The sequence below is a fragment of the Rhizobium sp. P1_B8 genome, assembly GCF_056406515.1.
Window position 1 is genome coordinate 1 of sequence record NZ_JBFTZZ010000006.1, and the last position, 57,671, is coordinate 57,671.

The window sequence follows — 57,671 nt, forward strand, 5'->3', positions numbered from 1 at the left end:
CCCCGCAACCAGATACACAAAGGCCCGCCTCGTGCGGGCTTTTGTGTATCTCGTAACGGGTCGAGGATTTAACGCCTCCTCAGGGGCCCGCCAAGAAGGCGAAGCCGACGCAGCGGGACAGAAACTTCAAATCCTGCCCCCGCAACCAAATCCCAAATATACGAAMATTGACACACAAATGCCCGCCACTCCGGCGGGCTTTTTGCGTCTAGTCTACSGTACATCGCAGCAACAACCCTCAATGCAGGCGCGGKCGRCGYCTCTCGCTGAGCGCCGGCCAAATTTCCAGCGGACGATGGTCTAAAGAAAAGCCCGCCTCGTGCGGGCTTTGTGCGTTTGGTAACGGGGCGGGGTTAACGCCTCCTCAGGGCGTCGGCACGGTCCATCATCATACAAACGAGCCTCCGCTGCAGTACATAGCTAATCCCAGGTTAGCCTTATTGCGACATTTTACCGAACGTATCGAGTGCAGCCAGCTCGTCCCCTTGTCTATGGCCATGGTGCGCCTACATCTCTACAAGATATGGTTGCAGTTACGCAAGCCTCACACGAGTGACTTGCGGTTGATGATTTGGAATTGCCAATGATCTGGAACCACCGCATTACCCGTATTCTGATCGGCATAATACTGTTCGCGCTTGCGATCGTTCTTTTGCTGCCCGGTCTGACTGGCTTTACAAGTCTCGACGGTACAGTCAATGCGCGATTTGCGATCGTGAACGCTCCTATCGACGGCGAAGTCGCAGAAACTCCCCCAAAAGTTGGTGCGCGCGTGTCGGCCGGAGCGCCACTCGCCGTGATACACAATGCCCGCGTGAACCGCGCAATACTGACTTCGCTGCAGGCCGACCATATGACTGCTGTCGAACATGTTGCGGCGCTAAAGCGGGAACGCGATGAGCTTGTACGGCTTCGTGATCAATTGGGCGCACGCATGGAAGTCTTTACGCGCACAACCGTTGCCGACTTAGAGCGACAAGTTGAAATTCTAAACAAACGGGTCAAGGTTTCCAAGGCGCAGGACAATGTCGCGCAAGTCGACTTTGACCGGCGGCTCGCGCTTGAGGCGAAGGGTATCCTGTCCACCAAGATGGTCGAGTCCGCCCGAGCCGCCTGGGAAGCGGCGGGGGGCGAACTCGAAATCAGTGGCTTGACCGTAGCCCAGCTCGAACAAAAGCTGGAAGCCGTTCGCAAGGGTGTTTTCGTTTTCGGTGACGGCCAGAACGACGTGCCCTATTCTCGCCAGCGACAGGATGAGGTCATCGTTCGGATCAACGATCTCAATACGCGCATCGCCGAAAACGAAACACGGGGCGCGCAGGTACAGATGCAGCTGATTGAGGAGGAAAACCGCGTCCGCAGTCTCACTTCGGCATCAGATCCATCACCTTTCGACGGAGTCGTGTGGAGTAGCAACATCGTCAACGGCTCGAACGTCATCCTCAATACCGAGCTGATGCGCATCCTCGATTGCAGCGATCTTTTCGTCGATATCCTTGTTCCGGAGGTCGATTACCAAGAGATTTATCCAGGCCTTGCTGCGGAGGTGCGCTTGTTAGGCGGAGGCGAGGCCTTCAAAGGCGTTGTCCTATCGGTAAGAGGCAGTTCCGCGGTCGCCGAGAAGGACACGCTGGCAGCCAATCAGCCCGAAACAACCAAACGCAACGATCGAATACGCGTCGGTCTGGCTCCCTCCGCTCTCAATACGGATTATGCGAACTTTTGTCAGGTGGGGCGTTCTGTTCAGGTGCGCCTTCCCAAACCTAACATCCACATATGGAACTGGGTAGAGAGCCTGTGGTTCAGTATCTCATAGCACTGGCTCCGACATTTTCGGTTTTGGCGTTCTTTTTGCTTGGGCCTTTCAACTGGTCGCGTAACTATAGCTCGACGCGCGCAATCACATGCGTGGTCGTTGGCGCCATTGCGTTGCGCTATATACTCTGGCGGTTATTCGAGACGGTACTTCCCTATCCCAACAATGGCCTCAACTTCTACTGGGTCTGGTTTCTGTTCATCATAGAAATCCTCGCATTCTTCGAAGTCGTGCTCTTCCTGGTTTTGATGAGTCGATACGTGGACCGGAGCGCAGAAGCCGACAGGCTCGCGCCAGACTTCTTTAGAGGTGACGAGGATGAATTGCCCACGGTGGATGTGTTCATTCCTACCTATAACGAGCCGCTCGACGTCCTGGAACGGACGATCATAGGGGCGCTTGCGCTCGATTATCCGCAAGACAAGCTGAAAGTCTACGTGCTCGACGATCAACGTCGTAATTGGCTCAAGGCCTACTGCGAGGAGAAGGGAGCAATCCACGTCACACGGCCCGACAACAGCCATGCCAAAGCCGGCAACATGAACAATGGTCTGAAGGTCAGCTCCGGCGACTTCATCGCGATATTCGATGCTGACTTCGTGCCCTATCGTCACTTCCTGCGCCGGACGCTTCCCTTCTTTTCCGATGCGACCATCGGCATCGTTCAAACGCCACAGCATTTCTTCAATACCGATCCGGTGCAAACAAATCTCGGTCTCGAAAATATCTGGCCGGACGAGCAGCGTTTGTTCTTTGATGAAATTGCACCGAGCCGAGATATCTGGGACGTCAGTTTCTGCTGTGGGTCATGCTCAATCGCGCGACGCAAGGCGATCGATGAGATTGGGGGGTTTCCAACGGAATCCATCACAGAGGATCTGTTGACCACCCTTTCCATGCTCAACAAGGGTTACAAGACCCGTTACCTGAATGAGCGCCTGTCGATGGGATTGGCCGCTGAGAATCTGACTGGCTATTTTGTACAGCGTGAGCGCTGGTGTCAGGGGGGAATTCAAACACTTTATCTTCACAACGGCCCACTGCGCGGACCTGGTCTGTCGCCTTTTCAACGCATCATGTTCCTTCCGCTGTCGTGGTTGGTGCAGTATCTGGTGCGCTTTACGATATTGATCATCCCGATCATATATCTCTGGTTCGGCTTGCTGCCGCTCTACTTCACCAACGCTGCAGACTATATCTCCCATCAGGTGCCGTTGCTGACGGCCTATTTCCTTTTGATGCTCTGGATAACACCGACCCGATATTTGCCTGTCGTATCGAGTGCCGTCGGGGCTTTTTCGACGTTTCGGATGTTGCCAACCGTTATTTCCAGTGTGGTGCGTCCCTTCGGCAAGCCATTCAGGGTGACCCCGAAGGGCAGCGGCAACGAGGCGATCGGATTTGATGGATACAGCCTTGCCTGGATAGCGGCGTTGATCGTGGCGACGGCCATCGGTCTTGTCATCAATATTGTCCCTGAGACCTCCCATATCGAGGCGCAGTTCTCGCCGATTGCGGTTTGCTGGTCGGGCATCAACATTCTCGTTCTCGCTATTGCGTCCTTGATCTGCTTCGAAAAACCGCGACGGCTCTTCGATGCGTTCAAACTTGACGAAGCGGTTCACGTCGACGGTGTTTCCGGCCGCATAGTCAGTCTGGCGCTCGACAAGGCAGTCGTTGCTGTGCCACCGGAGACGCGCTTTGCATCCGCCGATGTCACGCTGTCGCTCGAGGGGTTCTCGCCCTTCAAAACCGAACTAAGGACGGTCACCCAAAGACGAAGGAGCATTGCTCGCTCAGGCGACAAGGAGGCCTTCTACCTGCACCTCTTTTTCAATCTTAGCGGTTCGCCCCGCGATAACATGATCGTGAAACTTTATACCGGGCGTTACTCCCAGGACGTTCGTGACATTGACAAAGTCGCTGTCTCGATCAACCTTCTGCTTCGGACATTCGGTCGGACCCGGACGCTTTGAGCGAGGTGTTTCCCGGCCCGGCAGCCGGCCAATCGGCAGGTCGGCCGCAGGTTCAAATCCTGCCCCCGCAACCAGATACACAAAGTCCGCCTCGTGCGGGCTTTCGTGTGTTTGGACACTGGGCATCGCGCGTCCACAACAATCGTCAATGCAGCCGCAGGCGGCGCCGCTCGCTCAGATGACGGCCGCGGCTCCAGCGGGCGAGGGTCTCCGGCACGACGTCCGTCTTGCGAGCGGCGGCCTCGGCACTCATGCGGATCCGTTCAAGGGCAACACCCGCCTTGGCGGCATAGTCGAGGGCGGCCGGATCGTCAGAATGCACCTCCTGGATCGCGGCGAAGACGGTCTCCGCCTCGGCCAGCCGTTTGCTGGCCGCAAGGGCGATACCGCGCTTGTAATGCGCCTGGATGAGATGCGGCCCGATCTCGCCAACCCGGCGGAAAGTCTCTGCGGCCTGCTCATATTGATGTAGCGCAAGCTGCGTGTCGCCAAGCCGCATATGGATCGGCGTCGGATCGGGCGCTTGCTCGACGAGGGCCTTGTAGGCAGCCAGTGCCTCTGTCAGCTTGCCCCGGTCGAACAGCAGATTGGCGAGCCCGAATTCCGCGCCGGTATGGCCTGGAGCCGATTGCAGGACCTGGTTGAAGGCGATCTCCGCCTTGCTCCGGGCCCCATTGCGGTACATGTCGAGCGCCTGTTCATAGACGAAACGAATGCTGCGCGGGTTGAGCACGCCATGCAGATTCTGGCCGCTGCGGGTGCGGAACAGGGTGCAGCTGATCCGCCTTTCCTCCACCCCGAACATGTACTTATAGGGTTCGTTTCCGCGCAGGAAGTCATAGGTCTTGAAGCCGTGCTCAATAGCTCGCCGGATGCAGTATCCATGCAGGATGAGGCCGGGAGACGGCGTCTTCCAATTCTCGTCGCGGCCGGTGATATAGAAGAGGATGGCCTTCCTCTGCCGGTCGACGATATTCGCCAGCGCCCCGAGCGGCTGGTCGCCATGCCAAAAGACCGGCACCTCGAGATTGCCGCAGTGGAAGCTGTCCATCAGCATCTCGCGCGTGGTGATGATCAGCCGCTCGGTCCGCTCCGCGCCTTTGCGGGCACTCCATTTGATCCGCCAGAGATTGAAGAGGATGTCCATGTCCCGATCGATGGTCTCGGGAGTTGCCATCGTGATCCGGTAAATATCGTCGCCTTCGACCTTGCGCAGGAACCGCCGGAGCTTTTGGCGCGTCTGGCTGCTCATCCGCTGCTCGAGATAGTCGTCGAAGCTGGCCGGCAGGGGGACGATGGGACAGATCGTATTGTCGATATTCTCGCTGTTCTTGGGCGAGCTGTCGCGAAACATCACCTCCGGTCCCTGCAGCGCCTCGATCATCTTCTCGCGCCGGCCGGCAGGGCCGCTGAAATATTCGAGCTTCAGGTCGGTCCAGTTCTGATGTTTGAGAAACGAAGCAAAGCCGGCAATGGCATGATGCTCGTAATCCGGTCTGACGATGAGGCCGGTATAATCGGCCGCAAAATTCCCGGCCATGATGATTTCGTCGTAGAAGAGCCCGGTCTTCTCGTTCAGATGCGTGATGAGGCGCAGCGGAAAGAAGGCGACATAAGGTGCTTCGGGGTCGCGTTCGCGCAGAGCAAGGATGAACCAGCGGCGTCGGCGGGACAGATAATTCTTCAGCCAGATCCAGGAGAGGAAATGCTGCGCGTCTGGATCTTCCATGAAGACCTGATCCCAGTTGTCGCGTACCGCCTCGAGCCCGGCAATGGTGTCGATGATATCTATGCGCATGCCGCCCCCCAATACCCCATACGTCACTCGGGAGGTTTCATTCTAATGGCAAACACCGATCTTCAAATAAACCGTCCGGATGATTTGCAGGACCTAAATGTGATTAGTCCGGAGCCGGCGTATAACCCAAAATCGCGACCGTTTTTGGTGAAAATCATGCATAGATTCAGAGTGATAGAGCGTACCGCCTCTTAGAGGACGGCGCGCTTCAATGTACATCGCCCGAAAGTGTGCAGCGGTTTTGAGAACATGCATACATAAGGATTAGATCAGAGCTCACCGGCGATCTGCGGGCTCGCATGGATGAAGGCCCAGAGCGTCCGGCTGATGGCGACGATTTCGGCGATCGACTTTTCCAGAAGGTCGATCTCGCGTGCGTCCATCTGCTCGATCTTGCCGTAACGGATCTCCTTGTCGTCCTCGACGAGCCGCATCAGCTGAGTGCTCGAGATCTCTCCCTTATCGTCGAAGGAATAGATGCAGTGATTGTATTTGTTGCGTGTCTTGGATTCTTTCTTCAGCCGCGACATGGCCGAAAGGATCGCCTTGCGGTCGGAAGGAGATGTCGAAGCGAGTTTGGAAAGCCGTTCGATGAGGTCGATCCGGGCGCGCGTCGTGTTGAGCGTCAGGAACACGACGATTGCTGCTTCCTTTTCGACCCGGAGAAGATGGGCGATGATGTAGATCAGCAGGCTTTCGGTGTTCGTCCAGACATAGTTCAGCCGGCCGACCCGCAACAGGACATCGGACATCGCCGCCATGCTTGACCCTTTCTCCCCGGAGGGGATCCATCCATGAAGGATGGCATATGGACATTACATCAGAACAACGGGCAAGTCCGTCGCATTTACCGGATCGCGGGCGATCAGCGTTCCTTGAAAGCCCGCGACATGCTGTCGGTGATTGGTTTGCTCAAATATTCGAAGAAGGTGCGTTCCGACGTCTGGATCAGCACTTCGGCCGGCATGCCGGGAACGGGATGGAAATTGTGCACCCGTGCAATCTCGGAATCGGGTATTCCGACGCGGACGATATAGACGTCCTTGACTGAAGCTCCCGAATTTTCCTCGATCGAATCGGCTGAGACATAGAAGACCTTGCCCTGCAGAACAGGGGTCGTGCGCCGATTGAGCGCCGTGAGGCGGATCGAGGCCGTTTCGCCCTCATGCAGCTGATCGATCGAGGTGCGCAGCACCTGCGCTTCCAGGATCAGCGGCACATGCGCCGGCAGGATCTCCATGATCGGCTTGCCTGTCGTGATGACACCGCCGGCTGTGTGAAAATAGGAGCGCACGACCGTGCCCGACACCGGCGAACGGATGGTGGTGCGTTCGAGCACGCCGGCGGCCTCGCGCATCTGTTCGCGCACGCTGTCCAGATCGGTTTCGGCGGTCTCGAGTGCATCGAGTGCCGCCTGCTTATTGGAGTTGACGGCGATGACGGCTTCCTGGCGGAATTTGGCGATCTCCGCCTCGCTCTCGTTGAGCTCACCATTCAGTCGAGCAATGTCGCCCATCGCATCGGCGATCGCCCGTTCGATGGCCAGAAGATCCGTCTTGCGCATATAGCCGACCTTGACCAGTCGGGCCTTGGAATCGCGTTCCTCGGTCAGCAACGACAATTGCCTTTCAAAGGATTCTCGTTGGCCCTTATAGCCGGCGAAACGGTATTCTAGCGACTTGATGTTCTTCTCGATCAGATTTAGCTGCTCCTCGAGCTTGATCTGCTTGCTGTGGAAGACGACGTTCTGGCTCTGGATGATCGCGTTGATGTCGGGATCGCTTGCCTCTTTCATCACGATATCGGGAAGCTGGAATTCGCGCAGGCCCTGCGCTTCGGCGCGGAGCCTTGCGACGACAGCTTCCAGGCGCAGCCGGCGAAGCTGCAGCATCCGCTCGTTCGAGCGGGATGCCGTGGGATCGAGGGTCAGCAGGATATCGCCTTCCTTGACCGTATCGCCCTCGCTGACGCGCATCTCCCTGATGATGCCGCCTTCCAGATGCTGGACGATCTTGTTGTTGCCGGTCGCGACGAAGCTTCCTTGCGCGATAACAGCGGAAGCAAGCGGTGCCGTCGCCGCCCAGAAGCCGAAGCCTCCGAACGAGGTGAAGAGAACCGTCAGCCCGACGATGCTGTGCATCCGGATCGAGCGCGGCACGTCGCTATACCATTCGAGCTGCACCGGACCGGTCGTCTCCTGCTTTTTCCGTCCCATGTCGTTCATCCTTCGATGCGCGGTGCTTGTTGACCGTTATTGCCGTTGTTCTTGGAAAGCGCCTGCAGCACCTCGATCCTTTCCCCGAACATGGCGACAGTGCCCTCCTTGAGCACGAGGATCTTGTCGACGCATTGGAGAAGGGCTGGGCGCTGGGTGATGGTCACGGTGGTGATGCCCTGCTTCTTGGCATGGATCAGCGCCCTGGCAAGCGCTGCCTCGCCCTGGGTATCGAGGTTCGAATTCGGCTCGTCGAGGACGACGAATTTGGGATTGCCGAAGAAGGCGCGGGCCAGCGCAATGCGCTGCTTTTGGCCGCCCGAAAGCGGAGCGCCATCGGCCGCCACGATGGTTTCGTAGCCCTGGGGGAAGCCTGCGATGAGCTCGTGCACGTCGGCCAGCACTGCGGCTTCGTAGATCTGATGATCGTCGACGTCGTCGCGCATGCGGCAGATATTGGCCTTGATCGTACCGGGAAAGAGCTGCACGTCCTGCGGCAGATAGCCAATGCTTTCGCCGAACTGGCGCTGATCCCAGTTGCGCAGATCCATCAGGTCAAGGCGAACATTTCCCGATGTCGGGACGATCGAGCCGACGAGCATCTTGCCGAGCGTCGTCTTGCCGGACCCGGAATTGCCGATGATTGCAAGCGATTCCCCCTTCCTGAGCGAGAAGGAGATGCCGTTGAGAATGACCTTCTTCTGCGGCGGCGGCACGAAGAGAATGCGTTCGACATCGAGCCGGCCTTCGGGATTGGGAAGGCGCAGGCGCGGGAAGTTCAACGGCGAGTTCAAGAGCAGGCTCTTGATCCTGCCATAGGCGGCGGCCGACCGGTTGAACTGGTGCCAGCCTTCGATGGCGCCTTCGATCGGCGCCAGCGCGCGTCCCGATATGATCGAAGAGGCAATCACCATGCCGCCCGTCAGCTCGCCCGAAAGCGACAGATGCGCGCCCCAGCCGAGCAGGGTGACCTGGGTGATCATGCGGCAGGCCTTCGATATGCCGGAGAAGATGATGTTGCGGTCCTGCGCCTCGACCTGCGATTTCAGCGAGCCCGCCGTTTCCCGGCCCCACATCTTCACCGCTTCGGGGATCATCGCCATTGCGTTGATGATCTGCGAATTGCGCGACATGGAATCGAGGTGGAAATTTGCCCGGCTGAGATAGCCGTTGGATTCGGCAAATTGCCGGGCGGTGAATTTCTGGTTCAGATAGGCGATCACGAAAAGCACCGCGCAGCAGGTCATGATGATGATGCCGAGATGCGGATGCACGAAATAGACAACGACCACGAAGAACGGCATCAGCGGCGCATCGAGAAACGCGATCAGCGTGCCGGATGTCAGGAAGCCCCGCAGCAACTGCAGGTCCTGCAGTGTCTGATAGTCCTTGCCGCTGCCATGCAGCGATGCTCTCGCTGCAGCGCTGAGGATCGGCGCGCCGAGCTGCACTTCGAGTTCCACCGCGGTGCGCATCAGGATGAAGCGCCGCACCGAATCCATGAAGGCCTGTAGCAGCACGGCGCCGATCACGGCGATCGAGAGCATGACGAGCGTATCGATGGAGCGGCTTGTCAGCACCCGGTCGGATATCTGGAAGAGATAGAGCGGGATTGCCAGCAGAAGGACGTTGATGGCGATCGTGAACATCATGACGACCACCATGTTGCGTCGCACCGCCGCCATGCCCCGCGAGAGGCTGGCGGCGAAATTCACAGGCTCGCTGCGCTTGTGAAAACCGCCGCCACTTCCTCCGCCCCCGCCCCCGCCGCCCCCGGGATCGGAATCCTTGCCGTTTCCGCCGCCGCCGGTGCGCAGCCGCCTGTCACTCTCGCTGATCGGGCCACTTTCGCCGTCGATGGTCTTGCCGAAGGGCATCGTCGGGCTCGATTTGAGCTCGGTCTTCTCTTTCGGCAGTTCGGGGGGCACCCGCGCCTCGATCCGCGGTTGGGCCGGTGCTTCCACCGGTTTTGCTGTCGCCGGGCTCTGCGCCACGGCGGCAGGAGGCGCCGTTTTCACATTCGAGCCTTCCGCCGTCACCGTTTTCTGCGTCACGGGCGGCTGAGTTGTACTTGCGCCTCCGATATCGGCAGCCTCGCGTGCCGCAACTTCGACCGTCTCCTTGCCGCCGTCGGGAGACGAAGCAACGGCGCCGCTGAGCCTGCGAAGATTCTCGACCGCCTGGTCGATCGCGGAAATGCACACATCGCTCATCGCAGCGTCCGAGGGGGCAGCGGAAGGAATATTGCCCGACCTCAGATCGAGGGCGCTGCCTGCCGCAAAGATTTGTTTTGAAATCTGGTTCATCGTGGTTCCTCCGCAATACTCAAGGTCACGCGACCATGGCTTGCATTACGTCGGCAGGGTGCGCCGACGACCATGAAAAATCATGTCCGGCATTGATGACGCCGTCCGCAGAATCGCTGCCCGCCGGATCGTCGTTGTCGAGAAAGGCAATAACTTCGTTGGCGAGCCTGTCGTCGGCCGGCTGCGACTGCGTCGTGTCATGCTCCACCAGCCCGCCCTGAATGAGGATGGCGTCTGAATAGAGCTGGCCCGCCAGATAGGTCGTCTGGCCGAAACTGTCGTAGTCGACGATCTCGGCGATGTTGATGACCGCATTGCTGCCTGTGTCGATCGTAACCGTTGCATCGGGATTGTTGTCGAGGATGGTCGATGCCGCCTGGGTCACATCATCGGAATCGCCGAGAATGCTGACCTGCTTTATGATCGTCATGTCGTAGAGATTGCCGGTGATGTAGAGCACGTTGAGACCGGCATATCCCTGGAAACTCACATCGAACGACAGCCCTTCCGGCATATTGGGATCGCGATCTTCGATCGCCTTCTGCGCCTCGACCATATAGTCCGGCATGGCCGCGAAGGGGCTGTCCGTCCCGACATTATGGATCGAAGCGAAATTCCAGATCAGGTTGTTGCCGGTCTGGATGTCGGCGCCGGGATCGACGCCGTCTTCCGCCCGCACCCAGTCATTGTCGTAGAGCAGCGAGATCTGCGTGATGCTGTTGATGTCGAGCACATTGCCGCCGATGATCACCAGATCATACTGCATGCCCATCCCGAAAAAGGAGGAGAAGTTGATGGAGGTATTGCCGCCCATCAGCACCGTGGCTTCGGATCCCGAGGTGGTTACCGTCATCGTGTCGTTGTCGCTGACGAAGTGATATTGCTCGATCCACTGCACGAAGGAAACGTCGCCATCGATGACGCTGACCCGCCAGCTGTTCGGGAACGTCGGCTCGGCAGCATCGCTGTCGGCGTGGCTCGATGCTTCGAAGGTGCTGTGTTCGAAGACGGCGATATTCTTGGCGACCGTTCCCGCCTCCTCGGCCGAATGGCCGGATGAGCGCAGCGCCGAGGCGATCTCGTCGTGATCGCTGTAGACGAAGGCCTGGGAGATCGCGTCGATCTGGTGGTAGTTGCCCATTACCGCGGTGACCGAAGTAATGACGCCGGTGTTGATCACCGAGGCGACGTTGACAAGGAGATTTGCACCGGCGGTCACATCAAGGCTATTGCCGCTGGGATCTGTCTGTTCGACGGACGAATTGCTGTCGTCGGGTTCTTCCTGGAGCTTGGCGAGACCGCGGTCGGGCAGGAAGTCGTCGAGGACGGGTATATCGGTCTCGGCCTTGCCATTGACGTAGACAATGGGGCCGTCGCCCGCGGGATGGGTGATGACGAAATGATGCGTCGCGTCGGTGCTGGGCGAGGTTGTCCCGCTGTCCTCGGTATTCTGGGCATTCTGGATATAGCTTTCGAGATCCTGGGCGATCTTCAGCGCGCCATCATAGGTGTCGGTTCGGTGGAGGCTCGAAAAAGGCGTGAAGATCTCAGCCTTGGTGCTGAAGTCCGCGAGCTTTTCAATGACAAAAGTCGTGTCTCGCGGCGCATGGACGCCGTTCGTCATATCGAGATAATCGTCGTCGTAGAGGACGTTGACCTGGAGGACATGACTGATCGTCGAGCCAGGCCCGGCAAAGACGGTCAGTTCCGGCTCATCCGTGAGCACGATATCGGTCGGATCGCCGAAATGCGGTAACGGGATGTCCTTTGCGGCAATCGCCGCCAGCTTCTCGAGGCTCTCTTCGAAGACGCGGCCTAAATGGCGTGCCGGACCATATTCGATCTCGTAGCTGCCGCTTTTGTAAATGACGCCTGGATCGTAATCCTTGAGCTGAAGATCGGAAGAGAAGGCAGCCGTATAGGCATCCTGATCCGGCAGAACGGGTCCATCCGCGCCCGGTCCTGCGCCTTCAGCATAGTTGGTGCGCAACCGCATCTCGTCGGTCGTCATCTCGAAGAGACCGATAAAGTGCGCGATGATTTCCGAAATCTTCTCGATATGCATGGTTCGGCCCTCCCATTCGAAATGACGATCGGCCTTCTGGGCGCCCCTCACTGGGAGCTGCGGTGTGGTCGTCAAACCGTTTTCAAGCAATCAAGCTGCACCGGCCGAGGCCGGTGCAGCTCGTCTTGGTCGTTGGAGGTCCGTGTCAGGTGCTGGTATCCTCGCCGACGTCGGAAACATGAGAATTGCCGCCGATGACGCTGGAGTCGATTGTGTTGCTGAGCAGGTTCGCACCCTGAACAAGCTCGAGGTGGAAGCCGGAATTGGCAAGGATGGCCGAAGCGTCGGCCGTGCTCGAGCCATTGGCATCGTCGCCAGCCTTGAGATCCCAGCCCTTGCCGTCCATCTCAATGCCTTCTGCACTATCGGCGTGGCCGCCATCGGCCTTCAGATGGTTCTCGGCCGCCTGGTTGTTCATCGTGGTGTTCCAGGCATTATCCTGGTCGGCCAAATGGTTCGCCTGGACGGCGCTGAAGCCGCTGTCGTTGCCGGCGCCGGACAGCGAATTGTTGAGGATGCTGTCAACGTCGAGAGTGAAGGAGAAGTCGTCGCCGAGGTTGAAGGTGAGGTCGTGGCCGGCAACGCCGAGATTGTCGAAGTCCTTGACGTCTTCGATGACGGCGAAGTCGGTATCCGTCTTGTTGAAGCTGTCGGCCGTGTTGTTGCTGTCGGAGACCGTCTTGGTATCCGTATCCGTAATGGTCTTGATGTCGGTGTCTGTCACGGTCTTCGTATCGGTGTCCGTGATCGTCTTGGTGTCGGTGTCGTTGTCGCTGTACGACTTGCTGTCATAGCTCCAGTCGTAGTCGTTATTGGAGTCGGTGATTGTCGTGGTCTTGGTGCTCGTATCGTCGTCGGACTTGTAGCTCCAGTCATATTCGTTGTCGCGGTTGTCGCCATTATTTGCGGAGAGCTCGGCCTTGACGTCCACATCTACGCTGTTGTCGGTATTGTCGCGATTGTCGCCATTGGCGACGCCGCCGACATAACCGGTCGAGCCGTCGTCAACTTCAGTTGAATTGATAGCGCTGTTGGCAAAGCCGTCGGCAAGCGCCCCGACCTTCGTGATTTCGATGTCGTCAGACATTCAAGTTTCTCCAGAAAAAAACCGGAGCAGCTTTTCGAAATCCCTCTCATCTCAAATGGGATTTTACTCGCGCTCGCTCCGATGCGGTTAACATCGGCAGATGTATTCGATACTAGTCATCTGCGGCTTCTTCGCGATTTGTTGATCAAACCGTTGGTATTGGGAACGTACGTACTCAGTACAAGGCCGCACATATCCGGCTCCGAATCCTGAAAGGGATAAGGAGTAGTCAGGTCTTCTTTTCGTTGAGTTGCCCTAAATGGAGGCCATGTATCAAAACGCAGAACAATACATGGGTTTTCCATGTCGCCACTTGGACGACGATCGCAGATTGCTGGAAAAAATGCGGATCCGATAGACATCAATTCGGGCTAAGGCGGATCTGCCGTGCCCGGCTAGCCCTGGATAGCCCCTGTCGTTGGAGCGTTAAGATCTCTTCGGCGGGAGCGTCGGCGGGCAATGAGAATTCGGGGCTCTCGGCATTCGCTGCCGGGTTGAGGGGCACCTCTCGATGTTTCCCCGTCCTGTATCCGGCCACCACCCTGCATGACGAAATTATGACAATCTGTACTGAAATATTACATTAGCTGTTCAGCTATAGTCAGAGCAAATATAACCTTGAAGTATCTATCGAAGTGAAAATACAACCAAGGCTTTGTATCGTATCGTTTTTCCCCCGCTAAAACTAATCACTTTGGGCCATTTCCTTCCTTCTCAATCCGTATTAACATAATTAAGAAATGTCTAAAAAATAAGGCGATGACATTCGGGATCGACATTTCATACTATTTAATACCCGCCATCGCTCCACGTTTGAGTAAAGTGTAACGCTAGGGGAGGCGTATATGTTCATGACAGGGTCTGGAATGGAGAATGCGGACCAAGGAAGGAAGTTGAGTTCGTCTGGAGATACTATACTAGTGGTAGCCAAGGCGGATCTGTTTTCGGAATGCATGGTAGAAGCACTGGCGAAGAAATTTCCGAACTGTGAAGTAGCAAGCATAACGAGCACAAAGCCGATGCTGGAAAAAGATACCAGCGATATGAAGCTCGTTTTATTCTATCATATACCTGGCCCTGAGCTTCAAGAAGCGCTGCAGGCTGCCCGCGAAAACCACCCTGAAACCTCGATCGGACTTGTCGTCGAAGCTATCGACATGCTCGAGCCCTATGTCAGCCGGCTGGTGGAGGCAAGGATCATCGATGGCGTCCTGCCGCTCAACCTCCGGCTCGACGTCTTCATGGCCGCTGTGGATCTACTGATGAAGGGCGGCGAACATTTTCCGTCAGCACTTCTAAACCGTCTCAACAACAAGAACACCCAGCTGGAACCTTCGCTCTATCAGACAAAATCGGTCGATGCGGCGCGCAACAATGCGCTCAAGCTGAGACGCGACAGTATCTCCGCTTTGACCACCCGGGAGGTTCAGATCTTGGATCTCATATGCAAGGGGACGCAGAACAAGATCATCGCCGACAAGCTGCATCTTTCCGAAAACACCGTGAAGGTTCACGTCCGCAACATCTACAAGAAGATGAATGTCCGAAACCGCACGGAAGCGGCTTCCCGTTTCTTCAATGAACACCCTGCCGGCGAAGACGATATGTCCGGTCGGTGGCGCAATTGATGTAACGATCAGTTTTGCTTCAGATAGAGGGACGCGCAAAGCAGCGCGACTTCTGTCCGAAGCCGCTTGGGGAGCAGATATAAGGCGCTGAGCCGTGATAGGCGACAGTGCGGGCCGTGACCCCGGCCGGGCGCCCGGCGCGATTTTCCGGATAGGCATAGGCCTTGGAGACGCGCGGCGCCTCGACGATACTCTTCTTCGCGACGACCGCGATGTCGTCATCAACGACCGTGCAGGCCGTCTGTCCGATCGCCATAAGCGCCGTTCCCCAGACGAACATCGCCAAGCGAAGACGCCGGCCTTTCAGCTGCGCTGCATCTTGTTTTTTCAACATAGCCCAAACCCCTCGCATATGGCGCTTCCGGATGCAAGACCGGCCTTGCCGTTGAGCGCGGCCGATCACCCGACTTCCCTCGTATATTAGCTGCATTGAGTGAAGCTTGAGAGGCGGATGAGAGGCGTATTGGTGGTAAAGCGTTGAAAGTGATTAATCATTTGTTACTTTGAAGAATACTTGCGTAATTATTTTGGATAGCTGGAATTTTTCAAGTTGACCTTGGCGGAAGTCGTTGTATTGTTTTAATAGTAATTCGGTATCTGGAGAGTAACTACAAAGTTATTCATGTATGGACGCTCAGTTTCATGAATATCCAGAGCGGATAACGGAGGCATGCAGTGCATAAATAATCAAAAGACTAAATACATGGGAAGGAGTTTGTAATGCGTAGTTTCGTTCCCAACGAAGGTTATTCTGAAGTGTCAGGCATACCGGTGCTCCAAGGGCGACGCACCGTTCTTGTGAATGGCGGGGGCGGCTTCCTCGGTTCACATCTCTGCGAAAGGCTCCTGCAGCGCGGCCACAGCGTCATATGCCTCGACAATTTTTCGACCGGCCGCCGTGCGAATGTCGATCATCTCACATCGAACACCCGCTTCCGCATCGTCGAGCACGATGTTAGGCAGCCCTTCGATATCGACGCGTCGCTCATCTTCAATTTCGCCTCCCCAGCCTCTCCGCCCGATTATCAGCGGGATCCGGTGGGAACGCTGCTAACCAATGTGCTCGGCGCCGTCAACACCTTGGACTGCGCGCGAAAGACCGGTGCGATCGTCGTCCAGTCGTCGACGTCGGAGGTCTATGGCGACCCGAGCCAGAGCCCGCAGCACGAATCCTATTGCGGCAATGTCAACCCGATCGGACCGCGCGGCTGTTACGACGAAGGCAAGCGCAGCGCTGAAACGCTGTTCTTCGATTACCACCGGACTTACGGCGTCGACATTAAGGTCGGCCGCATCTTCAATACCTACGGGCCGCGCATGCGCCTGGACGACGGGCGGGTGGTTTCCAATTTCATCGTGCAGGCTCTGCGCAATGCCGATCTGACGATCTATGGTGATGGCCAGCAGACCCGTTCTTTCTGCTATGTCGACGATCTCGTCGACGGTTTCCTGCGTTTTTCGGCTGCCGGCAGTGCTTGCAACGGCCCGATCAACCTCGGCAATCCAGCCGAAATGACCGTTCGCCGCCTGGCGGAAATCATTCGGGACCTGACGAACTCGCGTTCCCGGATCGTCCACCTGCCTGCGGTCACCGACGACCCCCGTCAGCGGCGGCCGGATATTTCCCGGGCCATGGCCGAGCTGGGCTGGGAGCCCCGCATCGGGCTCGAAACCGGCCTGGCTCGCACCGTCGAATATTTCGACGGCCTGCTGGCCGGCACAGAGAAGGCGGAGGTCGTATGAGATGCCCCGCTACATTCTCGTCACCGGCGGCGCCGGTTTCATAGGCAGTCATATCTGCAAAACGCTGTCGCGTGCCGGCATGATCCCTGTCACCTACGACAATCTCTCGACGGGACATGCCGACAGCGTCCGCTGGGGCCCGCTCATCCGGGCAGAGATTGCCGACGCCGCCGCGCTGCGCCGGACTCTTGCAGAGTTTTCGCCCGATTGCGTCATCCATTGTGGTGCCAATGCCTATGTCGGCGAATCCGTCGACATGCCCAGGAAATATTACCGGAATAATGTCGTTGGCAGCCTGACCCTGCTCGAGGCCTGCCTCGATCAGGATATCGACCGGATCGTCTTTTCGAGCAGCTGCGCCATCTATGGCGTTCCCGCCTCGTTGCCGATACGGGAGGAAAGCCCGCAGCACCCGGTCAATCCCTATGGGCGTACCAAGCTGATCTTCGAGATGGCGCTCGAGGATTTTGCCGCTGCCTATGGCATCCGCTTTGCCGCACTGCGTTATTTCAATGCCGCCGGCGCCGATCCTGATGGCGAGCTTGCCGAACGGCATCACCCCGAGACCCATCTCATCCCTCGGGCCCTTCTTGCCGCCGCCGGCAGGCTGGAGCGGCTCGATATCTTCGGCACCGATTATGCGACCGAGGATGGAACCTGTGTTCGCGATTATGTTCACGTCAGCGATCTGGCGCAGGCGCATCTCGCCGCCGTCAATCATCTGATGGCGGGCGGCGGCTCGCTCAGCGTCAATCTCGGCTCTGGCCGGGGCACCTCGGTGCGCGAGATTCTCGAGGCGATCTATCGCGCGAGCGGCCGTGAAGTCCCCGTGAATTATCGCGCTCGCCGCGCTGGCGATCCGCCGGTCCTCTTTGCCAACACCGCAAGGGCGAAGGCGGAGCTCGGTTTCTCGCCGGTTTTCTCGGATATCGATACGATCATCCGCACCGCCGGCCCCACCTTCGGACTGGAGCTGACGGCATGAGCGACGCACTGCAAGTCGGTCACAGCGCCAGGACGGCGAAGGCCGCCGCAGCTGAGGCATTCGATCCTGTTTTCGCTGGCTGGAACCGCGTCGCCTATGGCTTCGGCATCCTCTGCTGGCTGACAGCACTCGGTTATTTCTGGATCTGGTGGTGCCAGTCCGCCCATATCATTTCCTGGGCCGCCTTCGTGCTTATCACCCTCGTGCTTGCCTGGATCACGCTCGTGCCGGCCTATTTCATCCTGATCTTCCTCGATGCGAGGACGGTCAATCCTGCGGCACGGCTGCCGGAAGGGCGGGTGGCAATGGTCGTCACCAAGGCGCCGTCCGAGCCCTTTGCCGTCGTCCGCGCCACGCTGCAGGCGATGCTTGACCAGATCGGCGTCGATTTCGATGTCTGGCTGGCCGACGAGGACCCTTCGGAGGAAACCAGGCGCTGGTGTGCGGCGCACGGCGTGCTGATCTCCACCCGAAAGGGCGTGGCGGAGTATCATCGCACCACCTGGCCGCGCCGGACGCGTTGCAAGGAAGGCAACCTCGCCTATTTCTACGACCATTCCGGCTATGCGCGCTACGATTTCGTCGCCCAGTTCGATGCCGACCATGTGCCGACGCCGACCTACCTCCGTGAAATCCTGCGCCCCTTCGCCGACCCTAAGATCGGCTATGTCTCCGCTCCCAGCATCTGCGATGCCAATGCCGGCGAAAGCTGGGCGGCGCGTGGCAGGCTCTATGCCGAGGCAAGCCTGCACGGTTCGCTGCAGACGGGTTACAATAGTGGCTGGGCGCCTCTTTGCATCGGTTCTCATTATGCGGTTCGCACGGCGGCCCTTCGTCAGATCGGCGGCCTCGGCCCGGAACTTGCGGAAGACCATTCGACAACGCTGATGATGAATGCCGGCGGCTGGCGTGGCGTGCATGCCGTCGATGCGATCGCTCATGGCGACGGACCGGCAAACTTCACCGATCTCGTCGTCCAGGAATTCCAGTGGTCGCGCAGCCTCGTCACGATCCTGCTGCAACATTCTCGCCGTCACATCATGCACCTGCCTTGGCGACTGAGATTTCAGTTCGTGTTCTCGCAGCTGTGGTATCCGCTCTTCTCCGCCTTCATGGCCGTGATGTTCCTGCTGCCGGTTGCCGCCTTGATGACGGGCCAAGTCTTCGTCAATGTGACCTATCCGGATTTCCTGCTGCATTTTACGCCGATATCGGTCGTGCTGACGCTGTTTGCCTTCTTCTGGCGAGCCACGGGAACCTTCAGGCCGCACGATGCGAAACTGTTCGGCTGGGAAGGGCTTGCTTTTATCTTCCTGCGCTGGCCGTGGTCGCTTGCCGGCAGCCTCGCTGCGCTTCGCGACTATATCAGTGGCTCCTTCGTCGATTTCCGCATCACGCCGAAGGGAAGGCAGCAGCAGCGGTCTTTGCCGTTGCGCGTCATCGCGCCCTATATCGCGCTCGCCGGACTGTGCGCAGCCGCCATGGCACTGGCCAGTGAGGCCACTGCCGCCCAAGGCTTTTATATTTTCGCGGCGATGAATCTCTCGATCTATCTGTCGCTGACGGTGCTGATCGTCATTCGCCATGCGATCGAGAACGATCTGCCGCGGCTGCCGCAATCACGCGGGCTGTGGCTTGCGACGGCCACGGGGCTTGCGATCTGCATCACCGGCGGCATGCAGGCGGGCAGCCATGGCCTGCATAGCCTCGAGGCCCTTTCCCACGGCCAGACGTTCATCAGTTTCAGCCAATCACAGTTTGCCGTAGCCGGTGCCGGTGTCGGCGGCGGCAAGACCAGGATCGTGAAGTTCCGCCTCAGATGGAATGGGTTCGGAAGCACGGGGCCGGACGAACAAGGTGTCTGAGCCGGCGGAACCGGCAAGTGTCGAGTAGGAGGATGTAATGAGTATCGGATCGAGACTATACGGAGCGGCCCTCGCTCTCAGCCTGTGTCTGCCCATGGCGGCACACGGCGCCGAGGTCGCCAAACAGAAAGCGCCGACGCCGGTCAGCGCCTATGAGCTCTATCGTATCTATGGCGACAAGACCTGGACCTGGAACACCGGCGGCGGCCGTTTTTTCGATGACGGCCGGCGATTTATCGCCTGGAGCAATGACAAGGGGAAGCCGTCCTTCGCCGAAGGCAGATGGGTGGTCGACGATCTCGGCCAGCTCTGCATGCGTGCCACCTGGACGAATGCCGAGGGTGCGGCCCGCGCCAGCACCTGTTTCGGTCACCGCAAGATCGGCAACACGATCTATCAGCGGCGCCAGCCGGACGGCAAGTGGTACGTCTTCCGTCATGCATCGGTGCTCCCGGATGACGAGTTCCGCAAGCTCGTTCCCGTCGATACGGTCAGCGCGAAGGCGGGCGAACTGAAGCAGGTCCTGCTGAGCCAGGAAATAGCCCGAAAAGGAGGGTGAAGCCATGAAGAAGCTAATGAAAAACAACCTCTCGACCACCGCGATTGCGCTGCTGTTGTTGTGTGTCGCGGATCTTCCGGGCCGAAGCGAAGTGCAATATGCGGGCATTGCGCCAAACCCGGCGGCGGCCGTGCAGACGATTATCGACAAGCGCCCCGTCCTTCATGCCGACGGAATCAAGTTCGGGGCCTACGATCCGCACGGCGATTTCGGCGCGCAGGCGAATGTCGCGACCGAAGCCCTGTTCCTGCCGTGGGAGGACGTCGACCTCGAAACGTTGCGCGTCGCCGATGCCTATGCGCTGGCTAGAGGCCGCAACCTGCTGATCACTGTGGAGCCATGGTCCTGGGACGTCGATTGGCGGCTCACCTCGGCACAGCTTCGCGCCAAGGTTTTGCGCGGTGACTACGATGTCAACATGCGTTCGATCGCGCATATCATATCCGAGCTGAAAAGCCCGGTGATCGTCCGCTGGGGACAGGAGATGGAGGACAAGTCAGGGCGGTTCTCATGGTCCGGCTGGAGCCCGCAGGACTATATCACGGCCTACAAGCGGATGATGGACATTGTCCGCCAGGAGGCGCCCGGCACAGAGCTCATGTGGTCGCCGAAGGGAGAGCCTGGTCTCCAGGCCTATTATCCCGGCGACGATTATGTCGATCTCATCGGGCTCTCGGTCTTCGGTCTGCAGCGCTACGACGAGCTTGCCTACAATGAGCACCGGACGTTCTCGGAAGCATTGAAGCAGGGGTATGATCTCGTCGCCGGTTACGGAAAGCCCATCTGGGTGGCGGAGCTCGGCTATGAAGGCGGCGACGCCTATATCAGGCCGTGGATCGAAACTGCCACGTTGAAGCAGAGCGCCTTCCCGAATCTGCAGGAAGTCGTCTATTTCAACGACCGGGATGTGCACGCATGGCCGTTCGATCTCGGCCGGCCGGACTGGCGCGTGGTCGAAAACCTGGACAGCAACTGATAGTCAGGAAAACAGAGGCCTGAAAAACGGAGAGGCCCGCCGGGGTGTTGCGGGCCTCTCCTCATGTCGGGCGACCGATCATCCCTTGATCGTTGCCTTACCCTCTTCGATGAGCCGGGTCGCCGCATCGGCGGGCGATATCCGTTCGAAGGCGAGTTCGTCACAAATCGGGCGCAGCACGCGCTGGTCGAATTGGGTTGCGCCCATCGGCACCGGCGGCGGATACTCGCCGACCTGATCCTTGAGCAGGTTCACGTATTTGACCGTTTCCTGCTCCGTCGGGTTGAGTTGCGGCAGGATGGCTTCACGGACGGTAGGCGACATTGGCACGCCGCGTTCCACACCGAGAATCTTGCCGGCTTCGGGATCATTGACAAAGAAGCTGATGAACTTCGCGGCAGCTTCGCCCTGCTTGGTCGTAGCGCCCACACTCCAGATCAGTGCCGGACGGTAATAATGGCCGGATGGTCCGCCCTTCTTTTCACGCGGCAGCATGGTGATGCCAAGCTTGTTCTTGATGATCAGCTGATAGCCGACCATCTGGTTTGAATAGGCCATGCCGATCACCGATTTGCCGAGACCAAGGCAATTGGTGTCGATGGTGTTTTGATCGAGGGTCTGCACGTCGGCAGCAACGGTGCCGCCCGCCTTACGCAGTTTCTCCCAGTAGTCGAACCATTCCCTGGCATCGTCGGCCGTGAAGCCGAGCCCCACGCTTTCCCTCGCAAAGAGGCTCTTGCCGCGCTGGCGCAGCCAGGCATCGAACACATAGTTGTAGCGCGCCGCATAGGGGCCGCCGCCCTTGCCGGAAGACTTGGCGAGTTCTACGGCGAGCTTGGCGTACTCCTCCCAGGTGAGGTCGGGCGTCGGCAACGGGATGCCTGCCTTTTCGAATTCGACTGTGTCGAAGAACATCGAGAAGGAGTTGAGGCCGAGGCCAACACCATAGAGCTTGCCGTCAATGGTGGTCAGTTTCAGCATGTCGGCGCCAAAGGACTGAACGTTCAGCGTCGAGGGGACGAATTCATCGAGCGGCAGGCAGGCGCCGCGCTTCGAATAGTCTGAGATTGTTCCTGGCTCGAGTTGGAAGATGTCGGCGATCGAGCGGCCGGCCATCTGCGTTGCGAGTTTCGTCCAGTAGCCGTCGCCCGACAGCGATTCGCCGACCAGAGTGACGCCAGGCGTCTTCGACTGATAAAGCTTGGCAACATCGAGCGTACGCTTGGCGCGGTCGTTGGACCCCCACCACATGGCACGCAGCTGTGCGTCTTCGGCAAAGGCCGGAATGGCGCTTCCGGCACCGAGGGCGAGACCGGCGGCCGCACCGGCTGAACCCATCAGAAATGAACGGCGATTGACCGGCATGATATTCCTCCTTGTCCCAACTGCCCGCTGCCATCCTCCAACGGCATTATCGAGCACTTCGGCAAACAGATTACGCAAAAAAAATTTTATTGCAAGAAGCAACCATTTTCTTGCAAATTTGCATTATTTGCATAATGTTTGCCTATGAACGACCAAAAGATCAGACGGCCGCGTCAGGCCGATATAGCCACATTGGCCGGCGTTTCCGTTTCCACGGTGTCGCGCGTGCTCGCCAACGAACCTGGTATCAGCGATACCGTCCGGCGCCAGATATTGAAGGTGGCAGCCGAGAACGGCTATCCCGTCAAACCGGCTTCCGAAGCCGTTGCCGGCGGGCTGGCGTTGATTGCCAGCGACGGCGTCACCGGCACTCTCAGCGTCTTCTATGAAGCGATCGTCGACGGCCTGCGCGCCGGCGCTGCGGAAGCGGGCATGCCCTTCGACGTCCGGCTGGTCCGCGAAGATCGTATCACGCCGGATGCCGTGCGCGACTATATGCAGACCGCGGGAGCTGAAGGTCTCTTTCTCGTCGGTATCGATCCGAACGAGACGTTGCGTGGCTGGCTGCAAGCCAGCATGACACCGACCGTTCTTGTCAACGGCACCGATCCAAGGATGCAGTTTGACGGCGTTTCGCCGGCTAATTTCTTTGGCGCCTACGAGGCCACCCGCCGGCTGACCGAGGCCGGCCATCGTCGGATCCTGCATCTGAGCGGCTCCCACCGCCACACGATCCGGGAGCGCGTGCGGGGCTTCGAGGCGGCGATCGCCGCCGTCCCCGGCGCAGAGGGCCGTCTCGTGTCCCTGACCCTTGACGGCAGCGCCAGCCGGGAGGCGCATGAACGCACCGCCGCCGCACTTGCCGAGGATGCCGGTTTTACCGCCGCTTTCTGTATGAATGATTTTATCGCCGTCGGCGTGCTCGAAGCCGTCACCGAGGCCGGGCTGCATGTGCCGGAGGATTTCGCGATTGTCGGTTTCGACGATCTGCCCTGCGCGCTGATGACAAGTCCGCAGCTTTCCACCATGCGCGTCGACCGCGCTGCCCTCGGGCGCGAAGCCGTTTCGCTGATGCTGTCCCGCTTCCGCAACAGGACGGCCGCTGCGCGCCATATCTGCCAGGCGGTCATTCCCATTCCGGGAGGAACCGTTCCGAACATCGAAAACCCGTGAGTGATGCCGATGACCTATGATCCCGCCAGCGCCAACCCGCTCGCAGGCAATCCGCTGGAAACCCGCGCCGATATGAGCCGTGCGCTGCTTGCGCTCTTTGATCCGCTGCTTGCCTGTTTCTCGAACGGCAATGCCCGCGTCACCCTCAATGGCGGCGGCGCCCATTTCGACCGGGCAGCGGCCGATCTCGAAGGGTTCGCCCGCCCGCTCTGGGGATTAGCGCCGCTTGGCGCAGGCAAGGGCGACTTCGCCCATTGGCATCGTTTCGCCGAGGGTCTCGCAAATGGCACCGATCCCGCCCATCCGGAATATTGGGGAACGGTCAATGGCCGCGATCAGCGGATGGTTGAGCTTGCCGCTCTCGGTTTTGCCCTGGCGCTGGTGCCCGAAAAAATCTGGGAACCGCTCGATGCGCGCGCCCGCAGCAATGTCGTCGCCTATCTCAAGCATGTCAGGCAGTTCGATTATGCTGACAACAACTGGAAATTCTTCCGGATCTTCGTCGATATCGCGCTCGATCGTCTCGGCGCCGATTTCGACCGCAGCCTGACGCGGCAATATCTTGAGGAGCTCGAAGGCTTTTATATCGGCGACGGCTGGTATCGCGACGGAAACGTGCGCCGTATCGACCACTACATTCCCTTCGCCATGCATTTCTATGGCCTGATCTATTCGAAGCTCGTCGATGACGATTATGCAAAGCGCTACCGCGAGCGCGCGGTCCTCTTCGCCCGGGATTTCCGGCACTGGTTTGCCGCTGACGGGGCGACGATCCCCTTCGGCCGCAGCCTGACCTATCGTTTTGCCTGCGCCGGCTTCTGGTCCGCGCTCGCCTTTGCCGATGTCGAGGCTCTGCCCTGGGGCGAGGTCAAGCATCTCTGCCTGCAGCATCTGCGCTGGTGGAAGGACAAGCCGATTGCCGATCGCGACGGCGTGCTGTCGATCGGCTTCGGCTATCCGAACCTGCTGATGTCGGAGAGTTACAATTCCGCCGGCTCGCCCTACTGGGCCTTCAAGGCCTTCCTGCCGCTGGCGATCGCTGAGGATCACCCATTCTGGACGGCGAAGGAAAAAGTGCCGGAGCAGGCGCCTGACATCGTTCCCCAGCGTCATCCCGGCATGGTGATCATGCGGGCGGGCGGCGATGTCGTGGCGCTGTCTTCCGGCCAGGAAAACCTGCAGATGCGGTGGGGCACGGAAAAATATGCGAAGTTTGCTTATTCCGCTCGATACGGCTTCAGTGTCGAGGCCGATGAGCGTGCCTTTGCGCTTGCCGCCTTCGATTCAGCGCTTGCCTTCAGCGATGACGGCCTTCACTACCGCGTGCGCGAAACGAACGAGGAAGCCAGGCTCGCAGGTGACGTGCTCTATGCGAAGTGGTCGCCTTTCCCAGATGTCGACGTCGAAACCTGGCTCGTGCCGGTCGCACCCTGGCACATCCGCTTCCACCGGATCAGGACAAGCCGGCCGTTGCGGATTGCCGAAGGCGGATTTGCCATCGGCCGCCGGGATTTCGAGCTGGATACGCTATCCGCGTCGAATGGGGTTGCCTATGCGATCGGCGAAGCCGATTTCACCGGCATTCTCGATCTCGGCTCTTCGGTCAAACGTTCGGGGCTTGTCCAGAAGGCAATGCCCAACACCAATGTGATCGTCGCGAAAACCCTCGTGCCGCAGCTGCGCGGGCAGATTTCGGCCGGTGAAACCATCCTGGTGACGGCAGTGCTGGCACTTGACGATCCCGCTGCTGTCTCGTCTGTCTGGACGAACCCGCCGAAAGCGCCTGACATTGCAGCGCTGGAGGCCCTAGTGAAGGAAAAGGGCGTGACAGTCAGCGCCATCGAAGCGCCGGGACAGATGCCATGAGCCAGCCGGCCATCGTCTTTGCCATGCAACCGTCGCGCACGGAGCATGTGCTGCCGGATGAGGTCCTGCGCCGGCTGAGTGGCATCGGTCGCCTGCTGGATCCCAAACCGCTGCAGCGCTTCGACGACGAGCGTGCGAGACGTCTGCTGGCCCAAGCCGAAATCCTGATCACCGGCTGGGGCGGGCCCTATGTCGGGCCCGAAATCCTCGCCGCCGCGCCGCATCTTAAGCTCATCGTCCATGCGGCGGGCACGGTCAAAGGCGTCATAGACGACGCCATCTTCGAAGCCGGTATCCCGGTCAGCCATTCGGCCGAGGCCAATGCCGTGCCGGTGGCCGAATTCACGCTGGCGGCGATCATCTTCGCCGGCAAGCGCGTTTTCCGTTTCCGCGATCTCTACGTCGCCGATCGAAACCGCAACCGCACCCATCCGATGCAGCGCGAAGCGATCGGAAATTACCGCCGCACCGTTGGCATCGTCGGCGCTTCGCGCATCGGCCGGCGCGTCATCGAGCTCTTGAAACCCTTTGATTATAGACTGCTGCTCGCCGATCCGACGCTTGATGCCGCCGAGGCAGCCGGCCTCGGAACGGAAAAGGTCGATCTCGACGAACTGATGCGGCAAGCGGACATCGTTTCCCTGCATGCGCCGTCGCTGCCGTCGACGCGGCATATGATCGATGCGCGAAGGCTGTCGCTGATGAAGGACGGCGCGACGCTCGTCAACACGGCGCGCGGCATTCTCATCGATGAGGCCGCGCTGCTTTCGACGCTCAAGACCGGCCGTATCGACGCGGTCCTCGATGTCACCGATCCGGAGATCCCGGAGGCGGGTTCTGCTTTCTACGATCTGCCGAACGTCTTTCTGACACCGCATATTGCCGGCGCTATCGGATTGGAACGGGCGCGCCTCGGCGAGATGGCCGTGGACGAGATCGAGCGCTTCGTGACCGGTCAGCCGCTGCTCTACCAGATCCATCAGGCAAATCTCGAAAACATCGCCTGAGGCGCGTCAAGGGGCTTAGGCAACAGGTATCAGCGCGACGTCCTCAGCGAATTTGGCGAACCGTCATTGGCAAGTTCGGGCATGAGATCGGCAATGTTGACCAACTTGCCGGTGCGCGAACTCGTCAGCGCGGCAATGCCGCAAAGCACGGACATGGCGCCCGCCCGCGTGCCGGCGCGCTGGGCGAGCCTGTCTTCAATATCGGGTTTGAAAATCATATTGCGCATCCGGTCGTCGCCGCCGTAGTGGCCGCCTGTGAAATGCGGAACGACGATGCGCTCCACCGCCTCTTTGCCGTTCGGGAAATTGCGGATGAGGAGGATGGTGTCCTCCTTCGGCTCTTCCCAGGGCTGGGCCTCATATTGACGAAGCTCGATGCGCCCTTTGGTGCCGTTGAAGGCAAGGTGGTGGCCTTCGATCGGTTGGAAAGTGTTCAGCGAATAAGAGACATGGACGTTGTTGCGGTAACGGAGCGACACCACCATCGTATCAGGAATGTCTATGTCCTCGCGGAAGACGCAGCCGTCTCTGAAGTAGCCGTCGATCTTCGAGGGATCCTCGTAGAGTGAATCGAGGAAGGGATCGGCCTCGAGATCGAGGTAGTAGTCGCATTCATGCGTGTGCGGACAGAGCTTGCAGCGCGGGCCGCGGAACGGGCCCTTGCGACCGTAATTCTGCAGGTCGGCGAAGGAGGTGACGGCGTCGGGATCGCTGTCGAGATACCAATTCAGCAGATCGAAATGATGGGTCGCCTTGTGGACGAACAGACTGCCGGAATTTTCCGTATAGGCATGCCAGCGGCGGAAGTAGTCGGCGCCGTGCTTGGTGTTCAGATACCAGTGGAAGTCGACCGAGGTGACCCGGCCGATTTCGCCGGCATTCAGCAGTTCCTTGATCTTCGCAGCCGTCGGCGCATAGCGATAGTTGAAGGACACATCGACCCGGCGACCCGTGCGCTTTTCGGCATCCAGAATCCGGCGAATCTTTTCGACCGAGGTCGTCATTGGCTTTTCGGTAATGACGTCGATGCCGGACTCCAGCGCCCGCACGACAATGTCGTCATGCGTATGGTCGGGCGTACAGACGATGACCAGATCCGGCTTCTGCTCGTTGAGCATCGAATCGATGTTTTCGTAGAGCGGTGCATTGCTGCCGATCATGTTGCGCGCGCGTTCCCCGCGCAGCGAATTCTTCTCGACGATCGCGGTCAGGTCGACATGCTCGCGCCAGCCGGCAAGCAGATCCTTGCCCCACATGGTGGTGCCGCGGTTTCCCGTACCGATCAGGGCAAAACGGCGTTTTTCCATCGAATGATCCTCCTGCATGCGTGATGAAACAAATACTGAAAATCAGGCCTAAAGCGCGTCGCGATCTTTCAGATTCGCGTGGCCCGCGCTTCAGGTCTTTGGTTTTTCGCACATCATGGTCGCAAAACCGCTGCACACTTTTGTGCGACATGCTTTAGCAGCAGCTCCTGAAGCGCTCGACGCAGGTGGCGATCACTTCCTCGGCCGGGCGTTTCCACCAGTTTTCGGCCGAAAAGATCTCCACCTCCTGCGCGCCGAAGAAACCGGCGGTCTCCACCATCCGTCTTATGCCTTTGAGGTCGATCACACCATCGCCCATCATGCCGCGGTCGAGCAGCATGTCCTTTGTCGGCACCAGCCAGTCGCAGATGTGATGGGCAAAGATGCGTTTCATGCGCCCGGCGCGGGCAATCTGGTTGGCAAGATCGGGGTCCCACCAGACATGATAGACATCGACAGCAACGCCGACATCCTCCCCGAGCTGCTCGCACATGTCGAGCGCCTGGCCGAGTGTATTCACGCAGGCACGGTCGGCGGCATACATTGGATGCAGCGGCTCGATAGCGAGCTTTACACCCGAGGCCTGCGCATGCGGCAGCACGGCGGCGATGCCGTCGAACACCATCTGCCGGGCGGCGACGATGTCCTTCGAACTGCCCGGCAGGCCGCCGACGACGAGCACGAGGCAATCGGCTGAAAATGCCGCCGCCTCGTCGATGGCACGCCTGTTGTCGTCGAGATTTTTCTGCCAGTCGGCATCGTTTGCCGCCGGGAAGAAGCCGCCGCGGCAAAGCCCGGTCAGCTTGATCCCGTTCGATTTGACGATACGCACCGCTTCATCGAGACCGACCTTGGCAACCTGGTCGCGCCAGGGCGCGATCGCGGTGATGCCGTGTTTCAGGCAGATATCGACGGCCTGCGCAAAGCCGCACTGTTCGCGGATCGTCGCCAGATTGATCGAAAGCCCTTCGACCTGCATGTCATTCTCCTCCCATCACCTCAACGCTTCAGTTGACGCCGTGGACGGCGAGCACCTGGCGCATGCGGCTTGCGGCAAGTTCGGGATCTGCCAGAACCCGTGCCTTGTCGGCCAGGCGGAAGAGTTCGGCCAGATGCGTCAGCGAGCGCGTGCTCTGCTGGCCGCCGACCATGACGAAATGGTCCTGCAGGCCGTTGAGATAGGCGAGGAAGACGACGCCGGTCTTGTAGAAGCGGGTCGGCGCCTTGAAGATGTGGCGCGACAGCGGCACGGTCGGCTCCAGCAGATCGAAGAATTCATGGTTGCTCTTGCGGCCGAGCGCTTCGAGGGCTGCCGAGGCTGCCGGCGCGATCGCATCGAAAATGCCGAGCAGCGCGTCGGAATGGCCTTCTTCGTCGCCGGCAATCAGTTCGGCATAGTTGAAATCGTCGCCCGTATACATACGCACGCCTTTCGGCAGCCGGCGGCGCATCGCCACTTCCTTCTCCTTGGAGAGCAGCGAGATCTTGATGCCGTCGACCTTGTCGGCATGGGCTTCGATCACCTCAAGGCAGGTGGACATGGCTTGGATATGATCCCTGTTGCCCCAATAACCTTCGAGCGCCGGATCGAACATTTCCCCGAGCCAATGGATGATGACGGGTTCCTTGACCTGGCGAAGGATGCGGTCATAGACGCTTACATAGTCGTCCGGCCCTTTGGCGGCGGCGGCAAGCGCCCGGCTCGCCATCAGGATGATGCGGCCGCCGGCCGCCTCCACCGTTTCGATCTGCTCCTCATAGGCTCTGAGGATCGTGTCGATAGTGACGTCAGGTCCCGGCGTCAGATGGTCGGTGCCGGCGCCGCAGGCGATCAGCGCGTCCTTGCGGCCGGCCGCCTCACTGAGCGCCCGGCGGATGAGGTCGCGCGCATCCGGCCAGCCGAGGCCCATGCCGCGCTGCGCCGTATCCATCGCTTCGGCAACGCCGAGGCCGAGATCCCAGAGCCGGTGGCGGAAAGCGAGCGTCCGCTCCCAATCGATCGCCGGCGTCAGCCACGGATCGTTGTCGGCGAGCGGATCGGCGACGACATGGGCGGCGGCAAAGGCGATGCGTGGAAAGGCCTTGGCGTCGCGCTTGGCGAGCGCGATCGGCGTGCCGGTCAGCGTGTAGCGGACGATCTTGCCGTCAAGAGGGAGATTGATCGTCGTCACGGCTCAGAACTCCAGTGCGGGAACATCGAGCCAGCGGCGCTCGGCCCATGATTTCAGGCCGAGTTCGGCAAGCTGTACGCCCTTGGCGCCGGCTTCCAGGCCATAGGGCCACGGCGCATCTTCGACGACATGGCGGATGAACATTTCCCACTGGGCCTTGAAGCCGTTGTCGAATGGCTGCGTGTCAGGAACCTCGTCCCAGGTCTTGTAGAAGTTGATCGTTTGCGGCTGGTCCGGGTTCCAGACCGGTTTCGGCGTGTTGACGCGGTGCTGGCTCCAGCATTTCGTCAGGCCGGCGACGGCCGAACCATGTGTGCCGTCGACCTGGAAGGTGACAAGGTCGTCGCGGCGGACGCGAACGGCCCAGGAGGAATTGATCTGCGCGATCGCGCCGCCTTCGAGCTCGAAGGTCGCATAGGCCGCATCGTCCGTGTCGCAATTATAGGGCTTGCCCTGCTCGTCGATGCGCTGGCCGATATGAGTGGCGCCGAGGCAGGAGACAGCCTTGACCTCCCCGAACAGATTGTCGAGCACGTAGCGCCAGTGGCAGAGCATGTCGAGAATGATGCCGCCGCCGTCGCCTTTGCGATAGTTCCAGGACGGGCGTTGAGCCGGCACGCCCCAATCGCCTTCGAAAACCCAGTAGCCGAATTCGCCGCGCACCGAGAGGATCTTGCCGAAGAAGCCGGAATCCCTGAGCAGCGCCAGCTTGCGCAGGCCGGGCAGGAAGAGCTTGTCCTGCACGACGCCGTGCTTGAGGCCGGAGCCGCGCGCCTTGCGCGCAAGATCGAGTGCCACCTGCAGATCGTCGGAGATCGGCTTTTCGCAATAGACATGCTTGCCGGCATCGAGCGCCTTGGACAGCAGCTCGGCCCGCATCAGCGTCGTGCCGGCGTCGAAGAAGATCGTGTCGTCGGGATTGGCAAGAGCCGCATCGAGATCGGTCGACCAGCGCTTGATGCCGTGCTTCTTTGCCAACTCGTCCATTTTGGCGCCGTTGCGGCCGACGATGATCGGGTCGATCTCGAGTTTCTCGCCCGATTTGAGCGTGATGCCGCCCTGGTCGCGGAAAGCGAGAATCGAACGCACCAGGTGCTGATTGTACCCCATGCGGCCGGTGACGCCGTGCAAGATGATCCCCAAACGTGCCATTTTTTCCTCCCAGCAATCTTTTGCGGCGGGAGCGGGCATCCTGGCCCGGCCCTCCCAAGCCGGTAACTAAACAGTTACTTGATGGCAGAAGATCGGAGCGGCTGTCAAGAGTCAAATCCGATTTTCGAGACCAGGAAAGGCTCTAGCGCTTGATCGAGGCGAGCGTGACGTGGACGATATGCCTCTCCCAGGCATTGAGATGGGTCGGCTCGATCAGGTCGCGGCCGAAGATCGTCGACAGCGTGTACTGGTTGGAAAGGTAGAAATAACCGAGCGAGGCGATCGTCAGGTAGACATGCAGGGGATCGGCGGTCTGGATGAAGACGCCCTGCTTCTTTCCCTGCTCGAGCACTTGAGAAAGCTCGCCGATCAAATGTGAATGCAGTTCTTTGAGCCGGACGGACTGACGCAGCCAGCGGGCGCGATGCAGATTTTCCGTGCCGAGCAGGCTGAGAAATTCCGGATGCTGGAGAAAATAACGCCAGGTGAAGAGTGCCAGTTCGCCGATGCCTTCCTCCGGGCTGCGGTCGCCGATATGAAGCGCTCGCTCGGCGGTGCGGATGCCGACATAGGCTTCTTCGAGCACCTTGAGGTAGAGCTGCTCCTTGTCGCCGAAATAATGATAGAGCATCCGCTTGTTGGTGCCGGCGCGCTCGGCGATCGCATCGACGCGAGCCCCACCCATGCCGTTTTCAGCGAATTCCCGGGTTGCCGCTTCGAGGATCGCAGCGCGTGTCCGCTCCGGATCGCGGTGGGCCGTCCGTTCCGCGACCGGGCGTCGAGACCGTTTCTTTGCCCCATTCTCCCCGCTGTCGTTCATCTCTCCACCTCCGTCTTCACATGTTGCGCTCATAAGCCTTCGGTGCGAAATTGTAAAAACCGAATTTGAAGGGCCCGCGAGCGACACCGCTTGACACGCTCGCCGCTTTGCCCGTAGCTTGTAACCAATTAGTTATTTATGCAAGGGTAACTAGGTTTCGGAAGCGTGTGGAGGCGCTTCCCTTTGGAGGAGGAAAAAATGAGCCTACGTGTAAGCAGACGTAATTTCGTTGCGGGAGGAGCGACGCTTCTTTCGCTCTCGGCGCTGGGAACCAGCGCTTTGGCACAGGAAACGCGCCTGCGTCTCCTGTGGTGGGGCTCGCAGCCACGCGCGGATCGCACCAACAAGGTATCGCAGCTCTATCAGACGAAGAAGCCGGGCACGTCGATCACCGGCGAATTCCTCGGCTGGGGCGACTACTGGCCGCGCCTTGCGACCCAGGTCGCCGGCCGCAACGCGCCCGATGTCATCCAGATGGACTATCGCTATATCGTCCAGTATGCGCGGCGCGGCGCGCTCGCCCCGCTCGAATCCTATATGCCGGCCAAGCTCAACCTCGACGATTTCGACAAGGCGCAGATCGAAGGCGGCAGTGTCGACGGCCACCTCTACGGCGTCAGCCTCGGGGCGAATTCGGCGGCCACGGTCCTGAACACCACTGCCTTCAAGGAGGCCGGCGTCGATCTGCCGACCCAGGCAACCACCTGGGAAGAATTCGGCCGCATCGGTGCGGAGATCACCAAGGCGGGCAAACGCAAGGGCATGTTCGGCATGGCCGACGGCAGCGGCGGTGAACCGCTGTTTGAAAATTGGCTGCGTCAGCGCGGCAAGGCGCTTTATACTGCCGACGGCAAGATCGCCTTCGGCGTGGACGATGCCTCGGAATGGTACGACATGTGGGCCAAGTTCCGGGCTGCCGGCGCCTGCGTTCCTGCCGATGTCCAGGCCCTCGATAAGAACGATATCGAAACCAACACGGTATCGCTCGGCAAGTCGGCCGCTGGTTTCGCCCATTCCAACCAGTTCGTCGCCTATCAGGCAATGAACAAGGACAAGCTGGCGCTGACCAACTACATGCGGGTCAAGGCGGATTCGAAGGGCGGCCACTACCGCAAGCCGTCGATGTTCTTCTCGGTCTCCGCCCAGTCGAAAGCTGTGGACCTGGCCGTGGACTACGTCAATTTCTTCGTCAAGGACCCCGAGGCAGCGCTGCTTCTGGATGTCGAACGCGGCATTCCCGAATCGAGCGCCATGCGTGAGGTCGTCGCGGCGAAGCTCGACGAGAACGGCAAGATTGCGCTGGCCTATGTCAGCGGCCTTGGCGAACTCGCCGGCAAATTGCCGCCGCCACCGCCCGCCGGCGCCGGTGAAGGCGAGCTGACCCTACGCAACATCGCCGAACAAGTGGCCTTTGGACAGGTATCTCCTTCCGATGGCGGCAAACAGCTTGTCGATGAAATCACGCAGATTCTCGCACGAGGCTGATCCCGTATGAGCAATGCGATGCGCACGCCCGCAGGGGCCATAAATGTGGAAAGATATCAGGGGGCCGTGGCCGAAGGACGCTTCAGGCGTCTCTGGAATGCCAATGCTCCCGGCTATCTCTTCCTTCTTCCGTGGCTCATCGGCTTTTTCGGGCTGACGCTCGGGCCGGCCCTGATTTCGCTCTACCTCTCCTTCACCGACTTCGACATGCTGCAGTCGCCGAGGTGGGTGGGAATGGCGAATTATGTGCGCATCGCCACGGCCGATCCGAAATTCTCGGCCGCCATGCACGTCACCCTGACTTATGTCGTCTTCTCGGTGCCGTTCAAACTGACCTTCGCCTTGCTGGTCGCCATGGCCCTGAATCGCGGCCTGCGTGGGCTGTCGATCTACCGCGCCATCTTCTATCTCCCCTCATTGCTGGGCGGCAGCGTGGCGATCGCCGTGCTCTGGCGTCAGCTTTTCGCCAGCGATGGCCTCGTCAATGCCGCACTCTCACATTTCGGCATCGAAGGCCCGAGCTGGATCTCGCATCCGAACTATTCGATCTACACGCTGGTGGCTCTGTCCGTCTGGCAGTTCGGCTCGCCGATGATTATTTTCCTGGCCGGCCTGCGCCAGATCCCGCAGGATATGTATGAGGCCGCCAGCCTCGACGGCGCCTCGAAGTTCCGGCAATTCTACAAGATCACGCTGCCACTTCTGACCCCGGTGATCTTCTTCAACGCCGTCGTCCAGACGATTGAAGCCTTCAAGGCATTCACACCAGCCTTCATCATCTCCGGCGGCACGGGCGGTCCGATCAATTCGACGCTCTTCTACACGCTCTACCTCTATCAGGAAGCCTTCGGCAATTTCCGCATGGGCTACGCCTCGGCACTCGCCTGGATCCTGGTGGTGATCATCGCGATCTTCACCGCCTTCTCCTTCCTGACCTCACGTTATTGGGTGCACTACGATGACTGAGATGACCGCTTCCGTCACTGCGGCCAGGCCGCCATCCGACATCACCAAACGCAGCCTGCCGGCGTCGCTCATCATCCACGCCCTGCTGATCGCCGCTTCACTTCTCATGCTCTATCCGCTGTTGTGGATGGTTTCGGCATCGGTAAGGCCGGAAAACGAGATCTTCTCGTCGACCTCGCTCATCCCGTCGTCGATCGATCTCTCCTCCTATGCGCGCGGTTGGGTCGGTCTCGATGTCAGCTTCGGCCGGTTCTTCTGGAATTCGCTCGTCATTTCGCTGCTGGTGGTGACGGGTAATGTCATCGCCTGTTCGCTGACCGCCTTCGCCTTCGCGCGGCTGCGTTTTGCCGGCCGAAACTTCTGGTTCGCGATCATGCTCGGCACGTTGATGATCCCCTACCATGTGACGCTGATCCCGCAATATGTACTCTTCCTCAACCTCGGCTGGGTGAACACCATCCTGCCGCTTGTTGTGCCGAAGTTCCTGGCAAGCGATGCCTTCTTCATCTTCCTCATGGTGCAGTTCTTCCGCGGCATCCCGCGCGAACTCGATGAGGCGGCGATGATGGATGGCTGCAGCGCTTGGCGCATCTATTGGAAGATCATGCTGCCGCTATCGCTGCCGGTTTTGGCAACGGCCGCCATCTTCTCCTTCATCTGGACCTGGGACGATTTCTTCGGTCCGCTGATCTACCTGAACGATATGAACACCTACACGATCCAGCTCGGCCTGCGCACTTTCGTGGATTCTACCAGTGCATCGGATTGGGGCGGTTTGTTCGCCATGTCGACACTGACGCTCGTGCCGGTCTTCTTCTTCTTCCTGTTCTTCCAGCGCCTGCTGATCGAGGGCATCGCCACAACGGGCATGAAGCGTTGATGGCGATAACGGGAAAGAGCGACATGAGCATCAGGACGGTCGCGATCGTTGGTTGCGGTATCGGCCGCTCCCACATCGTCGAAGGTTATCTGCCGCATTCCGATAAGTTCAAGGTCGTGGCGATCTGCGACCTCAACGAGCAGCGCATGGCGGCGGTCGGCGACGAGTTCGGCATCGAACGGCGCACGACTTCCTTTGCGGAGCTGTTGGCCGACGACACGATCGACATCATCGATATCTGCACCCCTCCCGGCATCCATCTGGAACAGGTGGTCGCAGCCCTGGCTGCCGGTAAACATGTCGTCTGCGAAAAGCCGCTGACGGGCTCGCTTGCTGCCGTCGATATCATCATGGAAGCGGAAAAGACCGCCAAGGGCGTGCTGATGCCGATCTTCCAATATCGCTACGGCGATGGCATCCAGAAGGCCAAGCGGATCATTGACGCCGGTATTGCCGGCAAACCCTATACCGCTTCGGTCGAAACCTTCTGGCTGCGCAAACCGGAATATTACGCCGTACCCTGGCGCGGCAAATGGGCGACGGAACTCGGCGGCGTGCTCGTCACCCATGCCCTGCACCTGCACGACATGCTGATGCATCTGATGGGACCGGCTGCAAGGGTCTTCGGCCGCGTCGCCACCCGTGTCAATGATATCGAGGTTGAGGATTGTGCCTCCGCCAGCCTGCTGATGGAAAACGGCGCCTTTGTCTCGCTTTCCTGCACCCTTGGTTCGCAGGAGCAGATTAGCCGGCTCAGGCTGCATTTCGAGAATGTCACTTTCGAAAGCAGCCACGAGCCCTATACGCCAGGTAAGGATCCCTGGAAGATCATTGCCGCGAATGACGACGTCCGGAAACAGATCGACCGGGTGGTCGGCGACTGGCAACCGGTCGCGCCGCGTTTCACCACGCAGATGGGCCAGTTTCATGCCTTTTTGAGCGGCCATGCGCCGCTGCCGGTAACGAGCCGGGACGCCCGCCGCGCGCTGGAACTCGTCACCGCCATCTACCAGTCTTCCGACAGCGGCGCTGACGTGCCGCTGCCGGTCGGCCCCGACAGTCCGAAATACGCCGATTGGCGCGCAAGAACGAAGTAACCGACAAAATAAAACGAGAGGGTTTTGAGAAGATGGCAACCAGTGTCGTTCTTCAGAAGGTCGAGAAGCGCTACGGCGCGATGGATGTGATCCATGGCATCGACCTGACGATCGATCCCGGCGAATTCGTCGTTTTCGTCGGCCCCTCCGGCTGCGGAAAATCGACCCTTCTGCGCATGATCGCCGGTCTCGAGGAGATATCGGGCGGCGCGCTTTTGCTCGACAGCGAGCGCATGAACGAGGTGGCGCCCGCCAAGCGCGGCATCGCCATGGTCTTCCAGTCCTATGCTCTCTATCCCCATATGTCGGTTTACAAGAACCTCGCCTTCGGCCTGGAGACGGCGGGTTACAAGAAGGCCGAGATCCAGCCGAAGGTGAAGCGCGCCGCCGAGATCCTGCAGATCGAGAAGCTGTTGGAGCGCAAGCCGAAGGCGCTCTCCGGCGGCCAGCGCCAGCGTGTCGCGATCGGCCGCGCCATCGTGCGCGAGCCGCGGATATTCCTGTTCGACGAGCCGCTGTCGAACCTCGATGCCGAACTGCGCGTGCAGATGCGCGTCGAGATCTCCCGCCTGCACCGCAGCCTCGGCAATACGATGATCTATGTCACCCATGACCAGGTCGAAGCCATGACGATGGCGGACAAGATCGTGGTGTTGAATTCCGGCCGTATCGAGCAGGTCGGCGCGCCGCTCGATCTCTATAACAATCCGGCCAACCGCTTCGTCGCCGGTTTCATCGGCAGCCCGAAGATGAATTTCCTGAAGGCCCGCATCGAGCAGGTCGGCGAGGCCGAAACCAGCATCCATGTCTGCGGCAATTCCGTCCGCCTGCCGCGCCGCCTGAACGGCGGGGCGGGAGAGGACGTCACCTTCGGCATCCGTCCCGAGCATCTTTCGCTGGCCGAAGGTGCAATCGCGCTATCGACCGTCAACGTCGATCTCGTTGAAAATCTCGGCGGCGCCACCATGCTCTACACCACCACGCCGGATAACCAGCTCCTGACCGTCGCGCTTGACGGCCAGCAGAAGGTGGAGCGCGGCGCCAATGTGAAGGCTTCCTTCGATCCGGCCCGCTGCCACGTCTTCGATGCCGCCGGCAAGACGATCTAAGCGCACCGCCGCTTGACATCAGATCCTCCTCTGCCCCATCATTTCGACAGGGGTCGCTAGAACAGGATGATTTTAGGCCGGGTCGGCCTAAAATCTGAATCCTGTTCTAAGTTAAATAGTTAGAGCATGATGTCGTCCGAAAACCGCTCACACTTTTCGGCATCATGCTCTGGGGGATAAGCATGACGCCTGAAGATAGGATTCATGCGCTTGGTATCTGGCAGGGCCCGATCGAAATCTCGCCGATAGCAGGCGGCATCACCAACAGGAATTATCTGGTCAGCGACGCCGTCGCGCGCTGCGTGGTCAGGCTCGGCACCGATATTCCGATCCACCACATCAGCCGGCAGAACGAGCTTGCCGCAAGCCGTGCCGCCCATGCAGCCGGTATTTCGCCGGCGGTCATCCACCATTCGCCGGGCGTCCTGGTGCTCGAATATATCGAGGCGAGAGCGCTTTCGCCGGAGGATATCAGGAGGCCGCAAATGCTGGCCCAGGTCGTGCCGCTGGTCCGCGCTTGCCATCGCGACATCGCCCGGCATTTCCGCGGCCAGGCGATGATCTTCTGGGTCTTCCACGTCATCCGCGACTACGCCGCCAATCTGAAGGCGTCGAAGAGCGCCTATCTTCCGTTGCTGCCGGGGCTCGTCGGCAGGGCTGATATGTTGGAAGAAGCGGCAGGACCTTTCGAGATCGCCTTCGGCCACAACGATCTGCTGGCCGCCAACTTTCTCGATGACGGCAAGCGGCTCTGGCTGATCGACTGGGACTATGCCGGTTTCAACACGCCGCTTTTCGATCTTGGCGGATTGGCCTCCAACAACGAACTCCCGGAGGCGGCCGAGCGCGCGATGCTGGAGACCTATTTCGACCAGCCGCTGACCGATAATCTCAGCAGGCGCTATGCCGCGATGAAATGCGCCTCGCTGTTGCGCGAGGCGCTCTGGAGCATGATTTCGGAAATTCATTCCACCATTGATTTCGATTACGCCGGCTACACGGCCGAAAATCTCGCGCGCTTCGAGCGCGCCTATCAAGCCTTTGAACAGGAACAATAAATGACGAAGGAATTACCGAAGACGGCGAAAGCCGTGGTTATCGGCGGCGGCATCATCGGCTGCTCGACGGCCTATCATCTCGGCAAGCTTGGCTGGACCGATACCGTGTTGCTGGAGCGCAAGAAGCTTACCTCGGGCACCACCTTCCACGCCGCCGGCCTCGTCGGCCAGCTGCGCACCAGCGCCAACATCACCCAGCTTCTTGGCTATTCGGTCGATCTCTACAAGCGGCTGGAAGAGGAAACGGGTCTCGGCACCGGCTGGAAGATGAATGGCGGCCTGCGCCTTGCCTGCAACGAGGAACGCTGGACCGAGGTCAGGCGCCAGGCGACCACCGCCCAGTCCTTCGGCCTCGAAATGCAGTTGCTGACCCCGCAGGAAGCCTTCGATTTCTGGCCGCTAATGACAACAGACGATCTCGTCGGCGCCGCCTTCCTCCCAACCGACGGCCAGGCCAATCCCTCCGACATCACCCAGGCGCTGGCAAAGGGCGCCCGCATGTCAGGCGTTTCGATCTTCGAGGATATGGAAGTCCTCGACCTTGAAATCGACAAGGGAAAGATCCGCGCCGTCGTCACGGCGCAAGGGCGCATCGAATGCGAGCGCGTCGTCGTCTGCGCCGGCCAATGGACGCGCGCCTTCGCCGCCCGCTTCGGCGTCAACGTACCGCTGGTCTCCGTCGAGCATCAATACATCATCACCGAATCCTTCGGCGTGCCCTCCAACCTGCCGACGCTGCGCGATCCCGATCGCCTGACCTACTATAAGGAGGAGGTCGGGGGCATCGTCATGGGCGGCTACGAGCCGAACCCCATTCCCTGGGCAAAGAGCGGCATCCCCGAGGGTTTCCACTACACGCTGCTCGACAGCAATTTCGACCATTTCGAACAGATCATGGAACAGGCACTCGGCCGCGTCCCGGCGCTGGAAAATGTCGGCGTCAAGCAGCTGCTGAACGGCCCGGAAAGCTTCACGCCGGATGGTAACTTCATTCTCGGCGAGGCCCCGGAGCTGAAGAATTTCTTCGTCGGCGCTGGTTTCAACGCCTTCGGCATCGCCTCGGCTGGCGGCGCCGGCATGGCGCTTGCCGAATGGGTGACAAAGGGCGAACCGCCTTATGATCTCTGGCCGGTCGATATCCGCCGTTTCGGCCGGCCGCATTTCGATGCCGACTGGGTGCGGACACGCACGCTCGAAGCCTATGGCAAACATTACACCATGGCCTGGCCGTTCGAGGAACATTCGAGCGGCCGCCCCTGCCGCAAATCGCCGCTCTATGACCGGCTGAAGGCGCAGGGCGCCTGTTTCGGCGAAAAGCTTGGCTGGGAAAGGCCGAACTGGTTTGCCGATCTCTTCGCCAACGAGGAGCCGAAGGATATCTACAGCTACACCAGGCAGAACTGGTTCGACGCCGTCGGCCGCGAGCATAAGGCCGTGCGCGAAGCGGCCGTCATCTTCGACCAGACCTCCTTTGCCAAATTCGTGCTGAAGGGCAGGGATGCCGAGGCAGCGCTGTCCTGGATCGCCGCCAACGATGTCGCAAGGCCTGTGGGATCGCTTGTCTACACGCAGATGCTGAACGACAAGGGCGGCATCGAATGCGACGTGACGGTCGCCCGCATCGCCGAGAACGAATATTACATCGTCACCGGTACCGGCTTCGCCACCCATGACTTCGACTGGATCGCACGCAATATCCCGGCGGCGATGCATGCCGAGCTGGTCGACGTCACCTCAGCCTATTCCGTGCTGTCGCTGATGGGACCGAATTCGCGCGCCGTGCTGGAAAAGGTAACGGGCAGCGATGTCTCGAATGCTGCCTTCCCCTTCGGCAAGGTCAGGACCATCGGCATATCGGGCTGCCCGGTGCGGGCGCTGCGCATCACCTATGTCGGCGAGCTCGGCTACGAACTGCATGTTCCCATCGAGTATGCGACCACGGTCTATGACGTGCTGATGGCATCAGGCGGCGAGCTCGGCCTCGTCAATGCCGGCTACCGCGCCATTGAGAGCTGCCGCCTGGAAAAGGGTTATCGCGCCTGGGGATCAGACATCGGTCCCGACCATACGCCTGTTGAAGCCGGTCTCGGCTGGGCGGTGAAGATGCGAAAGAATATTCCGTTCCGCGGCCGTGAGGCGATCGAACGGCAGCTTGCGGGCGGGGTGAAGAAGCGCCTCGCCTGCTTCATTCCGGAGGATGCCGATGCTGTGCTGCTCGGCCGTGAAACGATCTATCGCGACGGCAAGCGCGTCGGCTGGCTGTCGAGCGGCGGCTTCGGCTATACGCTGGGCAAGCCGATCGGCTACGGCTACGTCCGCAGCCCCGACGGCGTGACCGAGGATTTCGTCCTCTCCGGCACCTATGAGCTTGATGTCGCGCGGGAACGCATCCCCTGCAAGGTCTCGCTGTCGCCACTCTACGATCCGGATATGGCGCGCATCAAGGCGTAGCGCGAGTCTAGAACAGCGGCAGACGGTCGTCCTGAATCAGGATCTCCAGCTTGTCGGAGACGTCCTGCGTCCACGCGCGGTGTCCTGTCAAAGCTGCCGGGAAGAGTCCGGGAAGGGTGAAAAGAGCCGCCGAAATCGCCAGGCCGGTGCGCGGGACATCGGCGATGAGAGCGGCGATTTCGCCTGCACGGGGATCGCGCAGTTCATAGCGCTCGCCATTGCCGTGCTCGCCGATCGCATAGCGCATCCATGCCGCAACGGCGATCGCATAGGTCTCCGCCTTGTCGCCATGCGCCAGTGCTTCGGTTGCCGGTTCCAGCAGCCGCTGCGGCAGTTTCTGCGTGCCGTCCATGGCAATCTGATAGGTGCGATGCGCGATCGCCTTGTTTGCAAAGCGCGCTATCAATTCGCTGGCATAGTCATCGAGGTCGATGCCGGGAACCGCATCGAGCGTTCTTGCGGCCGCATGCATGTGGCGGTAGGCAAGGGCCGCCAGGCCGGCATCATCCATCACGTCGCGGATGAATTCATAGCCACCGATATAACCGAGATAGGCGAGCAGCGAATGCGCGCCGTTCAGCATCCGGAGCTTCATCTTCTCATAGGCCGAAACATCCGTGACCATCAAGGCGCCGGCCTTCTCCCAGGCCGGCCGGCCATTGGCGAAATGATCTTCGATCACCCATTGCGTGAAGGGTTCGGTCTCGATCGCCGCCAGATCCTGCCGTCCGGTCAGCCGTTCGGCATCCTGGTAGGTCGCCTCGGTGCTCGCCGGCGTGATGCGGTCGACCATGGTCGAGGGGAAGGGCACATTTGCCTCGATCCATTGACGAAGTGAGGGGTCGACGCGTTCGGCGAAATCGAGAACCAGTCGTTTCAGAACGGCGCCGTTGCTCGGAAGATTGTCGCAGCTGAGCGGTGTGAAGGGGGCGATGCCCTTCGCCCGACGCCGGGAAAGTCCCTCGACCAGATAGCCGATGACGCCGCGCGGCGCATGGCGGTTGGCAAGGTCGGCCGCCACATCGGCATGGTTGAGGTCGAGCCCGCCCGTCGCGGTATCCATGCCATAGGCCTTTTCCGTCACCGTCAGGCTGACGATGCGGATCGCCGGATCTTCCAGCCGATCGAGCAGTCCTGCCGGATCACGTGTCGCCACATGTGCCCGCAGAATGGGGCCGATCACCTGCGCTACCGTGCCCGACGTATCGCGGATCAGCATCGTATAGAGGCCGTTCTGCTCGTTGAGGTGATCGGCGACATCGGCAGTACGCAGGCTCGCCACCTCGATGCCCCAGTCTCCGCCGCTTGTCGCAAGTGCGGCATCGGTAAACGGCGCGAAATGCGCGCGGAAGAAAGCGCCCGGCCCGAGATGCAGGATGCCGCTTTTCAGCTGGTTACGGTCATAGGCGGGAAGCTTCGCCGTCGGGGCGAGGCCGGAAAGGGTCTGCAGTCGTTCGCTCACAGCTTGTAGGCCTTCTTCGCATTGCCATAGGAGAGCTCGCCGGCAACGATCTCGGCTTCCCGCTTGGAAATCCGGTGCTCGGCGGCGAGCTGGGCGAGGAAACGGCAGACTTCGCGGCGCCAGACGTCATGCCGGGCCGGAATCGAAAGCAGCGCACGCGTATCGTCGTTGAAACCCGCCATATTGGCAAAGCCCGCCGTCTCGACGACTTGGTCGAGGTAGCGCCGGATGCCGTTCGGGCTGTCGTGGAACCACCAGGGCGGGCCGATCATCAGGCAGGGCCAATGGCCGACCATTGGCGCCATCTCGCGCGCATAGGTCGTCTCGTCGAGCGTGAAGAGCAGCACGCGCAGCCCCGGCGCATGGCCGTATCTGGAAAGCAGCGCATTCAAGCCGCCGACCCAGTCGGTGCTTGTCGGGATATCGGCGCCCATATTGGGGCCTCGGGTCGAGAAAAGTCCGCGGTCGGTGTTGCGTCTGGAGCCGGCATGGATCTGCATCACCATGCCGTCCTCAGCCGAAAGCCCGGCCATCTCGGTCATCATCTGGCCACGGAAGAGCTCGGCCTCCCCGGCCGAAAGCGGTCCCTTCAGCGCCTTCTCGAGCAACGCCTGCTTTTCCGCAAGCGGCAGATCTGATGTAAAGGCTGTGGGCACGCCGTGATCGGTCGCGGTGGCGCCGAACTGGCGGAAATAGGCGCGTCGGCGCCGATGCGCCTCGATCAGACCGTCCCAGCGCGTCACGTCGGTGCCGGTGATCTCTCCGAACTTGACGAGATTGTCGCGGAAGCCGACGGCGTCGGGATCGGTGACACTGTCCGGCCTGTAGGTGGTGCGCACCTTGCCGATCCATCCGTCGGCCGCCATCTTCTGGTGATGCGCCAGAGGATCGAGCGCCCCATCCGTCGTCGCGATCGTTTCGATGCCGAATCGCTGATGCAGCGCCCGCGGGCGGAATTCGGGAAGGGCAAGCTGGGCATTGATATGATCGTAGAGCGCATCGGCATTGTCGGCCGTCAGCGGCTCCGTGCAGCCGAGTACGGCCGACATGGCGTGGTCGACCCAGAGGCTCGAAGGCGTTCCGCGGAACAGATGATAGTGTGCGGCAAATGTCCGCCAGATCGCCCGCCCCTCAGCCACCGGCTTGCCGTCGAGCCGCGGCACGCCGAGTTCGTCCAAAGTGACGCCGACGCTGTGCAGCATGCGGAAGAGATAGTGATCGGGAATGACCAGCAGCGAGGCCGCGTCTTCAAAGGGCTTGTCGTCGGCGAACCAGGAAGGTTCGGTATGCCCGTGCGGACTGACGATCGGAAGATTGCGCACTGTCTCGTAGAGGTCTCGCGCGATGGTCCGTGTTGCCGGATCAGCCGGAAAAAGCCGGTCCGGATGAAGAAAGCCGTTTCCTGCATCCATCAGTATTCCTCCCTGATGGATAAGGGCCTACCCCACAACACCAGGCGCGGCAAGGTCTTTTAGTAACCAAACGGTACAGTTTTGCGCATGGCTGCACTGGGCATGGAAAGCATTGACGCGGCGACCTATTTCCGCTTTGCAGAACCATCTGTTCTGCCGGTTTCGGCAAAGGAGGGTCTAGAGCCTTTCCGGGTTAGATTGTAGCATTCTGTTGGCTCAAACGGAGTCGGATGGTCGACCCGCCGGCGCGCGTCGCAGCCAAGCTCTACGGCCAAGCCGGCCGGTCGATCAGCCGGCCCGTTTCAGCCAACCCTCCCGCAGATTTGCATGGCAAATCTGCAAGACTTAAAATCGCAGGGCGCACCCATTGCTTCGCATGGCGAAGCAGTGCGGCCGGTGGGCCGGGCATCTTTCCGCCAGGGCAAAGGCGATCGGCTCGGACGTACCAAGAGGTATGCCCTTCGCCAATCGCCTTTGCCCTGACAAAAATCTGCTCCGGCAGAATCCTGCAATCTAACCCGGAAAGGCTCTAATGTCCGACGAGACGAACCGCATCACCCAACTGGAAGAAATGCTGGCCCACCAGGCAAAGACGATCGAAGAGCTTTCCGATCAGCTCGCCGAGCAATGGAAGACGGTCGAACAGATGCGCACCAAGCTCGACCGGCTGACCGAACGCTTCCTGTCGCTCGAGGAGCAGTCACTGGAGGCGCCTGGCATCACCCGCCCGCCGCATTATTGACGACACGCGGCGCAATGCCGCGTGCCTGTCTCATTAGGATGGTGAATCAGACGCCGCCGATGCAGAGATATTTCATTTCCAGATAGTCGTCGGCGCCGTGCCGCGAGCCTTCGCGGCCGAGGCCGGATTGCTTGATGCCGCCGAAGGGTGCCGTCTCGGATGACATCAGGCCGGTATTGATGCCGATCATGCCGTATTCCAGCGCTTCCGCCACCCGCCAGACCTTTTTCAGATCGCCGGCGTAGAAATAGGCGGCGAGGCCGAACTCCGTGTCGTTAGCCTGTTGAATGACATCCTCGACCGTGTCGAAGCGAAAGAGCGGCGCCACCGGCCCGAAGGTCTCCTCGCGCGCCACCTTCATGCCGCGCGCAACGCCGGTCAGCACCGTCGGCGTGAAGAAGGTGCCGGCGCCGTCGATGCGCTTGCCGCCGGTCAGCACCTTGGCGCCCTTGGCGAGCGCGTCGCTGACATGATCTTCCACCTTGGCAAGGCCTTGTTCGTCGATCAGCGGCCCGATCACGACACCCGGCTTGAAGCCATCGCCGACCGACATCTCGGCGACCTTTGCGGCCAGCTTGGCGGCGAAGGCGTCATAGACGTTCGACTGGACATAGAGACGGTTGGCACAGACGCAGGTCTGGCCGGCATTGCGGTATTTGGAGGCGATCGCGCCTTCGACGGCAGCGTCGAGATCGGCATCGTCAAAGACGATGAAGGGCGCGTTGCCGCCGAGCTCCAGGCTCACCTTCTTGATCTGGTCGGCGCACTGCCGCATCAGGATGCGGCCGACCTCCGTCGAACCGGTGAAGCTGATCTTGCGCACCTTTTCGTTGCCGCAGAGCTCGCGGCCGATTGCCGGGCCGTCGACACCGACGATGACGTTGAAGACGCCGGCCGGAATGCCGGCCTGCTCGGCGAGTACGGCAAGTGCTATCGCCGTCAGCGGCGTCTGTTCGGCGGGCTTCGAGACCACGGTGCAGCCGACGGCAAGCGCCGGGGCGATCTTGCGGGTGATCATCGCCGCCGGGAAATTCCACGGCGTGATGGTGCCGACGACGCCGACCGGCTGCCTGATGACGATCATTCGTTTATCATCGGAAGGCGCGGGGATCGTCTCGCCATAGATGCGTTTGGCTTCTTCCGCATACCATTCGATATAGGCCGCGGCGTAGAGGATCTCGCCGCGCGCTTCCGGGAACGGCTTGCCCATTTCGGCGGTCAGGATTGCGGCGAGTTCATCGGCATGGGCAACCATCAGGTCGAACCATTTGCGCAGGATCGCGCTGCGCTCCTTGGCCGGACGAGCCGCCCAGGCCGGCTGGGCGGCATGAGCCGCATCGATCGCCGCCCGCGTCTCGGCCGCACCCATATCGGGCAGCGAGGCGAGTAGCTCGCCGGTTGCCGGGTTCAGGACGTCGAATGTCCGAGTGGCATCGCCTGATGTCCAGACCCCGTCGATATAGCCGGCATCGCGCAGCAGCGGCGAGGAGAAGGGAACGTGCTTGGTCAGTGCGTTGGTGAAAGCCATGTGATATCCTGCTTGGGAGTGCGGCTGCCGGTTGCCGGCAGCCCGCTGAAATCCGGGTTCGGTGCGGTCACTTGCCCGCGCTCGCCTCCAGCATTGAGGCTTCGAGAATATCGAGCGCTTCGCCAAGGATCTCGTCCTGGATGGTGATCGGTGCGAGGAAGCGGATGACGTTTCCGTGGGTGCCGCAGGTGAGCAGGATCAGGCCCTTGTCGAGCGCGATCAGCCGCACCCGGTTGGCGAATTCCGCGCTCGGCAGTCCCGTCGTCCGGTCGTTGAATTCGACCGCATTCATGAAGCCCGGCCCGCGGATGTCGACGATCTCCGGCACCGTCTCGCGCAACGATTCCAGCCGCTGCTTCAGCCGCCCGCCGAGCTGGTTGGCCCGGTTGCAGAGACCCTCGTCGACAATGACGTCGAGCACGGCATGGGCGGCCGCGATACCGAGCGGATTGCCGCCATAGGTGCCGCCGAGCCCGCCCGGTCCCGGCGCATCCATGATTTCGGCGCGGCCGGTGACGGCGGCGAGCGGAAAGCCGCCGGCCAGGCTCTTTGCCATCGTTGTCAGGTCAGGCGCCACCTCGTGGTGATCCATTGCGAACATCCTGCCGGTGCGGGCAAAACCGGTCTGCACCTCGTCGGCGATCAGCAGGATGCCGTGCTGGTCGCAGAGCTCGCGCAGCGCCTTCATGAAGGCGGCGGGGGCCGCATAGAAGCCGCCTTCGCCCTGCACCGGCTCGATGATGATGGCGGCGACGCGCTGCGGATCGACATCGGCGGCGAAGAGCTTCTTCAACGCCGCCAGCGACTGATCGGCGGTGACGCCGTGCAGCTCGATCGGGAAGGGAACGTGGAACACATCGCCCGGCATCGCGCCGAAACCGACCTTGTAGGGCACGACCTTGCCGGTCAGCGCCATGCCCATGAAGGTGCGGCCATGGAAGCCGCCGCCAAAGGCGATGACGGCCGAACGGCCGGTTGCGGCGCGCGCGATCTTGACGGCGTTCTCGACCGCTTCGGCGCCTGTCGTCACGAAGATCGTCTTCTTCTCGAAGTCGCCGGGCACCAGCACGTTCAGCCGTTCGGCCAGATGGACGTAGCTTTCATAGGGCACCACCTGATGGCAGGTATGGGTGAAGCGGTCGAGCTGATCCTTGACCGCTGCGATGACCCGGGGATGGCGGTGGCCGGTGTTGAGAACGGCGATGCCGGCGGCGAAATCGATGTAACGGCGGCCCTCCTTGTCCCAGATCTCCGCATTCTCTGCGCGATCCGCATAAATCTGTGTCGTCATGCCGACGCCGCGTGAAATAGCAGCGTTCTTCCGGTCCGTAAGGTTGATCGCGTTCATCGATGCGCTCCTGCGCTGAAAAGGGGCTTCAGAACTATCTTGCATAAGTTCTGCAAGATGTGTAGAAATTTCCTACATTTTTCCTGCAAGAAATCAAGCGGCATTTTTTGCTTCAAACATCACGCTTTTTGATGAAGGCTCTGGGGCGATTGGAATCGGGGATACTTTCGGATGAACGATAATGGGCCTGTGCGCTACAAGGTGGCGGAAGCCGCGCGGCTGGCGGGCGTTTCGGCCTCGACGCTGCGCCTCTGGGAAAGCCAGGGTCTGGTGGTTCCCGGCCGTTCGGAAACCGGCCATCGGCAATACAGCGCCGACGATGTGGCGCGGTTGAAGCGCATCTCCTGGTATCGTGTCGAGCGTGGTCTCAATCCCGCGGCAATCCGCGAGGCGTTGGAGAGCGAGGAGCCCTCCGCCGATAGCACCGAGGCGAGCCAGGACAACGGCCTCGGCCGCAAGCTGCGCAGCCTGCGCCATGCGAGCGGCAAGACGCTCGATCAGGTGGCCGGCGACATCGGCGTCACCTCGTCGACGCTCTCGACGCTGGAGCGCACCTCGCAGGGCGTCAGTTTCAAGACGCTGCATGATCTTGCCGAATATTACGGCACCACCGTCTCCCGCCTTTCCGGCGAAGAAAGCGGGGACGTGCCGGTGCTGGTGCGCGCCGGCGAATGGCGCAAGTGGCCGGAAACAACGCCGGGTGTCACGGTGCAGCTCCTTGCCGAAGGCCGCAGGATGATGGATTGCCATCGTTTCGTGCTGGCGCCGGGTGCTGCCAGCGAAGGCGCCTATCGCCACGAGGGCGAGGAATTCATGCATGTTCTGTCCGGCCGGCTCGAACTGGTGCTCGACAGCGATCAATTCTTCGATCTCGGGCCTGGCGATTCACTTTATTTCGAAAGCCGCCGCGACCATTCCTGGCGCAATCGCCACGATGGCGAAACCGTGCTTCTCTGGATCAACACGCCGCCGACATTCTGAGCCGCCAGCACGATGCGGAGATTAAGAGAGGTAGAGCGTCCTATATCCGTCCGAGAGGACGCACGGCACTCTAACGGCAGGAAAGCGGTTTCGCATTCTGCGCCTTTGCGCTATAGCGCTGCTGCATAATTCCTTAAATCGGAATCGATTTGAGGATAAAATTATGCAGCCATTCAAAGTGCTACTGCGTCCTTTGCGGCTCTCGAAAAGACGCGCGGCACTGTAGGGGATGCATTCGAACGAAAGATAGTCTCATGGCGGCGACCATACGTTTTCACGAAGGCGATATTTCCGCGGCCGATGCCGCCCGCTACACCGGCGCGATAGCAATCGACACCGAAACGCTCGGCCTGGTGCCGCGCCGCGATCGGCTCTGCGTCGTCCAGCTTTCGCCGGGTGACGGCACCGCCGATATCATCCGCATCGCCGCCGGCCAGAAGCAGGCGCCCAATCTTGCCGCCCTGCTCGAAGACCCCACCCATCAGAAGATCTTTCATTACGGCCGCTTCGATATTGCCGTGCTCTTCCATACTTTCGGCGTCACGACGACCCCGGTTTTCTGCACCAAGATCGCCTCGCGCCTGATCCGGACTTATACTGATCGTCACGGCCTCAAGGATAATCTCAAGGAGATGCTCGACGTCGATGTCTCCAAGGCGCAGCAATCTTCCGATTGGGCGGCCGAGACGCTGTCTCCGGCCCAGCTCGAATATGCCGCGTCCGACGTGCTTTATCTGCATGCGTTGCGCGATAAGCTGACGGAACGCCTGATTCGCGACGGCCGCTACGATCATGCGACGGCCTGCTTCGAATTCCTGCCGACCCGCGCCAAGCTCGACCTGCTCGGCTGGGAAGAGGCCGATATCTTCGCCCACAGCTGAGCGAATTGCTTTCATTCTGCGTTTGCTAATAACCGTGCGGCAGACTTGTCCGCGGCCGTTAGCGATTCATTAACGCCTGTTTATTAACATTCCTGTTAATTTTTATGCATTCGATGACGCCGAAACTGCGTCATGCGGACTGGAGGACTGCTGGGATGCAAGGGGGCCGGATGAGCGCGGTCCTTTTCTAGAGCCTGCTTTCATCGTCACTTTACGAAAGGAGCATGCCATGTTGACTCCCGTTCGTGCAGCGTCCAATGCAAGCTTTTCGTCCCAGAGTCAGACAGCGGCGATCGTCGCCAGCGGTCTCGGCCACTCCGTCATTGCACCCCCGCCTGTCAACGCCGTCGAAGCCGCAGACCTCAATTCCGCCATTGCCGGCAAGCTCAATATTCTGCTCCTTGCGGCGCGCGAGCGCATGGTCGAAGCCCTTTTCGATGTCATCGATGCGGCAGGCCGCTCGATCTCGCTGGATCGTGGCGAGGACGAGAGCAATCTTGCCTTCACCTCTCGGCTGGCCGATGCCATCCGGCAGCTGCCAACCGCTGGGATCGACGAGGTTGAGCGCCAGCTCACCGAGCAGGGGCATAGCGTGCCGCTCCGGACGATCGCCGAGGCCCTGAAGAACCCGACAGGCCCTGAAGCCGCCCGCATCGTCGCCTATCTGGAAATCGTCCGCTACAAGGATCGCGACCTCGCCGCCCGCGCCGTCGTCCGCTCCTATGGCCAGAATGACGCTTCGCCGATGCGCGCCGAAGCTCGCCCCGAGATCCGGCTGCATGAGGACAGCCTGCCTGCCGCCATGCGCCAGCCGGTAGACAAGGTGCCCGCGCCGGCCGATTCGCTGATCGAGGCCGCAGCTCTGACGACCACCGAGGACGCGCTTATCGCCGAAGCCGTGGACGCTGCCGATCCGGAAACGCCGCATGCTGAAAACCGGGCTCAGCCCACCCCGGCGACGGCAAGCGAGGTCGCCCCGGAAATGTCTGCGTCGAAGGAGATCGAAACCCGGCAAGCCTCGTCGACGGAAGCCGCAGCGGCCGACGATACGCAGGAAACGCCGGAGCCGCCTGCCATCCAACCCCACGCGACGTCGGAAAAGGTCGATCCTGTCATTCCCAGGAACTGGGCAGGAATCGTTGCCTCCATGACCGAAGAAGTCTCCGAGCTGATCGCCACGATCATCCGCGAGCAAGACGTCGAAACCGTGCTGGAGGATGTTGCCGTCGAGGCGGCCGTGGAGATTGATGCGATCCTCGACGACGCCGTCATCAGCGATGCGACCGAGACCTTGAGGCAGCCGGCCGAATTCACAGCACCCGATCCCCGCCAATCGACAGCACTCCGCCCACCGCAGATGGATATTGAGGCGGCGGCGGCAGCCCGTCAGCCGAAAGAAATCTCCGCGCAACCGCAGATGATGCCGATACCCGAGACGGCCGAGGCTTCCTATGTGCCGCTGGCGGCAAAGATGCCGGAGGGCCTTGCCTATAGCCAGCTACCCTACCAATTCGCCAAGGATACGCCATCGAACGAGAAGGCGGGCGAAACGCACCACCAGCATCAGCACCACCGCGACGACGCGTCCGAGGATCAGCAGCAGGCACAGTCCGGTGGCGAGGATGCCGAGCCCGATGCCGAAACGACCGACGCGGCACCCGAGCGGAGGACGCCGAGGATGATTGATACCGAACCGTCGGCCTATCAGCCCGGCCGCCCGGCCGACGACCCGGTCTATGCGCTCTATCAGCGCATGGTCGGCTGGGAATAACACTTTGATCGCCTGAAAATGAAGACCCCGCCGGATCGCTCCGGCGGGTTCTTCAATTCAAAGGCGGATGCGAGGCTTATTCGCCGCCGCGGTTCTTCAGGGCTGCGCCCAGGATGTCGCCGAGCGAAGCGCCGCTGTCGGACGAACCGAACTGGGCAACGGCTTCCTTCTCTTCCGCAATCTCCAGAGCCTTGATGGACAGCATGATCTTGCGGTCCTTCTTGGAGAAGTTGGTGACGCGGGCGTCGAAGACCTGGCCGACCGAGAAGCGCTCAGGGCGCTGTTCGTCGCGGTCGCGGGCGAGGTCGGCGCGACGGATGAAGGAAGTGATGTCTTCGTGGTTGACGAGCTTTACTTCGACACCGCCGTCGTTGACTGCGATGACTTCGCAGGAGACGACTGCATTCTTGCGCAGGTCGCCAGAAGCAGCGGCGTCGCCGACTGCATCCTTGCCGAGCTGCTTGATGCCGAGCGAGATGCGTTCCTTCTCGACATCGACGTCGAGAACGACGGCCTTGACGACGTCACCCTTGTTGAACTCCTCGATGACCTGTTCGCCCGGACGGTTCCAGTCGAGGTCGGAGAGGTGCACCATGCCGTCGACATCGCCGTCGAGGCCGATGAACAGGCCGAATTCGGTCTTGTTCTTGACTTCGCCTTCGACTTCAGTGCCGGCCGGATGGCTGCGGGCGAATGCTGCCCACGGGTTTTCCAGCGTCTGCTTGAGGCCGAGCGAAATACGGCGCTTGGACGGATCGACTTCGAGAACGACGACTTCGACTTCCTGGCTCGTGGACAGGATCTTGCCGGGGTGAACGTTCTTCTTGGTCCAGGACATTTCCGAGATGTGGATCAGGCCTTCGATGCCTGGCTCCAGCTCGACGAATGCACCGTAGTCGGTGATATTCGTAACGGTACCGGAAATCTTCTTGCCTTCCGGATACTTGGCCTGGATGCCATCCCACGGATCGCTCTCGAGCTGCTTCATGCCGAGCGAGATACGGTGGGTTTCCTGGTTGATGCGGATGATCTGAACCTTGACCTGCTGGCCGATGTTCAGGATTTCCGACGGATGGTTCACACGGCGCCATGCCATGTCGGTGACGTGCAGCAGGCCGTCGATGCCGCCGAGGTCAACGAACGCACCGTAATCGGTGATGTTCTTGACGACGCCGTCAACAACCTGGCCTTCTTCGAGGTTCTGAACGATTTCAGAACGCTGCTCGGCACGGGATTCTTCCAGAACCGTACGGCGCGAAACCACGATGTTGCCGCGGCGCTTGTCCATCTTGAGGATTTCGAAGGGCTGCGGATTGTGCATCAGTGGGGTCACGTCGCGGATCGGGCGAATATCGACCTGAGAACGCGGCAGGAAGGCGATCGCACCGTCGAGGTCGACCGTGAAGCCGCCCTTGACCTGGTTGAAGATCACGCCTTCGACGCGCTCGCCAGCTTCGAACTTGGCTTCGAGCTTGACCCAGCTTTCTTCGCGGCGAGCCTTCTCGCGCGACAGAACGGCTTCGCCAAGCGCGTTTTCGATGCGCTCGACATAAACTTCGACTTCGTCGCCGACCTTCAACAGGCCGTCCTTGGCGCGCGCGCCGAATTCCTTGAGCGCGATGCGGCCTTCAACCTTCAGGCCGACGTCGACAACGGCGACGTCCTTCTCGATGCCCGTGACGATGCCCTTGGTGACATAGCCTTCGGCCAGGTCGTTCTTGGCAAAGGACTCTTCGAGAAGAGCCGCGAAATCCTCGCGGGAGGGGGTAGCTACTGACATAAAATCTCCTGCGTGTCCTGAAACGGAAGCGGACACGTATGCGCCGGTTGGTTTGCGTTGAACGGGCCTGAACCCAGTCCGCCCTCTCACGAAGGCAATCCGGCGCTTGGACGGAATTTCAGGCTTGCTATATTAGAAGCGATCCATGCTCAGAGCACGCAAAATCGCTTGGATTTAGGCATTTCGGCTCAAGACCGCATCGATGATCGATTGAGCAGCTTGAAACGCGGCCTCTATACTCATTTCCGACGTATCAAGCAAGTGCGCATCGACCGCTGGTTTCAAAGGGCTGTCGGCCCGTCCCATGTCGCGTTCGTCGCGCCGCTTGACGTCCTCGAAGATCGCATCGAAATCTGCCGCAGCGCCCTTGCCGAGGATCTCGTCATAACGGCGCCTTGCGCGAACTTCCGGCGACGCCGTTACATAGAGTTTCACCGGCGCATCCGGGCAGACGACGGTGCCGATATCGCGCCCGTCGAGCACGGTTCCAGGCGCTTTCGCCGAAAACCGCCGTTGCGCCTCGACCAGAGCCCGGCGCACCGCCGGCATGACGGCAATCTTCGAGGCGGCTTCGCCGATCTCATGTTTGGAAAGTATATCGCGATCCAATCCAGCGAGTTCAACCTCTCTTGCGATCTTTTCCGCCACCGCCTCGTCGTCGAGCGGCAGGCCGGCATCGAGCAGCGCCTTGGCCGTGGCGCGATAGGTCAGGCCGGTATCCAGATGATGGAAGCCGTATTGGTCGGCGATGCGGCGTGAAAGCGTGCCCTTGCCGGCTGCCGCCGGGCCATCGATGGCGACAATGAAGGTCTTGTTTGTCATCAAATCAATCCTGCGGCACCGCGCCGAAACAACGAATGAGTTTGTCTTCGCGGAATTGCCGCGGCGGGTACATCATTCCGGCACCTCCTCGATCTTTGCTCCAAGGCCGGTCATCAGCTGCATGAATTCGGGAAAGCTGGTCGCGATCATCGCCGCGTCGTCGATCGTGACAGGATGCTCCGAGGCAAGCCCCATGACAAGGAAGCTCATGGCGATGCGATGGTCGAGATGTGTGCTGACCTTGTCGCCGGCAGCGTTGCCGAGGCCCTTGCCGTCAGGCCGGCCGCGCACGATGAGAAAATCCTCGCCTTCGTCGCAATCCACCCCATTGAGTTTCAGTCCGTCGGCCACAGCGGAAAGACGGTCGGACTCCTTGACGCGCAATTCCTCAAGCCCCTTCATGACGGTGACGCCCTCAGCGAAACAGGCGGCGACGGCGAGAATAGGATATTCGTCGATCATCGACGGAGCGCGATCTTCGGGAACGGTCACGCCCTTGAGCTCGGAATGGCGCACGCGCAGATCCGCCACGTCCTCGCCGCCGGCTAGACGCGCATTCAGCACCTCGATATCAGCCCCCATCTCCTGCAGCGTCAGGATCAGCCCGGTACGGGTCGGGTTCATCAGCACGTTGACGATGGTGATGTCGGAGCCGGGGACAAGCAGCGCTGCAACCAGCGGGAAGGCGGTGGAAGAAGGATCACCGGGAATGTCGATCACCTGGCCCGCCAGCTTGCCCCGGCCTTCGAGCCGGATCGTGCGGACGCCCTCCTCGTCCGTCTCGACGGAAAGGGCGGCGCCGAAACCCTGCAGCATCTTTTCGGTATGGTCGCGCGTCATCACCGGCTCGATGACCGTGGTGACACCCGGCGTATTGAGGCCGGCAAGCAGCACGGCCGATTTCACCTGGGCGGATGCCATCGGCACCCGATAGCGGATCGGGCTCGGCGTTCCCGGGCCTCTGAGCGTCACCGGCAGCCTGTCGCCCTCGGAGGCGCTGACCTGCACGCCCATTTCGCGCAGCGGATTGAGCACGCGGCCCATCGGCCGTTTCGAAAGCGAGGCGTCGCCGATGAAGGTGGAGCGAAAGTCGTACGTGCCGACGAGGCCCATGGTCAGCCGCACGCCGGTGCCGGCATTGCCGAAGTCGAGCGGCGCGTCAGGTGCAAGCAGCGCACCGTTGCCGGTGCCCTCGATCAGCCATTGTTCGCCCACCTTGCGGATTCTGGCGCCCATTGCCTGCATTGCGCGGCCGGTATTGATCACGTCCTCGCCTTCGAGCAGGCCCGTGATCCGGGTTTCGCCGGAAGCAAGCCCGCCGAACATGAAGGAACGATGCGAGATCGACTTGTCGCCCGGAATACGCACGCTGCCCGTAAGACCGGCGGATTTGCGGGCGGTGGCGGGCCTGGGCGCAGAGCCGTGCAACATGCGTAATCCTTTGCAAATGCAGTCTATTTTTGCCACAAGACAGGCTTGGCCGGTCGCAATTCCCGTCCGCTTCTGCAGCTGTTGCGGCTCGTTAACACAAACGCGCCGGGCGGTCATCCGTCGGCTTGCCAAAAACCCCGGGCTCCGATCGCAAAGTTTGGCTTTGACATGGGAAGCCACAGCGATTAAGGGGACCGGCTTATAAATTCCGATGGAACGCCGGCTTGATCGGCATTTGCCGAATCTCTTATTCGGTCATTCACACGAGGCTTATAGTGGCGAAAGCGGAACTTGGAACCAAGCGTACCGATCCGGAAACCGGCAAGAAGTTTTATGATCTGAACCGGGATCCGATCGTTTCTCCTTATACCGGCAAGTCCTATCCTCTGTCCTTTTTCGAAGAAACCTCGGCCATCGCCGAAGTTGCCGAAGAAGACGAGGTCGCGGAAGTCGATACTGAAAACACCGAAGTCGAACTGGTTTCGCTGGAAGATGCCGATGAAGCCGCCGGCGGCGACGACATTCCCGATATCGGCGATGACGATGTTGAAATCGAAGGCGACGACGACGACGATACCTTCCTCACACCGGACGAAGACGACGACGATGACGACATGAGCGACATCATCGGCGTGACCGGCGACGACGACGAAGTCTGACGACTGCATTTCGGCCCGGCGAGGAAAAAATTCTCCGGGCCGCATTTTTTTAGGCTTGCTATCTCTGAAAACCGGAAGTAATAAGCCGCCACTCCGCAGGGCACGCCTTGAGGAGTATCCCAGGACCGGCCTCGAGCCGGACCACCCTGATGGGGCTATAGCTCAGCTGGGAGAGCGCTTGCATGGCATGCAAGAGGTCAGCGGTTCGATCCCGCTTAGCTCCACCACGCTTCGCCCTTACGGGCTTCGCGTGGCACCGCCGCGAGAAACCGTTAGGCCGAAGCAGTGCCCGGCATAGCCCGAAGGGCGACGACGGGCTGAAACGCTGATGTGGTATGTTTATATTCTCCGCAGCGTTGATTTTCCCGATCAGGAATATACCGGGTCTACCGCAGATCTCAAACAGCGGCTTGCGGCTCACAATGCCGGAAAATCCACCCACACTGCCAAATTCGTACCATGGAATTTGCTCTGGTATTGTGCCTTTCCCGACAAGCACAAAGCCCTTGAATTCGAAAAATATCTGAAATCGCATTCTGGCAGGGCTTTTGCCAGCAAGAGATTAGTCTAGCTTGATTGGGATCCCGGTCGCCTGACCAATTAAAAGACCGATTCCGATTAGGCACCGCATGCTGCCGTGCGAAAACCGAACGGCTAATTTGTGCGGATATGCTTGGCACATTCGCAAATAAAAGACTCTCACCTCCCCGACCGCAACTCCCGGCAGGCCGCCTGCGCAGCCCGCCGGCGCCTTGCGCTCACATCTCGACGATAACAGCCGTCACCCGCCTGACCACCGGCAGCACCAATAGCAGGACGGGAAAGGCGATCGCCCAGGAGAGCGCCCATGCGGAGGGCCACATGGCAAGTGCAGGCGCAGTCAGGCCTTGTGCTCTCACGATGCTGATCGCTGAGACGACTGAGGTCATCAACAGCGAGAGGATAAGCGGCATGACGATCGTATTGTAACGTTTGGGGAGTTTGCCTTTGGGCATTTTGATCTCCGTAAGGTGCCGATCAGACAATTGCGCAGCGCCGATCGGCGGGTTGCGCGTTGATTGACGTAAACGCTTACGGAGCTTCGATCTGAAGCAACGCCGTTTCTATGGCCGAAAATGTGTTGCCATTCAAGTCCGCCCCCATCCGCTTCCGATCGCCTTTGCCAATTCCTCAATGAGAGGATGTATGTTCGTTGCTGGAATCTCAGCGATTCGGCTCCAGGACCCTCAGCCAATGACCAGATCAAGACGCCGTCGCATCATCCGGACCCGACGAACCCTGACCGGGCTCGCCCTCGTCGGCTCGATCTCGTTTCTGGCTGGCATGACCGATGCGACCGGTCTTCTGCTGACCGGCGATTTCGTCTCCTTCATGACAGGCAACACGACGCGGGCGGCACTGGCCTTGAGTGAGGGCAATCTTTATCACGCGGCGGTCCTGATCTCCGCCATCGTCGTTTTCGTGCTCGGCAACGCGGCTGGGGTCGTCATCGCTCATGTCTCCGAGCGCCGCATCTTCGTGGTGCTCGGCTGCGTCGGTCTCGTCATGGCGCTCGCCTCGATGATGACGGTGCAGAACATGCTGTTCGCGCGGTTCTACATGATCGTTTTTTCCATGGGCATGGTGAACGCTGCCGTCGAACACATCGAAGGCCTGCCGATCGGCCTAACCTATGTGACCGGCGCCCTGTCGCGCTTCGGCCGCGGCATCGGCCGCTGGATCATCGGCGACCGCCATATCGAATGGACGATCCAGATTGTGCCCTGGGGCGGCATGGTGCTTGGCGCGATCGTCGGCGCCGTCCTGACGCGGCTGACGGGCGCGCATGCACTGTGGCTGGTCTCCCTCTTCGCCATGGTGCTTGCACTTGCTGCCATGCTCATCCCGCGGCCGCTTCAGCGGCGCTTCAACCAGAAGATCGCGCCACA

46 protein-coding genes and 1 tRNA gene (1 of these 47 running past the window's edge) are annotated in these 57,671 nt (G+C 60.3%); 26 read left to right on the top strand and 21 right to left on the bottom strand.

The annotated features are described in order from the left end of the window. Positions 1-583 precede the first annotated feature (583 nt). Together AC1D2N_RS09610 and AC1D2N_RS09615 are read left to right on the top strand one after the other, a co-directional pair. Positions 584-1,816: an HlyD family secretion protein gene (locus AC1D2N_RS09610; RefSeq protein WP_130653352.1), complete on the top strand. Its 1,233-nt coding sequence runs from the start codon at positions 584-586 to the stop codon at positions 1,814-1,816. After that, positions 1,798-3,792 (top strand): glycosyltransferase, encoded by a 1,995-nt coding sequence (locus AC1D2N_RS09615; RefSeq protein WP_130653353.1) that lies wholly within the window; start codon positions 1,798-1,800, stop codon positions 3,790-3,792. The genes AC1D2N_RS09610 and AC1D2N_RS09615 overlap by 19 nt, the downstream gene beginning before the upstream one ends. A gap of 145 nt (positions 3,793-3,937) precedes the next feature. On the opposite strand, the gene AC1D2N_RS09620 is transcribed toward AC1D2N_RS09615, so the two are convergent. The 6 genes from AC1D2N_RS09620 to AC1D2N_RS09645 form a co-directional block, all read right to left on the bottom strand. Continuing rightward, positions 3,938-5,590 (bottom strand): GNAT family N-acetyltransferase, encoded by a 1,653-nt coding sequence (locus AC1D2N_RS09620; RefSeq protein WP_130653354.1) that lies wholly within the window; start codon positions 5,588-5,590, stop codon positions 3,938-3,940. A gap of 269 nt (positions 5,591-5,859) precedes the next feature. Next, complete coding sequence (locus tag AC1D2N_RS09625; protein WP_018244207.1) at positions 5,860-6,351, bottom strand: hypothetical protein; 492 nt, start codon at positions 6,349-6,351, stop codon at positions 5,860-5,862. Positions 6,352-6,455: 104 nt separating this feature from the next. Then, positions 6,456-7,805, bottom strand: coding sequence for an HlyD family type I secretion periplasmic adaptor subunit (locus AC1D2N_RS09630; RefSeq protein ID WP_026188567.1), 1,350 nt, complete (start codon positions 7,803-7,805; stop codon positions 6,456-6,458). Positions 7,806-7,810: 5 nt separating this feature from the next. Then, on the bottom strand, positions 7,811-10,111 hold the full coding sequence (locus tag AC1D2N_RS09635; protein ID WP_130729452.1) for a type I secretion system permease/ATPase: 2,301 nt from the start codon (positions 10,109-10,111) through the stop codon (positions 7,811-7,813). Positions 10,112-10,136: 25 nt separating this feature from the next. Further along, positions 10,137-12,176, bottom strand: coding sequence for a hypothetical protein (locus tag AC1D2N_RS09640; protein ID WP_128409319.1), 2,040 nt, complete (start codon positions 12,174-12,176; stop codon positions 10,137-10,139). 145 nt (positions 12,177-12,321) lie between these two features. Further along, positions 12,322-13,263, bottom strand: a complete 942-nt coding sequence (locus AC1D2N_RS09645) for a hypothetical protein (protein ID WP_018448066.1) — start codon at positions 13,261-13,263, stop codon at positions 12,322-12,324. Positions 13,264-14,108: 845 nt separating this feature from the next. Between AC1D2N_RS09645 and AC1D2N_RS09650 the strand changes: the two genes are divergently transcribed. Further along, entirely contained in the window at positions 14,109-14,891 is a 783-nt protein-coding gene (locus tag AC1D2N_RS09650) for a helix-turn-helix transcriptional regulator (RefSeq protein ID WP_018244212.1), read from the top strand. Between the two features lie 19 nt (positions 14,892-14,910). Here AC1D2N_RS09650 and AC1D2N_RS09655 read toward each other — a convergent pair whose 3' ends face one another. Further along, positions 14,911-15,225: a hypothetical protein gene (locus tag AC1D2N_RS09655; RefSeq protein WP_018244213.1), complete on the bottom strand. Its 315-nt coding sequence runs from the start codon at positions 15,223-15,225 to the stop codon at positions 14,911-14,913. A gap of 386 nt (positions 15,226-15,611) precedes the next feature. On the opposite strand from AC1D2N_RS09655, the gene AC1D2N_RS09660 reads away from it, so the two are divergent. From AC1D2N_RS09660 to AC1D2N_RS09680, 5 genes are read left to right on the top strand one after another with little or no spacing between them, the layout of a single operon-like run. Continuing rightward, positions 15,612-16,634, top strand: coding sequence for a UDP-glucuronic acid decarboxylase family protein (locus AC1D2N_RS09660; protein ID WP_018244214.1), 1,023 nt, complete (start codon positions 15,612-15,614; stop codon positions 16,632-16,634). A gap of 1 nt (position 16,635) precedes the next feature. Beyond that, complete coding sequence (gene galE / locus AC1D2N_RS09665) at positions 16,636-17,619, top strand: UDP-glucose 4-epimerase GalE (RefSeq protein WP_018244215.1); 984 nt, start codon at positions 16,636-16,638, stop codon at positions 17,617-17,619. Then, positions 17,616-19,484 carry a glycosyltransferase family 2 protein gene (locus tag AC1D2N_RS09670; protein WP_130729453.1) on the top strand — a complete coding sequence of 623 codons (1,869 nt, stop codon included), beginning with the start codon at positions 17,616-17,618 and terminating at the stop codon, positions 19,482-19,484. Before galE ends, AC1D2N_RS09670 begins: the two co-directional genes overlap by 4 nt. A gap of 37 nt (positions 19,485-19,521) precedes the next feature. Continuing rightward, positions 19,522-20,043: a DUF995 domain-containing protein gene (locus AC1D2N_RS09675; RefSeq protein ID WP_130653356.1), complete on the top strand. Its 522-nt coding sequence runs from the start codon at positions 19,522-19,524 to the stop codon at positions 20,041-20,043. Between the two features lie 4 nt (positions 20,044-20,047). Beyond that, positions 20,048-21,019, top strand: coding sequence for a glycoside hydrolase family 26 protein (locus AC1D2N_RS09680; RefSeq protein WP_130653357.1), 972 nt, complete (start codon positions 20,048-20,050; stop codon positions 21,017-21,019). Positions 21,020-21,097: 78 nt separating this feature from the next. Here AC1D2N_RS09680 and AC1D2N_RS09685 read toward each other — a convergent pair whose 3' ends face one another. After that, a complete protein-coding gene (locus AC1D2N_RS09685; protein ID WP_130653358.1) occupies positions 21,098-22,384 on the bottom strand; it encodes an ABC transporter substrate-binding protein in 1,287 nt (428 codons plus the stop codon). Between the two features lie 144 nt (positions 22,385-22,528). On the opposite strand from AC1D2N_RS09685, the gene AC1D2N_RS09690 reads away from it, so the two are divergent. The 3 genes from AC1D2N_RS09690 to AC1D2N_RS09700 are packed head-to-tail and all read left to right on the top strand — an operon-like array spanning position 22,529 to position 26,430. Beyond that, complete coding sequence (locus AC1D2N_RS09690; RefSeq protein ID WP_047617662.1) at positions 22,529-23,557, top strand: LacI family DNA-binding transcriptional regulator; 1,029 nt, start codon at positions 22,529-22,531, stop codon at positions 23,555-23,557. A 9-nt stretch (positions 23,558-23,566) separates the two neighbouring features. Next, positions 23,567-25,423 carry a DUF2264 domain-containing protein gene (locus tag AC1D2N_RS09695; RefSeq protein WP_130653359.1) on the top strand — a complete coding sequence of 619 codons (1,857 nt, stop codon included), beginning with the start codon at positions 23,567-23,569 and terminating at the stop codon, positions 25,421-25,423. Beyond that, positions 25,420-26,430 (top strand): hydroxyacid dehydrogenase, encoded by a 1,011-nt coding sequence (locus AC1D2N_RS09700; protein ID WP_018244222.1) that lies wholly within the window; start codon positions 25,420-25,422, stop codon positions 26,428-26,430. Before AC1D2N_RS09695 ends, AC1D2N_RS09700 begins: the two co-directional genes overlap by 4 nt. A gap of 29 nt (positions 26,431-26,459) precedes the next feature. Here the strand turns inward: AC1D2N_RS09700 and AC1D2N_RS09705 are convergent, their stop codons facing one another. From AC1D2N_RS09705 to AC1D2N_RS09725, 5 genes are all read right to left on the bottom strand, one after another. Beyond that, a complete protein-coding gene (locus AC1D2N_RS09705) occupies positions 26,460-27,737 on the bottom strand; it encodes a Gfo/Idh/MocA family protein (protein ID WP_130653360.1) in 1,278 nt (425 codons plus the stop codon). A gap of 154 nt (positions 27,738-27,891) precedes the next feature. Beyond that, entirely contained in the window at positions 27,892-28,716 is an 825-nt protein-coding gene (locus tag AC1D2N_RS09710; protein WP_047617656.1) for a sugar phosphate isomerase/epimerase family protein, read from the bottom strand. A 28-nt stretch (positions 28,717-28,744) separates the two neighbouring features. Beyond that, positions 28,745-29,908, bottom strand: a complete 1,164-nt coding sequence (locus AC1D2N_RS09715; RefSeq protein ID WP_130653361.1) for a dihydrodipicolinate synthase family protein — start codon at positions 29,906-29,908, stop codon at positions 28,745-28,747. A gap of 3 nt (positions 29,909-29,911) precedes the next feature. Beyond that, entirely contained in the window at positions 29,912-31,060 is a 1,149-nt protein-coding gene (locus tag AC1D2N_RS09720; protein ID WP_130653362.1) for a Gfo/Idh/MocA family protein, read from the bottom strand. A 142-nt stretch (positions 31,061-31,202) separates the two neighbouring features. Continuing rightward, positions 31,203-31,880 carry a TetR/AcrR family transcriptional regulator gene (locus AC1D2N_RS09725; RefSeq protein ID WP_130653363.1) on the bottom strand — a complete coding sequence of 226 codons (678 nt, stop codon included), beginning with the start codon at positions 31,878-31,880 and terminating at the stop codon, positions 31,203-31,205. Between the two features lie 198 nt (positions 31,881-32,078). Between AC1D2N_RS09725 and AC1D2N_RS09730 the strand changes: the two genes are divergently transcribed. From AC1D2N_RS09730 to AC1D2N_RS09760, 7 genes are all read left to right on the top strand, one after another. Then, positions 32,079-33,365: an ABC transporter substrate-binding protein gene (locus AC1D2N_RS09730; RefSeq protein ID WP_026230929.1), complete on the top strand. Its 1,287-nt coding sequence runs from the start codon at positions 32,079-32,081 to the stop codon at positions 33,363-33,365. A gap of 6 nt (positions 33,366-33,371) precedes the next feature. After that, positions 33,372-34,331: a carbohydrate ABC transporter permease gene (locus AC1D2N_RS09735; RefSeq protein ID WP_018244229.1), complete on the top strand. Its 960-nt coding sequence runs from the start codon at positions 33,372-33,374 to the stop codon at positions 34,329-34,331. Continuing rightward, positions 34,324-35,211, top strand: a complete 888-nt coding sequence (locus tag AC1D2N_RS09740; protein ID WP_027682265.1) for a carbohydrate ABC transporter permease — start codon at positions 34,324-34,326, stop codon at positions 35,209-35,211. Before AC1D2N_RS09735 ends, AC1D2N_RS09740 begins: the two co-directional genes overlap by 8 nt. Next, positions 35,211-36,308, top strand: coding sequence for a Gfo/Idh/MocA family protein (locus tag AC1D2N_RS09745; protein ID WP_197728277.1), 1,098 nt, complete (start codon positions 35,211-35,213; stop codon positions 36,306-36,308). The genes AC1D2N_RS09740 and AC1D2N_RS09745 overlap by 1 nt, the downstream gene beginning before the upstream one ends. 32 nt (positions 36,309-36,340) lie before the next feature. Beyond that, the gene (locus AC1D2N_RS09750; RefSeq protein WP_018244232.1) at positions 36,341-37,417 is read left to right on the top strand and encodes an ABC transporter ATP-binding protein; all 1,077 of its coding nucleotides are present in this window, start codon (positions 36,341-36,343) and stop codon (positions 37,415-37,417) included. A 182-nt stretch (positions 37,418-37,599) separates the two neighbouring features. Continuing rightward, positions 37,600-38,475, top strand: a complete 876-nt coding sequence (locus tag AC1D2N_RS09755; protein ID WP_130653365.1) for a phosphotransferase — start codon at positions 37,600-37,602, stop codon at positions 38,473-38,475. After that, positions 38,476-40,926 carry a GcvT family protein gene (locus AC1D2N_RS09760; protein WP_130653366.1) on the top strand — a complete coding sequence of 817 codons (2,451 nt, stop codon included), beginning with the start codon at positions 38,476-38,478 and terminating at the stop codon, positions 40,924-40,926. It abuts the gene before it with no gap. Positions 40,927-40,933: 7 nt separating this feature from the next. On the opposite strand, the gene AC1D2N_RS09765 is transcribed toward AC1D2N_RS09760, so the two are convergent. Together AC1D2N_RS09765 and uxaC are read right to left on the bottom strand one after the other, a co-directional pair. Beyond that, the gene (locus AC1D2N_RS09765) at positions 40,934-42,388 is read right to left on the bottom strand and encodes a mannitol dehydrogenase family protein (RefSeq protein WP_130653367.1); all 1,455 of its coding nucleotides are present in this window, start codon (positions 42,386-42,388) and stop codon (positions 40,934-40,936) included. Further along, entirely contained in the window at positions 42,385-43,800 is a 1,416-nt protein-coding gene (uxaC, locus tag AC1D2N_RS09770; RefSeq protein WP_018244236.1) for a glucuronate isomerase, read from the bottom strand. Before uxaC ends, AC1D2N_RS09765 begins: the two co-directional genes overlap by 4 nt. Positions 43,801-44,332: 532 nt before the next feature. On the opposite strand from uxaC, the gene AC1D2N_RS09775 reads away from it, so the two are divergent. After that, the gene (locus AC1D2N_RS09775; protein WP_012759624.1) at positions 44,333-44,542 is read left to right on the top strand and encodes a SlyX family protein; all 210 of its coding nucleotides are present in this window, start codon (positions 44,333-44,335) and stop codon (positions 44,540-44,542) included. 46 nt (positions 44,543-44,588) lie between these two features. Here AC1D2N_RS09775 and AC1D2N_RS09780 read toward each other — a convergent pair whose 3' ends face one another. Then, the gene (locus tag AC1D2N_RS09780) at positions 44,589-46,070 is read right to left on the bottom strand and encodes an NAD-dependent succinate-semialdehyde dehydrogenase (RefSeq protein WP_130653368.1); all 1,482 of its coding nucleotides are present in this window, start codon (positions 46,068-46,070) and stop codon (positions 44,589-44,591) included. Between the two features lie 67 nt (positions 46,071-46,137). After that, positions 46,138-47,418: a 4-aminobutyrate--2-oxoglutarate transaminase gene (locus AC1D2N_RS09785; RefSeq protein ID WP_130653369.1), complete on the bottom strand. Its 1,281-nt coding sequence runs from the start codon at positions 47,416-47,418 to the stop codon at positions 46,138-46,140. Positions 47,419-47,589: 171 nt separating this feature from the next. Between AC1D2N_RS09785 and AC1D2N_RS09790 the strand changes: the two genes are divergently transcribed. From AC1D2N_RS09790 to AC1D2N_RS09800, 3 genes are all read left to right on the top strand, one after another. Continuing rightward, positions 47,590-48,399, top strand: a complete 810-nt coding sequence (locus AC1D2N_RS09790; RefSeq protein ID WP_130653370.1) for a MerR family transcriptional regulator — start codon at positions 47,590-47,592, stop codon at positions 48,397-48,399. Between the two features lie 254 nt (positions 48,400-48,653). Next, a complete protein-coding gene (locus tag AC1D2N_RS09795; RefSeq protein WP_018448042.1) occupies positions 48,654-49,280 on the top strand; it encodes a ribonuclease D in 627 nt (208 codons plus the stop codon). A gap of 229 nt (positions 49,281-49,509) precedes the next feature. Beyond that, positions 49,510-51,051: a hypothetical protein gene (locus AC1D2N_RS09800; RefSeq protein ID WP_130653371.1), complete on the top strand. Its 1,542-nt coding sequence runs from the start codon at positions 49,510-49,512 to the stop codon at positions 51,049-51,051. A 76-nt stretch (positions 51,052-51,127) separates the two neighbouring features. Here the strand turns inward: AC1D2N_RS09800 and rpsA are convergent, their stop codons facing one another. From rpsA to aroA, 3 genes are all read right to left on the bottom strand, one after another. Next, positions 51,128-52,831: a 30S ribosomal protein S1 gene (gene rpsA / locus AC1D2N_RS09805; protein WP_003544285.1), complete on the bottom strand. Its 1,704-nt coding sequence runs from the start codon at positions 52,829-52,831 to the stop codon at positions 51,128-51,130. Between the two features lie 174 nt (positions 52,832-53,005). Further along, positions 53,006-53,653: a (d)CMP kinase gene (gene cmk, locus AC1D2N_RS09810; RefSeq protein WP_130653373.1), complete on the bottom strand. Its 648-nt coding sequence runs from the start codon at positions 53,651-53,653 to the stop codon at positions 53,006-53,008. Positions 53,654-53,725: 72 nt separating this feature from the next. Further along, a complete protein-coding gene (gene aroA / locus AC1D2N_RS09815) occupies positions 53,726-55,084 on the bottom strand; it encodes a 3-phosphoshikimate 1-carboxyvinyltransferase (RefSeq protein ID WP_130653374.1) in 1,359 nt (452 codons plus the stop codon). Between the two features lie 275 nt (positions 55,085-55,359). On the opposite strand from aroA, the gene AC1D2N_RS09820 reads away from it, so the two are divergent. The 3 genes from AC1D2N_RS09820 to AC1D2N_RS09830 all read left to right on the top strand — a co-directional run bounded on the left by AC1D2N_RS09820 (position 55,360) and on the right by AC1D2N_RS09830 (position 56,314). Then, complete coding sequence (locus AC1D2N_RS09820) at positions 55,360-55,743, top strand: TIGR02300 family protein (RefSeq protein WP_003544290.1); 384 nt, start codon at positions 55,360-55,362, stop codon at positions 55,741-55,743. A 151-nt stretch (positions 55,744-55,894) separates the two neighbouring features. Continuing rightward, a tRNA-Ala gene (locus AC1D2N_RS09825) sits at positions 55,895-55,970 on the top strand. 101 nt (positions 55,971-56,071) lie between these two features. Further along, positions 56,072-56,314 carry a GIY-YIG nuclease family protein gene (locus AC1D2N_RS09830; protein WP_018244245.1) on the top strand — a complete coding sequence of 81 codons (243 nt, stop codon included), beginning with the start codon at positions 56,072-56,074 and terminating at the stop codon, positions 56,312-56,314. A gap of 187 nt (positions 56,315-56,501) precedes the next feature. Here the strand turns inward: AC1D2N_RS09830 and AC1D2N_RS09835 are convergent, their stop codons facing one another. Then, positions 56,502-56,738 carry a DUF2798 domain-containing protein gene (locus AC1D2N_RS09835; RefSeq protein ID WP_065276732.1) on the bottom strand — a complete coding sequence of 79 codons (237 nt, stop codon included), beginning with the start codon at positions 56,736-56,738 and terminating at the stop codon, positions 56,502-56,504. A 238-nt stretch (positions 56,739-56,976) separates the two neighbouring features. Here AC1D2N_RS09835 and AC1D2N_RS09840 point away from each other — a divergent pair, with 238 nt between their 5' ends. Continuing rightward, positions 56,977-57,671, top strand: partial view of a YoaK family protein gene (locus AC1D2N_RS09840; protein WP_130653375.1) — the 5' portion only. The gene runs 28 nt beyond the window's last position; only the first 695 of its 723 coding nucleotides appear in the window; its start codon is at positions 56,977-56,979; its stop codon lies beyond the right edge, outside the window.

Bases quoted from the DNA above. Each gene is read 5' to 3' on its own strand.
- AC1D2N_RS09655 (WP_018244213.1), bottom strand. From the start codon at position 15,225: ATGTTGAAAAAACAAGATGCAGCGCAGCTGAAAGGCCGGCGTCTTCGC.
- AC1D2N_RS09745 (WP_197728277.1), top strand. From the start codon at position 35,211: ATGGCGATAACGGGAAAGAGCGACATGAGCATCAGGACGGTCGCGATC.
- AC1D2N_RS09630 (WP_026188567.1), bottom strand. From the start codon at position 7,805: ATGGGACGGAAAAAGCAGGAGACGACCGGTCCGGTGCAGCTCGAATGG.
- AC1D2N_RS09650 (WP_018244212.1), top strand. From the start codon at position 14,109: ATGTTCATGACAGGGTCTGGAATGGAGAATGCGGACCAAGGAAGGAAG.
- AC1D2N_RS09740 (WP_027682265.1), top strand. From the start codon at position 34,324: ATGACTGAGATGACCGCTTCCGTCACTGCGGCCAGGCCGCCATCCGAC.
- AC1D2N_RS09680 (WP_130653357.1), top strand. From the start codon at position 20,048: ATGAAGAAGCTAATGAAAAACAACCTCTCGACCACCGCGATTGCGCTG.
- uxaC (WP_018244236.1), bottom strand. From the start codon at position 43,800: ATGGATGCAGGAAACGGCTTTCTTCATCCGGACCGGCTTTTTCCGGCT.
- AC1D2N_RS09685 (WP_130653358.1), bottom strand. From the start codon at position 22,384: ATGCCGGTCAATCGCCGTTCATTTCTGATGGGTTCAGCCGGTGCGGCC.
- AC1D2N_RS09660 (WP_018244214.1), top strand. From the start codon at position 15,612: ATGCGTAGTTTCGTTCCCAACGAAGGTTATTCTGAAGTGTCAGGCATA.
- AC1D2N_RS09700 (WP_018244222.1), top strand. From the start codon at position 25,420: ATGAGCCAGCCGGCCATCGTCTTTGCCATGCAACCGTCGCGCACGGAG.
- AC1D2N_RS09695 (WP_130653359.1), top strand. From the start codon at position 23,567: ATGACCTATGATCCCGCCAGCGCCAACCCGCTCGCAGGCAATCCGCTG.
- galE (WP_018244215.1), top strand. From the start codon at position 16,636: ATGCCCCGCTACATTCTCGTCACCGGCGGCGCCGGTTTCATAGGCAGT.
- AC1D2N_RS09720 (WP_130653362.1), bottom strand. From the start codon at position 31,060: ATGGCACGTTTGGGGATCATCTTGCACGGCGTCACCGGCCGCATGGGG.
- AC1D2N_RS09645 (WP_018448066.1), bottom strand. From the start codon at position 13,263: ATGTCTGACGACATCGAAATCACGAAGGTCGGGGCGCTTGCCGACGGC.
- AC1D2N_RS09710 (WP_047617656.1), bottom strand. From the start codon at position 28,716: ATGCAGGTCGAAGGGCTTTCGATCAATCTGGCGACGATCCGCGAACAG.
- AC1D2N_RS09780 (WP_130653368.1), bottom strand. From the start codon at position 46,070: ATGGCTTTCACCAACGCACTGACCAAGCACGTTCCCTTCTCCTCGCCG.
- AC1D2N_RS09610 (WP_130653352.1), top strand. From the start codon at position 584: ATGATCTGGAACCACCGCATTACCCGTATTCTGATCGGCATAATACTG.
- AC1D2N_RS09730 (WP_026230929.1), top strand. From the start codon at position 32,079: ATGAGCCTACGTGTAAGCAGACGTAATTTCGTTGCGGGAGGAGCGACG.
- AC1D2N_RS09635 (WP_130729452.1), bottom strand. From the start codon at position 10,111: ATGAACCAGATTTCAAAACAAATCTTTGCGGCAGGCAGCGCCCTCGAT.
- AC1D2N_RS09835 (WP_065276732.1), bottom strand. From the start codon at position 56,738: ATGCCCAAAGGCAAACTCCCCAAACGTTACAATACGATCGTCATGCCG.
- AC1D2N_RS09775 (WP_012759624.1), top strand. From the start codon at position 44,333: ATGTCCGACGAGACGAACCGCATCACCCAACTGGAAGAAATGCTGGCC.
- AC1D2N_RS09705 (WP_130653360.1), bottom strand. From the start codon at position 27,737: ATGGAAAAACGCCGTTTTGCCCTGATCGGTACGGGAAACCGCGGCACC.
- AC1D2N_RS09675 (WP_130653356.1), top strand. From the start codon at position 19,522: ATGAGTATCGGATCGAGACTATACGGAGCGGCCCTCGCTCTCAGCCTG.
- rpsA (WP_003544285.1), bottom strand. From the start codon at position 52,831: ATGTCAGTAGCTACCCCCTCCCGCGAGGATTTCGCGGCTCTTCTCGAA.
- AC1D2N_RS09755 (WP_130653365.1), top strand. From the start codon at position 37,600: ATGACGCCTGAAGATAGGATTCATGCGCTTGGTATCTGGCAGGGCCCG.
- AC1D2N_RS09795 (WP_018448042.1), top strand. From the start codon at position 48,654: ATGGCGGCGACCATACGTTTTCACGAAGGCGATATTTCCGCGGCCGAT.
- AC1D2N_RS09725 (WP_130653363.1), bottom strand. From the start codon at position 31,880: ATGAACGACAGCGGGGAGAATGGGGCAAAGAAACGGTCTCGACGCCCG.
- AC1D2N_RS09625 (WP_018244207.1), bottom strand. From the start codon at position 6,351: ATGGCGGCGATGTCCGATGTCCTGTTGCGGGTCGGCCGGCTGAACTAT.
- AC1D2N_RS09785 (WP_130653369.1), bottom strand. From the start codon at position 47,418: ATGAACGCGATCAACCTTACGGACCGGAAGAACGCTGCTATTTCACGC.
- AC1D2N_RS09750 (WP_018244232.1), top strand. From the start codon at position 36,341: ATGGCAACCAGTGTCGTTCTTCAGAAGGTCGAGAAGCGCTACGGCGCG.
- aroA (WP_130653374.1), bottom strand. From the start codon at position 55,084: ATGTTGCACGGCTCTGCGCCCAGGCCCGCCACCGCCCGCAAATCCGCC.
- AC1D2N_RS09670 (WP_130729453.1), top strand. From the start codon at position 17,616: ATGAGCGACGCACTGCAAGTCGGTCACAGCGCCAGGACGGCGAAGGCC.
- AC1D2N_RS09620 (WP_130653354.1), bottom strand. From the start codon at position 5,590: ATGCGCATAGATATCATCGACACCATTGCCGGGCTCGAGGCGGTACGC.
- AC1D2N_RS09640 (WP_128409319.1), bottom strand. From the start codon at position 12,176: ATGCATATCGAGAAGATTTCGGAAATCATCGCGCACTTTATCGGTCTC.
- cmk (WP_130653373.1), bottom strand. From the start codon at position 53,653: ATGACAAACAAGACCTTCATTGTCGCCATCGATGGCCCGGCGGCAGCC.
- AC1D2N_RS09800 (WP_130653371.1), top strand. From the start codon at position 49,510: ATGTTGACTCCCGTTCGTGCAGCGTCCAATGCAAGCTTTTCGTCCCAG.
- AC1D2N_RS09735 (WP_018244229.1), top strand. From the start codon at position 33,372: ATGAGCAATGCGATGCGCACGCCCGCAGGGGCCATAAATGTGGAAAGA.
- AC1D2N_RS09760 (WP_130653366.1), top strand. From the start codon at position 38,476: ATGACGAAGGAATTACCGAAGACGGCGAAAGCCGTGGTTATCGGCGGC.
- AC1D2N_RS09790 (WP_130653370.1), top strand. From the start codon at position 47,590: ATGAACGATAATGGGCCTGTGCGCTACAAGGTGGCGGAAGCCGCGCGG.
- AC1D2N_RS09830 (WP_018244245.1), top strand. From the start codon at position 56,072: ATGTGGTATGTTTATATTCTCCGCAGCGTTGATTTTCCCGATCAGGAA.
- AC1D2N_RS09690 (WP_047617662.1), top strand. From the start codon at position 22,529: ATGAACGACCAAAAGATCAGACGGCCGCGTCAGGCCGATATAGCCACA.